Raw genomic sequence first — 55953 nt, 5'->3', positions numbered from 1 at the left:
CCTACAAGGCCATCAACGGCGCCTACTCGCCGATCAACGACGCGCACTACTTCGGTGGCGTGATCGAGAAGATGTACCGCAGCTACGTCGGCGTGGCGCCGCTGACCTTCCAACTGGTGATGCGCGTGCATTACGGCACGCGCTACGAGAACGCGTTCTGGAACGGCTCGACGATGAACTTCGGCGACGGCAACACCCGTTTCTATCCGCTGGTGAGCGCCGACGTCGCTGGCCACGAGGTCTCGCACGGCTTCACCGAGCAGCATTCCAACCTCACCTATTCGGGCCAGTCCGGCGGCATCAACGAGGCGTTCTCGGACATGGCCGGCGAGGCCACCGAGTACTACCTCAAGGGCACGAACGACTTCAAGGTCGGCACCGAAATCTTCAAGGCCAACGGTGCGCTGCGCTACATGGCCAACCCGACGCAGGACGGCAGTTCGATCGACAACGCCGCCAACTACCGCAGCGGCCTGGACGTGCATTACTCCTCGGGCGTCTACAACAAGGCGTTCTACACCCTGGCCACCACCTCCGGCTGGAACACGCGCAGCGCCTTCGAAGTATTCGCCCGCGCCAACCAGCTGTACTGGACGCCGAGCACCAGCTTCAACAGCGGCGCCTGTGGTGTGCGCACCGCCGCCAGCGACCTGGGCCGCTCGGTGACCGCCGTCAACAACGCCTTCGCCGCCGTCGGCGTGAGCTGCACGCAGTAACGTGTCCACTCGCGCATGGCCATCCGCGTGGATGGCCGTGCGTTGCAGTTGGGGATTGGGGATCGGCCACAGCCGCTCTCGCCAATCGCCTCGTAGGAGCGGCTCTGGTCCCCTTTTCGGGATCAGCCGCGACGGGCGAAGTGGCGTGCGTTCCGACGGCGCAATGCGTCGGGACTGAAGTCCCTCCCACAGTGCACCCGGCGCACTCGCCGCACGTCCTTGTGGGAGCGGCTTCAGCCGCGACGCGCGATCGCCCAAAGCAACACGACGGAACCGCTCCTGCACCGGGTCGGCCATACTGTGCGGTCTCTCCCGCGCCTTGTCTGTCCCCGATGCCATTCGCCTCCCTCGGCCTGTCGCCCGCGCTGTATCCCGCCTTCGCCGCCGCGCTCGCGCGCGCCGGCTGGCCGACGCCCACGCCGATCCAGCAGCAGGCGGTGCCGCTGATCGTCGCCGGCCACGACGTGCTGGCGATGGCGCAAACCGGCTCCGGCAAGACCGCCGCGTTCGCGCTACCGCTGCTGCAGGCCTGCGCGCAGGCGGCGAGGCCGGCGCGCTCCACCCGCGTGCTGGTGCTGGTGCCGACCCGCGAACTGGCGGTGCAGGTCGCCGACGCCTTCGTCGCGCTGGGCCTGGAGCTGCCGCGGCGGCCGCGGGTGGTGGTGGCGGTCGGCGGCATCTCGATCAATCCGCAGATGCTGGCGCTGCGCGGCGGCGCCGACGTGGTGGTGGCGACCCCCGGACGCCTGCTGGATCTGCTGGGGCAGCGCGCGCTGCAATTGGACGCGGTGGCGCACCTGGTGCTGGACGAGGCCGACCGCCTGCTCGACCTGGGCTTCGGCGCCGAACTGGAGCGGCTGCTGCAACTGCTGCCGCCGACGCGGCAGACCCTGCTGTTCTCGGCCACCCTGCCGGCCCCGATCGCGGCGCTGGCCACGCGCCTGCTGCACGCACCGCGACGGATCGGCGACAACGCCGACGCCGCGCCGATCCCGGCGACGCTGCGCCAGCGCGCGATCGAGGTCGACTACGGCCGTCGCCTGGCCTTGCTGCAACATCTGCTGGAGCACGAGGCCTGGCCGCGGGCGCTGGTGTTCGTGGCCAGCCGGCGCAGCACCGAGCAGGTCGCCTCGGCCCTGGCCAAGGCCGGCATCGCGGCGCAGCCATTGCACGGCGACCTCGCGCAAGGTCGGCGCCTGCGCACCCTGGACGCGTTCCGCCAGCAGCAGGTGCGCGTGCTGGTGACCACCGACCTGGCCGCGCGCGGCATCGACATCGCCGCGCTGCCGGTGGTGGTGAACTACGACCTGCCGCGCTCCACCGCCGACTACACCCACCGCATCGGCCGCAGCGCGCGCGCCGGTGCCGAGGGCCAGGCGCTGAGCTTCGTCGACACGGCCAGCGCGGCGCATCTGCGCCTGATCGAGAAGCGACAAGGCGTACGCGTGCCGCGCGAACGTATTCCCGGTTTCGAGCCAGCGCCGGTATCGGCCCCGGCTGCCACACCCGCCACCGAGGCGGCCGCCTCCACCGGTGGCATCAAGGGCAAGCGGCCAAGCAAGAAGGACCGGCTGCGCGCGGCGCGTGCGCGGGATGACGAGCCGCCCACAGGCGCCTGAACGGCGCCTGGGTCGGCCGTGCGTGTCGAAAGCGTCATTGCGGCGCCGGCAGCGGCAGAGGTGCCGGTGCCGATCCACGTGCGTTCCTTGCGGTCGCCGATCTTGCGCGCAGCGGTCTTGCCAAAGTGCAGGCTGAAGAACGCGTTGCAGCCGTTGCTGGAGACGTCGCCGGTGCCGCGCGACCGACGCGCAGACGTCGCCAGGCGGGCTCAGTCCTCGAAGGGATCGTGCTCGCTTTCGCCCTGCCCGCCCTTGGCCCGCGGTGGCCGCGCGCAGGCGCGGCTGCGGATCTCCACGTAGAACTGTTCGCCGCCGGCGGCCACCAGCGCGTCGACCGCCCGCAGCAGCTCGGCCGGCGGCAGCACCGCGGCGGTGGCTTCCTCGGTGCCGAACAGGGTGTCGAAATCCCAGTAGTCCGCACCGGCCGGCAGGGTCTTGCGGCGCTCGCGGCGGATGTACTTGCGGATGTCGTGCTTGGCGGCGTCGAGCAGGCGGTCGGGATGCTTGCCTTCGATGCGGAGCCGGTAGGTCTTCTTCACTGCGGAAAATCCTGGAAAGGGAATGCGGCCATCGCTAGGCGGCGGCGCGGTGGGCGCACCAACGGGCGGTGCGTGCGACGGCCGCCATGGTGCCAGAAGCGGCCGCACGCTGCGGATTGCGCGGATAATCGGCGCACGCCCCACGGCACGCAGGAGCCACCGATGACCGATCCGTCCGCCTTCGCGGGATACCGCGTGCTCGTCGCCGGCGCCAGCCGCGGCATCGGCCTGGCCATCGCCGATGCCTTCGCCCAGCACAGCGCTGCAGTGGCGATCTGCGCGCGCAGTCCAGCGCCGCTGGCCGACGCCGCCGCGCAGTTGCAGCGCCACGGCCACCCGGTCGCGGCGCAGTGCTGCGACCTCGCCGACGCCGCACAGATCGAGAGCTGGGTGGCGCAGGCCGCGGATGCACTGGGCGGCATCGACGTGATGATCAACAACGCCTCCGGCTACGGCCATGGCGACGACGATGCGAGCTGGCAGGCCGGCTTCGACATCGACCTGATGGCCGCGGTGCGCTGCAACCGCGCCGCCCTGCCGCACCTGCGCAGCAGCGGCCGCGGCTGCATCCTCAACATCAGTTCGATCAACGGCCTGCGCCCGACGCCGCGGGTGCCGGCGTACTCCGCGGCGAAGGCGGCGTTGAACTACTACACGACCACGCTGGCGACGCAGCTGGCGCGCGAGCGGATCCGGGTCAACGCGATCGCGCCCGGTTCCATCGAGTTCCCCGGCGGACTGTGGGAGCAGCGCCGCCAGCAGCAGCCCGAGCTGTACCGGCAGATCCGCGCCAGCATTCCGTTCGGCGCCTTCGGCGCGATCGACGATGTCGCCAACGCGGCGTTGTTTCTGGCCTCGCCGCAGGCACGCTGGATCACCGGCCAGGTGCTGGCGGTGGACGGCGGGCAGTCGCTGGGCGCCTGAGGAAGGTCGCGTGTGCGGCCCGGTCCCGTGCGCGCGAGCTCGCTGCGGTGAGCATGGGCTACACGCGATGCAGTGGTTGATGTGACCTAGCGCCGGCGTCTGTCGCACACGACCCACAGAGAAGTCGCCTAAACGTGCATTGGCTGGCAATGTTGCGGACTCGCGCACGCCTCTCCAATCCCGAATCCCCACTCCCCAATCCCAGCTCCTAAACCAACTGCGCCGCGTCGATGACCTGCACGCCCGGTCGCGGCTGCAGTGCGGCCGCGACCAGCGCCGCAGCGATGCGTTCGGCCGGATTGATCCGGTAGCGCCGCGGCAGCAGCGGCCCGAGCGCCCGCAGCACCACGCTGGCGGCATGCTCGCCGCGGCGCCGTTGCGCGCGCTCGCCGCCGATCAGGCCCGGCCGCACCAGGGTCAGCGATGGAAAGCCGAGCGCGCGCAGGTCGTTTTCCAACTCGCCCTTGACCCGGTTGTAGAACGCCCATGACTGCGGATCCGCGCCCAGCGCCGAGTTGAGCGCGAACGCCGCGGCGCCGTGCTGGCGGAGCAGTCGCGCGATCGCCAGCGGATAGTCGTGATCGACCCGGCGGAAGGCCTCGCGCGAGCCGGCCTGGCGCATCGTGGTGCCGAGCGCGCAGATCGCCGCCTCCACCTGCCACCACGGCGCCTGTGCGGGCAGCGCGTCGAAGTCCAGCACCGGGTTGTGCAGCTTGGAATGGGTCAGCTCCAGCGCGCGCCGGGTCGGTGCGATCACCGCGCTGCAGGCCGGGTCGGCCAGCAACTGGCGCAGCGCGTGGCCGCCGACCAGGCCGGTGGCGCCGGCGAGCAGGATGTTCATGGGGCGTCCTTTGAGGCTGGCGGGGGAGGTGGTGACTATCGCAGGGGCGGTGGCAAGGCGTTGTGGGTGGGGTGCGCGGTCCATGAGGCGCTGCGCGCCCGTACCCTCACCCCAACCCCTCTCCCGGGGGGAGAGGGGCTTCGGCGTCTCCCTTCTCCCACCGGGAGAAGGTGCCCCGCAGGGGCGGATGAGGGTACGGGCGCCAGCCAGGCATCGGTGCTAAACGCCAGCATGCAACCAAGCGCGCCAGCACAGCGCCGGCCGCTCGCCGCCAGGATCCATGAGGCGCTGCGCGCCCTACCCTCACCCCAACCCCTCTCGCGGGGGGAGAGGGGCTTTGGCTTCTCCCTTCTCCCGTCGGGAGAAGGTGCCCCGCAGGGGCGGATGAGGGTACGGCAGCCCAGCCAAGCGTCCATCCCACACGGCAGCCCCAGCACCCCACCCGGTCGCCGCGCCGCAGCAGGTACGCCACAATAGCCGCCCCATCGCGCCGGCCGGCGCGCTGCAACCTGACGAGGAGCGGTTCGATGTTCGTGGTGTGCGGAGAGGCCTTGTACGACATCTTCATCGACGGCTATGCCGGCACCTCGGTCGGCATGACCGCGCGCCAGGGCGGTTCGCCGTTCAACGTGGCCATCGGCCTGGCCCGCCTGGGCGCGCCGTCGGCGCTGTTCACCGGCCTGTCCACCGATCCGCTCGGCCGCCAGCTGCGCGCCACCCTCGAAGGCGAAGGCGTGGCCCTGGACTACTGCATCGACAAGCGCGAAGCCACCACCCTGGTGATGGTCGCGCTCGACGCCGGCGGCGTGCCCAACTACGCCTTCTACGGCACCGGCTGTGCCGATCGCGCGCTGACCGAGGCCGACCTGCCGGCGCTGGACGCGCGCGTTGGCGGCCTGCATTTCGGCTCCTACACCCTGGTCGCCGAGACCACCGCCAGCACCTTCCAGGCGCTGGCCGAACGCGAGCGCGGGCAGCGGCTGATCTCGCTGGACCCGAACGTGCGGCCGACGGTGGAGCCGGACATGGCGGTGTGGCGCGCGCGGCTCGCGCGCTGGATCGCGCTGGCGCACGTGGTCAAGGTCAGCCAGGAGGACATCGAACTGCTGTATCCGCAGCAGGATCCGTTCGCCGTCGCCCGCAGCTGGCTGCAGCAGGGGCCGTCGCTGGTGGTGATGACCCTGGGCGGCGATGGCGCGGTGGCCTGGCGCGGCGACAGCGAGGCGCGCGTGCCCGGCCGGGTGGTGCAGGTCGTCGATACCGTCGGCGCCGGCGACAGCTTCCAGGCGGCGTTGCTGCAGCAGTTGCCCGATCCGGCCGCGCTGGCGGCGCTGGGCAGCGAGCCGGCCGCGCTGGAACGCCTGCTGCAGTTCTGCGTGGCCGCCGCGGCGATCAACTGCACCCGCGCCGGCGCCAACCCGCCGAGCCTGGACGACGTGCGCGCCGCGCTCTGAAGCCGACCCACGGCGAGCACGGCATGCCTGCGGCCGGCTTCCCTATGATGGGCCGGCCGCCCACGGCGCCACATCCACCAGGAGACCTGCCTTGATCGAGCTGCCCGACATCGTCGTGCGCCTGGGAATCGCCGCCCTCGCCGGCGCGGCGATCGGCTTGAACCGCGACCTGCACGGCAAGCCGATCGGCATCCGCACGCTGGGCCTGGTGGGCCTGGCCACCGCGATGGTGGTGCTGCTGGCCGACCCGCTCGGCAAGGGCGGCTTCACCGACGCCGGCAGCCGCGTCATCCAGGGCATCCTGACCGGCATCGGCTTCCTTGGCGCCGGCGTCATCTACCACACCCAAAAACATGTGCGGGTGCATGGCCTGACCAGCGCCGCCTGCGTCTGGCTCACCGCCTGCGTCGGCATCCTGTGCGGCGCCGGCCAGTGGCAGATCGTGGCCGTGTCCCTGGCCATCGCCTTCGTCATCCTGTTGTTCGGCGGACGCGTCGAACGCGCCCTGCACGCGCTCCTGGGCGGCAAGCCGCACCATGCCGCGACCACCGATCAGTCGTCGGACGACGGCCCGCACCAGCCCGGCAAGTAGCTCGCGTCCCGACTCTTGGCGAGCGCGAGCGCGGCCTCCATGGCGCGTGCGAAGTCGTCCTTGATGTCGCGGCGCCGCAGCCGGCGGCGGAACAGGTCGGCCCACAGGAACTCGCTGAACGGCGTGGTGTCCTTGGCGTAGCCGCCGGCGCGGCGGACCTCGCCGGCGAGGCTACGGTAGGGATCGTCCTTCAGGTCCGCGATCGACGTCGGCATGTCCTTGAACGGACGGCGCTCGCCCTTGGCATCGTAGGGATAGGCCCAGCGCCGATGATCCAGCACGCTCCACAGCGCGGCCTTGTCGACGACGCTGAGGTCGGCGATCACCGTGACCAGGATGTCCTTCACCCCTTCGTCGTGCAGCGCACGCGCCAGATGGTGGTGGTCGACCACGTAGTACTTGCCGTCCGGTCCCAGCACCACCGGGATCATGTGCTTGCCGAGCAGTTCGGCCTGCTTGTGCCTGGAGGCGTGCGCGCGCCAACGCTTGCGCTTTTCCTTGACCTCGCGCATGCCCACGGTCATCTGCGTGGGGCGCAAGGACAGGATCGGCACGGGGTGCAGCAGCGGTTCGCGGGGATCGGCCATGCTCAGTCTCCGTGGAGGTGGGGGTTGCGCCGCGCTGCCGGCGCCGCGGCAGGTGCGGTCGCCAGAGTGCCAGCGTCGTGCGCGTCTTGCACGGCGTGCGGGCACGCGGCGATCTTCGGGCAAGCAACGCGTTGCTCCCCTCTCCCACCGGGAGAGGGGTTGGGGGTGAGGGTGCGACAGCCGCGGAGCTTTCTTCCCCAGACACATCCCTAGCAACTCGTACCCTCATCCGCCCCTTCGGGGCACCTTCCCCCGAAAAGGGGGCCATGGTCCCGGAGGGAGAAGGAAAGGCGGCCGCGCCGAGGGACCACGTTGCTCCCCTCTCCCTCCGGGACCACGGCCCCCTTTTCGGGGGAGAGGCTGGGGGTGAGGGTACGAGCGCAATGGAGTCCTCTTCACAGGCACGCCATCCGCCCGCTCAAGCGCGCGCCGCCGGCGCCGATATCCAGATCCTGAGCGCCAGCATGGGCGGCGCATTGACTGGGAGGAGCCGGCTGGCATGTCGGACCAACGCGACGAGCCGCCGATCAGCGGACTGCGCAAGCTGCTGTCGCCACGTCGGCGCGATCCGGCGCCGGCGGCGGCCGCGACGCTGCCGGCGCGTACGCATGGGCATGGCCATGGGCACACGCACGGTCACGCGGCGACGGCTGTGGCGGGCGGGACCGACCCGGCCGCGGCCACTGCCGCGCTGATCCGCCTGTTCCAGCAGGCGCACGAGCCGCAAGGCCTGCTCGGTGCCTTCGCCGACGGCATGGCCTCGCTGCACGGCGAACTGGGCGACATGGGCCGGCGCTTGCAATCGGCGGCGAGCAGCGGCGATTGGCCCAGCTATGGCCGCGCGCTGCGCCAGCTGATCGACAAGTACATCCGCACCATCGACGTCGAAGACCCGCTGGCCGGGCCCAGCGACAGCGAGCGCCTGCGCGACCTGCTGCGGCAGACCGTGGCCGGCGCGCTGGCGGCGTTGCTGCACACCCTGCCCGAACTGGCCGGCGAGGCCGAGGCCAGCGGCGAGGCGCTGCGCCAATGGCGTCCCGGGCAACCGCTGGAGCCGGTGGCGCAGCAGGTGCGCGAGCTGTGCCACCAGATCGCGTTGCGCGCCAACGACAGCCAGGAGCAACAGGCGCTGTTGCTGAGCCTGTTCGACCTGCTGCTGGAGAACGTCGGCGAACTGCTCGAAGACACCAGTTGGCTGCAGGGTCAGATCGCGGTGGTGCGCGACCTGATCGCCGGGCCGCTGGACCGCTACTCGATCGAGGAGGCGCGCGGCAGCCTGCGCGAGGTGATCTACAAGCAGGGGTTGCTCAAGCAGGGCATCGCCGAATCCAAGGAGGCGATGAAGGACCTGATGCTGAGCTTCGTCGCGGACCTGGACGGCATGGCCGCCAGCACCGGCGAATTCCACGACCGCATCGCCGATTACTCGCAGACCATCCGCGACGCGCGCAGCATCGCCGACCTCAACCGCTTGCTGCAGGAAGTGCTGCAGGACACCGGCCACGTGCAGGAGCAGGCGCTGCGCGCGCGCGACCACCTGATCGCCGCGCGCCAGGAAGTAGATGCGGCCGAACAGCGCATCCTGCGCCTGGAGCAGGAACTGCAGGACGTCAGCGGCCTGGTGCGGGTCGACCAGCTCACCGGCGCGCTCAACCGCCGCGGCCTGGACGACCTGTTCGTGCGCGAACTGGTGCGCACCGAGCGCAGCGCGCAACCGCTGTGCGTGGCGATGCTGGACCTGGACGATTTCCGCCAGCTCAACGAAACCTACGGCCACCCCGGCGGCGACAGCGCCCTGCGCCACGTAGTGGAGGTGGCACGCACCACCTTGCGCGCCAGCGATGCCATCGCCCGCTTCGGCGGCGAGGAATTCCTGCTGCTGATGCCGGACTGCACGATCTTCGAGGCCAGCGCGGCGGTGACCCGGGTGCAGCGTGCGCTGGCGCAGCGCGCGGTGGTGCATGAGGACCAGCGCGTGTTCGTCAGCTTCAGCGCCGGCGTCGCCCTGCGCCAGCCCGGCGAAGCGCAGGACGCATTGATCCGCCGCGCCGACCGTGCGCTGTACGAAGCCAAGAAGGCCGGCAAGAATCGGGTGGTTTCGGCGGAGTAGCTGGCGCCGGCGTTGCCGGCGCGGGATTGGGGAGATGGGATTGGGGATTGGCAAGAGCGGCGCGCTTGGCCGCTGTTGCCAATCCCGAATCTCCAATCCCTAATCCCGATCCCGCATCTTCTTGACGCCCAACACCACCGCCAGCACCAAGGCGCCGGCCACGATTCCCACCACCGCATTGCCCACCGCGAGCACCAGGCTGCCCAGGCCGCCGCTCGGGGCGATGCCTTCGATGGCGTGGTGCAGCGGGCCGATGCTGTGCACCAGGATGCCGCCGCCGACCAGGAACATCGCCGCGGTGCCGGCGATCGACAAGGTGCGCATCAGCCACGGCGCCAGCCACAGGATGCCGCGGCCGATCGTCGCGGCGGCGGCGCCCTTGCGGCTCAGGTACAGGCCCAGATCGTCGAGCTTGACGATGCCGGCGACCAGGCCGTAGACGCCGATCGTCATCGCCAGCGCGATCGCCACCAGGACGGCCACCTGCTGCACGAACGGCACACCGGCGACCACGCCCAGCGACAGCACGATGATCTCCGCCGAGAGGATGAAGTCGGTGCGGATCGCGCCCTTGACCTTGTCCTTCTCCAGCGCCACCACGTCCACCTGCTGGTCGGCCAGCGCCTGCACCTGCTGCGCGTGACGCTCCGCGTCCTCTTCCTTCGAGTGCAGGAAGCGGTGCGCCAGCTTTTCCACACCCTCGAAGCACAGGAACGCGCCGCCGATCATCATCAGCGGCGTGATCGCCCACGGCAGCCACGCGCTGATCGCCAGTGCCGCCGGCACCAGGATCGCCTTGTTGAGCAGCGAGCCCTTGGCCACCGCCCACACCACCGGCAGTTCGCGGTCGGCGTTCACCCCGGTCACCTGCTGCGCGTTCAGCGCCAGGTCGTCGCCGAGCACGCCGGCGGTCTTCTTGGCCGCGACCTTGGTCAGCAGCGACACGTCGTCGAGCAGGGTGGCGATGTCGTCGAGCAGGGTGAACAGGCTGGCGCCGGCCATGCGGGGATTCCATTCGGGATGAGCGGCGATTCTCGCCGATTCCGCCAGGCAGGTGCGTGAGCGGCACGGCGTCAGCCGCGCGTAACGCCGGCTCGGCTACCGTGCCCCACACCCCGCACGGCCCGCCAAAGGACATCCGCCATGGACCAGTTCCTCACCGCCCCACGCGCCATCGTCGACGACGTGCTCGCGGCCGCGGCCATGCTGCAACCGCTGCTGCTCTCGGAGGCCGACAGCGGCACCCGCATCGTGCTGCAGGCCGCACGCGATCCGCGTCAGGTCGCGGTGCTGTCCGGCGGCGGTGCCGGGCACGAACCGGCGCATGCCGGCTTCGTCGGCCCAGGCATGCTCAGCGGCGCCATCGCCGGCGACCTGTTCGCCTCGCCCGGGGTGGAGGTGGTGCTGGCGGCGATCCGCGCCTGCGCCGACGCGCCCGGCGTGCTGCTGGTGATCAAGAACTACACCGGCGACCGGCTCAACTTCGGTCTGGCCGCCGAGCGCGCTCGCGCCGAGGGCATCGACGTGGCCAGCGTACTGGTCGCCGACGACATCGCCCTGCCCGACGCCGCGCAGCCGCGCGGCCTCGCCGGCACGGTGCTGGTGCACAAGTACGTGGGCCACCTGGCGCGCGAGGGCGTGCCGCTGGCCGAGCTGGCGCAGCGCGGCCAGGCCTTCGCCGACCGCCTGCTGTCGCTGGGCATGGCATTGTCCAGTTGCAGCGTGCCGGGCCAGCAGGTCGGCCGCCGCGCGCCGGAACTGGGCCTGGGCATCCACAACGAGCCGGGCGCGCGGCCGGTGCAGCCCGGCACGGTGGAGGAGGCATTGGCGCTGGTGCTGGACCCGCTGCTGGCGCAGGCCGATGCCCGCCTGGGCGCCGACGCGCCGCTGGTGCTGATGCTCAACGACCTCGGCGGCTGCTCGACGCAGGAACTGGGCGTGCTGACGCGGCTGGCGCTGCAGCGCATCGGCGTCGGGCGGGTCGCGTTGATGCCTGTGCCGGCGGCGCTGATGACCTCGATGGACATGCACGGTTTCTCGATCACCCTCGCCCCGGCCGATGCCGACGTGCTCGCCGCGCTGCAGGCGCCGGTGCAGACGCTGGGCTGGCCCGGCGTGCGCGTGCCGCATGCAGTCCAGACCTTCGCTCCGGCACTGAAGCGCGACGATAGTCACCGCGATGGCACGCGCGATGCCCAGTGCGCCGCAGCGCTGGCGCGGGTGGCGCAGGCGCTGATCGCCGCGCAGGCGGAGTTGGACGCGCTGGACGCGCGCAGCGGCGATGGCGACGCCGGCAGTACCTTCGCCGCCGGCGCGCGCGCCCTGCAGCAGGCACTGGACACCGATGCGCTGGCCACCGGCGACGCCGCGGCACTGGCGCGCGGCCTGGCGGCGACGATCGAACACAGCATGGGCGGCTCCAGCGGCGTGTTGCTGTCGATCCTGTTCACCACCGCCGCCGGTGCGCTGGCGGACGGTCGCGACTGGGTGCAGGCGCTGCAGGCCGGGGTGGCGCGGATGCAGCACTACGGCGGCGCGCAACGCGGCGATCGCACCCTGCTCGATGCGCTGCTGCCGGCGCTGGATGCCCTGGCGCAGGGAGCGGGCGTGGACGCCGCCGCGCGCGCCGCCCGCGCAGGCGCCGATGCCACCGCACAGCTCACCCGCGCCGGCGCCGGACGTGCCGCTGCGGTGCCAGAGGACGCACTGCGCGGCGTGATCGACCCGGGCGCCGAAGCGGTGGCGCGGGCGTTCGCGGCCTGGCGGTGAAGCGGCCGTTCGGGTTGGCCAACGCGGCGCAAGGCAGGTATGGGTAACCAGGCAGCAGGCATCGTCGGGAACGGCTGTCGCGGCTGAAGCCGCTCCTACAGAAACTTGCGCTGCGCTGTCCGGGTGCACTGTGGGAGGGACTTTCAGTCCCGACGCGCGCAAGTCGGATCGCCAGCGTTCTGGGAACAACGCTCTGTCGCTCCCTACTCCGCCGACGCAGCCTCCAGCACCTGCGCCACCGCCTGCAGCGAGCCTTGCGCCGAGCCGGGCTGCAGCGCCAGCGGCTGGGTCTTGCCGCGCACCACCACCTCCATGCGCTGAGGCACCCCCTGCGCATTGCCGACGATGCGGTACGTGGTGTCGCCGCGCTCGAAGCTGAGCACGTGGCGGTCCGCGTCGTAGTCCATGGCCTCGCGTTCGGCATCCGGATACAGCAGGTCCACCTGTTGCTGCGCGCCGATCGCCGCATAGAACGGCTTGCTGCTGGCGCCGTCGCCGACATTGGCGAACACCACGATGCGCTTGCCGGCCGGCGCCAGGCGGAACTCGAGCAGGATCTTGCGCTCGCCCGCGGTGGTGCCGCCCTGCTCGTCCCACAGGTAGTGCGTGTCGGCCACGCGCTTGCCGGCACGGTCGCGGTACACCGTCTCCTGGGCCAGGCCCGGCCCCTCGCTGCGCGCATCCTCGACCACCTCGCGCTCCAGCAGCGGCGCGCCATCGCGGACCGAGTACGTCGCGTACTGGTGCCAGCAGCAGCCGTCCTTGGTCATGGTGTGGATCTCGCGGGCTTTCGCATCCACCTGGAACAGGCCGCAGTTGCTCTGCGCCAACTCGGTGAAATCGGGACTGGCCTCGAAACCATCGGCCGTGCCCAGATACACCTGGTAGGACGGGCCGTGATAGCAGCTGTTCTGGCCGTCCATCACCGCCAGGTCCTTGAGGCCGTCGAAATTGAAATCGTCGTAGATCAGCACGCTCTGCTCGCCATACGGCAACTCATGCACGTTGGCCTTGACCTTGGTGCCCTTGGCATCGGTGTCCACCACCAACTCTGGCGAGGCCACTTCGAGCAGCGGCGTGGCGTTGCCTCGCGCGAACACGCGCACGATGCCGGGCCGGAACACCCCGTCGTTGTCCTCGACCTCCAGCGTCGCGCGGTAGCAGTCGGAAAAGTCCTGCAGCTCGTAGCTGCGGCGCTTGCTGGCAGCAAAGGCCTTGGCGTCGAAATCCTCGCCGGCATAGCGCTGGGGCGCGGCCGCGGCGGTCACGTTCGCCGACAGCAGCATGGCCAGCAACGCGCACGCGACAAGCACAGTGGCACGGCGGACGGCGGGCAAAACGAGGACGGACATGGCGGCGCTCCGGGCAGGTGATAGCGAACGCCCAGGGTAAGCGCGGCCGCGGCACCGGAACAGGGGCGGCTGGCCGCCTCTGGCGTCAGAACAGGGCACGCGCGAAGGCCCGCAAGGCGCTGCGCACCTCGGTGGCGACGCCGGCACCGGCGTCGCCCAGCCAGACCATGACCAGCAGCGCCAGGACCACCACCGCCACCAGCAGCGCGAGCCGGCGTCTGCTCATCGGGCGACAGCCATGCCGAGACCGCGTGTCTTTGCGCGCATTGCGCCTTCCCGTGGTGTGGTCTCTGGCGCATCGCGCCGACGATCGTGCCATGAGGAGTGGCACCGGCGCATCCTGGTCGACATCGCCCATTCACTCCGCTGCATTCCGCTCGCTCCGACCCTCGCTGTCGCAATGCGGCAGGATACGACGCATCACCATGACGCCGCCGCCATCGCCAGCGACCGCGGGCCGGGTGTCGAAGACGACAGACCGGCTGTACGGGGCCCGCGGTGCGGGACTGCACCGGTCGCGTGGACAGCGATCATCGGCCCCGTCTCCCGGCAACGGATGCAAGCGCCTCCCGTCGGCGACGAACAGGCCGTGCGCGCCGCGGGATTCACCGCGCAACGACCCGGCCGTCGCCACACTCGATCGCGCCTACCCTTGCCCGGAGCCCACCTTGAGCGCGACGCACGACGCTGCGGACACCCCGCACGTGATCGGCGGCCTCAGCCGCCGTACCCAGATCCTGCGCCTGCTGCTGCGCTACCGCAGCTCCGGGGTGTTTTCCGGGATGGACATGGAGACCGCCCAGGGCGAGCACGAGCTGCCGCCGGAAGGCACGCCGGAGCAGTTCGTCACCGACCTGGAAGCGCTGGGTCCGACCTTCGTCAAGCTCGGGCAGATGCTGTCCACCCGCCCGGACGTGGTGCCGCCGGAGTTCGCCACCGCCCTGGAGCGGATGCAGGAGAACACCGCGCCGATTCCGAGCGAGCGCATCCGCGAGATCGTCGAGGCCGAACTCGGCGTCGGCATCAACAAGGCCTTCTCCGCCTTCGACGACACGCCGCTGGGCAGCGCCTCGCTGGCGCAGGTGCACCGCGCCGCGCTGCGCGACGGCACCCCGGTGGCGATCAAGGTGCAGAAGCCCGAGGTGGCCGCGCAGGTGCGCTCGGACCTGGAGGTGCTGCGCAGTTTCGCCAGCGCCGCCGACAAGCTGACCGGGCTGGGCCGGCGCATCCGCTTCGCCGACTGGCTGGCCGAGTTCGGCAAGGCGCTGCTGGCGGAACTGAACTACGAGGCCGAGGCCGAGAACCTTGCGCGCTTCGGCGAGCACCTGCGTCCGTTCCCGCAGCTGTGGGTGCCGCAGCCGGTGTGGGACCTGTGCAGCCGCCGCGTGCTGACCATGCAGCTGGCCGAAGGCGTGCGCGTGGACAAGATCTCCGGGCTGCGCCGCACCGAGCAGCCGATGGACGACCTGGCCGCGGCGCTGGTGCGCGGCTACCTGGACCAGATGTTCGTGCACGGCGAGATCCACGCCGACCCGCATCCGGGCAACCTGCGCGTGCTCGCCGACGGGCGCCTGGCGATCTTCGACCTGGGCATGGTCGCGCACGTGCCGCCGAAGCTGCGCGAGCGCCTGCTCAAGCTGCTGTTCGCGGCGGTCGACGGCCGCGGCGAGGAAGTGGCCGAGGAAACCATCGCGCTGAGCACGCGCCTGGAGGATTTCGACGAGGAGCGCTACCAGCGCGAGACCGGGCAGATGATCGCCCGCTACGCCGCGCACGACGCCATGTCCGAGGGCCGGGTGGTGCTGGACCTGGTGCGCATCGCCACCACCTACGGGCTGCGCACGCCGCCCGAGCTGAGCCTGCTCGGCAAGACCCTGCTGAACCTGGAAGCAGTGTGCCGGGCGCTGTCGCCGCACCTGGACACGCGCGTGGTGGTCGAGGACCAACTGCAGCACGTGATGCGCGCGCGGCTGAAGAAGTCGCTGTCGGCGGCCAACCTGGCCAGCGAAGCGATGGAACTGCAGGCGCTGCTGCGCGAAGGCCCGCGCCGGCTCTCGGACATCCTCACCCTGGCCGCGGAGAACCGCCTGCAGGTGCGTGTGGCCGGGCTGGAGGAATCGCGGCTGATGGAGAGCCTGCAGAAGATCGCCAACCGCGTCGCCGCCGGCATCGTCACCGCCGCATTGATCCTGGCCTCCACGCAGATGATGCGCATCGACACCGGCACCAAGCTGTTCGGCTACCCGGCGATCGCGATGGTGCTGTTCCTGCTCGGCGTGATCCTGGGCCTGGGCATCGTGGTCAGCGCCGTGCTGTTCGACCGGCGCATCCGCGCCCGCGAGGAGCGCGGGAGGCGCTGAAAGCCGGGAGTGGGGAATCGGGAATGGGGAGTCGTAGGAGCGGCTTCAGCCGCGACCTGCAGCGCCGGGAGCTGGCGGCCAACGCCGCTTTGCGCCCACCAATCCCCAATCCCCAATCCCGGCTACTCCCGCGGATCGCGTAACAGCTTCACTTCCTGCGGCGACTCCAGGGCGATGCCCTCCTCGGCCAGGCGCTGCAGCAGGGCGAAGAACAGTTCGCTGCGGGTGCCGTAGGTCAGCCGCGGCGAGGCCACGTAGGCGAAGCTGTTGAGGGTGACGTGGCCACTGGCGATGGAATCGATGAATACCGATGGCGCCGGATCGTCCAGCACGCCCGGATGTGACGCGTACAACTCCAGCAGCAGCGCGCGCAGCTTGGTCACGTCGGTGCCCAGCGACACCGCGAACTGGATCTGCACCCGGCCCAGCGGCCCGGCCAGGGTCATGTTGCGCAGGGTCTTGGTGATCAGTTCGGAGTTCGGGACGATCAAGGTGGAGCGGTCGCCGACCTGGATCTCGGTGGCGCGCACGCTGATCCGGCGCACATCGCCCTCCTGGTCGCCGATCTTGATCCAGTCGCCGATCTTGACCGGGCGCTCGGCGAGCAGGATCAGGCCGGACACGAAGTTCTGGGTGATCGACTGCAGGCCGAAGCCGATACCGACCGACAACGCACTGACCACCAGCGCGATCCGCTCCAGGCCGATGCCCAGCGCGGCCAGCGCCCACAACGCTGCCAGGATGATGCCGACATAGCGCGCCACCGTGCTGATCGAGTTGCGCGAGCCGTCGTCCAGTTCGGTCTTGGGCAGGTAGGTCTGGGTCAGCCAGCGATGCAGGTACTGCATGACGCCCAGGCCGAGCAACAGCACCAGCACGGACCGCGCGATCGCGCCCGGGTACAGCACCACCTTGTCGCTGACGCGGATGCCGTCGGACAGCAGCGAGAACCAGTCCGAGACGATCGAGACGTTGGTGCCGAACGGCATCAGCAGCGCGCCGATCCCGATCAACAGCAGCACCACCCGCAGCAGCGCCGAGGTCAGCACCCCGGCCTGCTCCAGCCGGCTCGAGCGCACTCCGAAGGCGCCATTGGCAGCGCGGCCGATGCGGCCTTCGCTGGCGAACAGCCACAGCGCGAAGTCGTCGGCGAAGGTCATCAGCAGGCGCACCGCGCCGACGATCATGGTGATCCAGATGATCTGCCGGGTGATGAACAGGCCCAGGTGCAGATAGCCCAGCAGCGCCGCCAGCAGCGCCACCACCACCGCGACCTTGACCAGGACGCCGATCAGCGCCAGCGCACCGCCGTGCTGCCCGGGCGGCGGCGGTTGCGCGTTGGCCAGGGCCTGCTCCGCCGCTTCGGCGTACTGGCGCCGGCGCAGACGCGACAGGCTGGTCAGGGTGGCCAGGATCAGCACGCCGTAGACCAGCGCGATCACGCCATCGGCGGCGACGGTGGCCGAGTCGCTGGTGCGCGCGGCCTGGTTGATCACCAGCAGCATGCTGCTGAGCCAGGCCAGCGCCGCGGTGGCCCATGTGTACTTGCGCAGGCGCCGCGCGGTGGCGTCGTCGATCGGGAACAACCGCCAGCTCGGCTGGTTCGGCAGCAGCACGCTGGCGCCGAGCGAGCCCATGAAGGCCGCGGCGAAGCTGACCACCACGAAGCCGTTGAGCACTGCATCCAGGCGCTCCGGCACCGCATCGATGCTGCGCAGCGCTTCGGCCAGGGCCAGCGCGGCCAGGCCCGGGGTCAACGTGCCCAGCAACAGGAACCAGATCGCCAGACCCGACCGGCGCAGGCGGCTGCCCGGCGCGCGCGACACCGCATAGCGCTTGCCCAGCCAACGCAGCAGGTAGCGCAACGGGAACAGCAGGATCATCGCGATGGCGATGCCGACGCCGAGCGCACCGCTGCCATGCTCGGCGATCGCGTCCTGCAGCGACTGCAAGCCGAGGGTGTACAGCGCCAGCAGCTTGGCCTGGTCGTCGGGGAAATCGGCGGCGATCTGCTTCCACAGCGCCGGCGACAGCGGCGAGGGCGAGCGCAGCGACAGTTCCTGGCTGAAATGCTCGGCGCGCGCGCGTTCGATCTCGTCGGCCAGTTGTCGTGCTTCCACCACCATCAGCTTGCCGCGCTTGACTCCCGAGTCCAGGCTGTCGCGCTGCTTGGTCAGCGCCTTGCGCTGTGCGGCGATGTCGGGCGAATCGCCGGTGGCGGCGGGGCCGAGCTGCTGCAGGCGTGCCTCCACCTGTGCCAACTGCGGCGCAAGGGCGTCGACCGCGGTCTGCGCATCGTTGGAGGCGTCCGAGACCTGCGCGACCAGGTCCTGGAAGGCGGTCTGGTTGCCTGCATCCACTTCCTTGCCACGCGCATCCTTCAGCGACTTTGCGGCGCTGTCCAGCAGGGTCTGCGGGTCCGGCGGCGCGTCGGCGGCGTCCTGCGGCTGGGCCGAAGCCACCGCCGCACACAGCCACAACAGCAGCAGGGCGTAACGCAACAGGGAAGACGAGGACGCGGAACGGGGCAGCAGGCGCACGCAGGGACCGGCATGGGTAAGCGCGGACCACCGCGCGTGCGGCGCACTATACGGCGCGGCGCTTGAACCGGGCCAGCGTATTGGCGCTGGGTATGTTGCGCAGGCGCGGAACACCTGCGCGCACGATGGTCACCGACGAGGGTTACCTTCCTTCACAACCGGGATCGCGTGTAGGAGCGGACGGGTAGTCGCGACCGATGCCCGGGTTCACTGCGCGGCCGTCGTCAGCACGATCTTGCCGATATGCGCGCTGGATTCCATCAGCGCATGCGCCTGCGCCGCCTCCTGCAGCGGGAAGCAGCGGTCCACCTGCGGCTTGATCCGGCCCTGCGCCAGCAGCGGCCACACCCGCTCCTCCAGTTCCCGCGCGATCGCGGCCTTCTCCATCACCGAGCGCGGACGCAGGGTCGAACCGGTGTGGGTCAGGCGCTTGGCCAGCAGCGGCATCAGGTCCAGTTCGCGCACCTTGCCCTGCTGGATACCGATCTGCACGATGCGCCCGTCCAGCGCCGCGGCCTGGTAGTTGCGCGCCAGGTAGTCGCCGCCGATCAGGTCCACGATCACGTCGGCGCCGCGGCCCTCGGTCAGGCGCCTGGTCTCGGCGACGAAGTCCTCCTCGCGATACAGGATGGCCGCCTCCGCGCCCAGCGCCAGGCTGGCCGCGCGCTTGTCGGCCGAGCCGACAGTACTGATCACCCGCGCACCGAAGGCCCGCCCGAGCAGCGTGGCGACGCTGCCGATGCCGGAGGTGCCACCGTGCACCAGCAAGGTTTCGCCCGACTGCAGACGGCCGCGCTGGAACACGTTGGTCCACACGGTGAAGAAGGTTTCCGGCACCGCCGCGGCCTCGATCAGGCTCAGCGCCGCCGGCACCGGCAGGGCGTTGCGCTCGTGCACCACCGCGTACTCGGCATAGCCGCCGCCGGCGACCAGCGCGCAGACCTGGTCGCCCAGCCGGTAGCGCTCCACGCCCTCGCCCAGGCCGACCACCTCGCCGGCGAACTCCAGCCCCGGCAACGGCGAAGCACCGGGCGGCGGCGGATAGCTGCCCTGGCGCTGCATCACGTCGGGCCGGTTCACACCGGCCGCGGCCACCCGCACCAGCAGTTCACCGCGCCCGGGGTGCGGCAGCGGCATGCGCACCGGCACCAGCACCTCGGGCGCACCGGGCTGGCGGATCTCGATCGCGGTCATGGTATCGGGCAGCGCGGCGGCACGGGTCGGGGACATGGCGGGGTCCTGGCAAAGAGCGCGGCGCACGCAGGCGCAGGCGCGTGGGGGAGCCAAGATGATCGACCTTCCGCGCTGAGTGGTCCGTGACGGTCGGCGTTGTTCGCGATGGAGTGTGCGGAAGACCTGCCTGCGCCTCTCAGGCCGCCTGCAGTCGGGACTGAAGTCCCTCCCACAGTGCACCCGGCGGGCTCGCCGCAAGCCCCTTTGGGAGCGACTTCAGTCGCGACGCGGATGACTGTGGCCGCCCGTCACTTTCATCCCCAAAGGCCCAGGCGTAACGCCCCGCTCACGCAAGCGCAACGCAGGCGCTGCCTAATCGCCCACCGGTGCCGCCTGCGCCGGCCACTCGGTCATCGGCGTCACCGCCGCCTCGACCCGCTGCGGATCCAGCCGCGCCTGCAACGCCGGCAGCGCGATCGCCAACGGGCAGCGCAGGCGACCACCACAGCCGGGCAACGGCCAGCGCCGTTCGCGCAGGCCGCGGCCGTCGAAGCGGTTGGCCCGCAGCGCCTGCAGGGTCGGCACCACGCTGCGCAGCTGCAGGAAGTCGTGCCCGTCCTGCCGCACCAGTTCCAGTACCAGTGCACCGCCGGGCGGATAAGCGTCCGGCTGACCGGGCACCAGCGGATCGATGCCGAACAAGCCGGCCAGATGCGCCAGGTTGGTGTCGTGGCCGAGCAGCACCAGCGCACGCGTGTCCGCCGGCGCCAGCGGTGCCACCGACGGCGCCTGCCCGGCCGCCATCTGCAGCGTCGCCAGCAGATGCGCGAGCAAGTTGGAGCCGCCGGCGCGCGCCGCCGGCAGCGCGCGTTTGCTGTAGCCGAAGGAGGCGTTGTGCAGGCCGATCAGCCGCTGCAACGCCGCTGCGTCGGCGCGCCCCCACGCCACCTGCGGCAACGGCAGGCCCTGCGCGTATTCCAGCATCAGGTTCTCGGCCAGGCTGCCAGCGGTCTTCAACGCTTTGGCCGCCTGTGCCGGATCCTGCAGCCGCTGCGGATCGTCCAGGCGCTGCGCGCCCTGCGCCGCACAGGCCGAGCCGGCGCAGCCGGACAGCACCCGCTGCAACGCGCGCAGGCGCCCGCGGGTGGCCGCGTCCAGGTGCAGCGGTGCCGCAGGCGCAGCGTCGTCCTTGTCCTCGTCCTTGCCGAAATGGAACAACGGATTGTTCTGCGCCGCCGGCAACGCCAGGTACCGTGCCTGACACCCGGGTAGCAATCCCTCGGTGAAGGCCGCTGCGCTGTCGTGGTTGCGCGGCGTGCTGTCGGCGATCACCACCGCGCCGGGCGCGGCGCAGTCCGGCGCCAACAGCGCCGTGGCCAGCCAGCGCTGCCGGTAGCGCGCGCCCAGCGCCTGCATGCCGGCCGCCCCGTGCGCGGTGAGTTGGCCGGGCGCCACCGGCCATTGCGGCCAGGGCTGCGCGGCGTACCTGGCCAGGTCCTGTGGCGATTGCGTCGGTGCGCGCACGCCGTGGCGCATCACCACGATCGTCAGGCGCACCTGCGCGGTGTGCGGTGCCGCGTCCACCTTGGGCGAGGCAGCCACCGGCCAGGCGGTGCTGGCGACGCACAGCACCGCCGCCAGGCACCATCCGCTGCGCACGCGTGCGAATCGGGAAAGGGACATGGCAGGCCTCAGAACTTCAGCGACAGGTCGAGGAACACGCCGCGCCCGGCCAGGCCGAAGTACAGCGGCTGGTTGTCGGAGGAGCGGGTACCGGCGTAGCCGATCAGCGCATGCCGGTTCAGCAGGTTGTTGACGTCCATGCTGATCGAATATCCCTTCAGGCCATAGGGCCCGTGCGTGCTGCGGTAGCCCAGCGCCGCATCCAGGCTGGCGTAGCCGCCCAGGCGCTGGTCGTTGCCGAACACGGTGGCGCCATTGGCCGCGGTGGTGTTGTCCACGCCGTACTGCGCGCCCACCACCTTCTCCATCAGCGAACCGAAGTAGCCGGTACCGCTGTTGTACAGCAGGCCCAACGCCGCGGTCACCCGCGGCGTGCCGGCCACCTGGGTGCTGCTGTGCTTGTAGGTGGCGTCGTTGTAGCTGGCGTTGGCGTACAGGCTCAGGACCGGCGTGAGCGCGTAAGTGGCCTCGGCCTCGGCGCCGCGATAGACCGCGCCGCCGCCGTTGACGAAGGCGCTCTCGGTGCCGCTGTCGGTGTTGATCAGGGTCTGGCTGATGTAGTTGCTGAAGTCGATGTAGTAGACGTCGGCGCCGAAGGTCAGGCCGCGCGCGGCATAGCTGGTGCCGAGTTGGTAGTTGCTGGTCAGCTCCGGGCGCAGGCCGCGCGCGCCGTTGAGTTCGATCACGTCGATCGGCGGCGCCAGGAAGCCGCGTGCGGCCTGCACATAGCCGCTCCAATGTTCGTTGAAGGCCTGGTGCAGGCTCAGCGACGGCAGCGTGGCGTCGTAGCTGGCGTCGCTGTGCGCCGGTGCCGGCGGCGTGCTCTTGTTGAGTTCGGCATCGAGCTGGCGCTGCACCCGCGCGTAGCGCAGGCCCGGGCTGAGGGTGAGGCTGTCGCTGAGCTTCCAGTCGTACTGCAGGTACGGCTGCAGGGTGTCGGTGCGGTCGTGCAGGTTGTAATTGTACAGCGGGCCGTACTTGGTGCCGCTGGCCGCGCCGGTGCTCATGTCCACCGGCAACTGCTGGCGCTCGTCGAGGTTGCGCTCCACCCACACGCCGGTCTGCAGCTGGCCCGGGCCCAGGTCGCGGGCCAACCGCAGCACATCGCCGAAGGCGCGGAAGTCGTTGTCCGAGAGCTTGCCCGGCACGTCCTTGGCGGCCTTGGACAGTTTCTTGCCGGTGGCGCCGTAGAAGGTCACGCCGTTGTCGGCAACGCTCTCGCTGGTGGGGATGCTGGTCTTGGCCGCGGTGTGGTCGAAGCTGTTGTAGTAGACCTTGTTGTCGAGGTCCCAGTCGCCCAGGCGGGTGCTCAGGCCCAGGTAGGTGAAGCTCGAGTAGTAGGCGGCGGCGTTGTAACCGGTGTAGTTCTGCAGGGTCGGATCGTTGCCCAGGCCGTAGCGCCAGCCGTGCTGCGCGATCTGCGCGCGGGTGGCGCCCTGCACGGTGTTCTGGTGCTCCTGGTTGTAGCTGCTGACGAAGGTCAGCGTGGTCGCCTCGCCCAGGTCGGTGACGGTCTTGAGGAAGGCATGCTCGCGGCGATCGTCGGTGCCTTTGAGATAGGTATCGCTGGCCTCTTTGGACAGGTCGGCGAACAGGTGCGTACTGCCGATGTGCTCGTCGGCGCTGACGCCGCCGGCCCAGGTGTTCCAGCTGCCGCCGGTGCCGTACACGGTCACGCCGTCCACTTCGCTGGGATTGCGCGTGCGCAGCGCCAGGGTGCCGCCGAAGGTGGCGTTGCCAATGGTAGCGCCGCCGCCGGGGCCGCGGTCGATTTCGGCCTGGCCGAGCACGTGGTTGTTGAAGTAGGCCGAGGTGGTGTGGTGCAGATCGCTGGCATCGCCGAACGGGATGCCGTCGAAGGTGATGTTGAACTGGCCGTCCTGGAAGCCGCGGATGCTGATGCCCTCGTTCTTGCCCAGGCCCGGGCCTTCCGGCGAGGTGGTGACTACGCTGGGTGCGTACTTGATGATGTCGTCGTAGTTCGAATTCAGGCGCAGGCCGTCGCGGATGAAGCGTTCGTCGATCACCGAGGTCGGCTGGCTCGCCTCCAGCGGCGCGGCGCTGGGCGCCAGCGTGTCGACGCTGTTGGCGGTGACGTTGATCGGCGCCAGTTCGCGCGGACCGTCGTGTTCGCCGTCGGCCTCGGCGCGGGCCGGGGCGGCACTGCGGGGTGCGCGCGGCGCGGCGGCCGGAGCGGCGGCGACGCTGCTGCGCACGATGGCGACCGAGCCCGGGGTCAGCATGCGGTAGTCCAGGCCGGTGCCGGCGAGCAACGCATGCAATTGCTGCGGCGGCGCCAGGCCGGCCGGGGCACCGCTGCTGCGCAAGCCTTCGGCCAGCGCCGGGTCGTACATCAGTTGCAGGCCGCTGCTGCGCGCGAACTGGTCCAGCGCCTGCGCCAGCGGCATGGGCGCGATGGCCGACACGGTGGCGGCGGGTGCCGACCAGGCCGGCAGCGAGGACGCACTGCCGAGCAGCAGGGCGATGGAGACGACGAGAGGCTTGCGCATGACGGTCACACCGGAGGGGAGGAAGGGGCGGCCCGACGCGTGCTGCGCGACGGCCATGCTTCCTAGGAGTGCCCCGGTGCGCCGTGCGGCTACCGTCGATTGCATGAATTTTTTCTTACAGCGGTTCCGGTGCGTGGCGGATGGTCACCGCGTGCGCATCGCGCTGCACCTGCACGTCCGGCAGGCTGCCGAGATAGGCGACGAAGGCCTCCGGATCGCGCAGGTGGAACACGCCGCTGACCCGCCGCGCCGCCAGCGCCGGGTCGACGATGCGCAGCGGCTGCGTGGTGTAGGCGTTGAACAGCCGCGCCACCTCGCCCAGGCTGCGGTCCTGCACGCCGACCTGCGCCGGCAGCCAGGCGGTGGCGTCGGCGATGTCGGCATGGTCGCGCAGCGCCAGCACGCGGCCCTGCGCATCCACCCGCGCCTGCTGGCCGCCGCCCAAGTCGGCCAGCGTCGTTCCTTCCGACGGCAGGTCGCTGCGGCGCCAGAATGCGGGCGTATCCCGCGACACCTGCACCCGCCCCTGCAGCACGGTAACGCGCGCACCGCCGGCCTGCGGGTCGACCCCGAACACGGTGCCGACATCGCGCAGCACCAGCGTGCCGACACTGACCCGCAGCGGCCGCGCCGGATCATGGCCCAGGTCGAACACCGCCTTGCCGCGCAGCAGCGCGATGTCGCGGCGCTGCGCGCCGTAGCGCACCGCGATCGCGCCGCCGCGCTCCAGGTGCACCACGCTGCCGTCGTCCAGCGCGACGCTGCGCGCCGCGTCCGCCGGCGCGGCGTACACCGTCGCCGGCACCGGGTCCGGCGCGCTCAGGCGCAGCGCCACGCCGGTGGCGGCCAGCGCGAGCACGGCGGCCGCCGCCAGCGGCCAGCGCCTGCGCCGTGGTGCGATGCGCTGCAGATGCGACGCCGCCACCGGTGCCTCCACGTCCGGGCGCAGCGGCACCACCACCGCGCCGCTGCGCAAGGCATGCGCGCGCAGCTGCGCGCTGCTGGCCTGCTGCGCTTGCGCCGCGGACGGTAGGTCGCCGTGCAGCCGCGTGATGTCGAGATAGGCGGCCACGTGTGCCGGCGACTGCCGCAGCCAGCCCAGGAACTCGGCTTGCCGCGCCGGCGGCAGCGTGGACTCGCGCTGCGCCAGGTACCAGTCGGCCGCCGCCTCGGCGACGCGCTGCGACTCCTCACGCATAGCGCGCCATGCCCTGCCGGCACACCGCCAGACCCTTGATGATGTACTTCTTGACCATGTGGCTGGAGATCTGCAGTTGCTCGGCGATCTCCTGGTAGCCCAGCTCGTCGCGGTAGCGCAGCGTCATCGCCGCGCGGCATTTCGGCGGCAGCCGCGCCATCAGTTCGGCCAGGCGTTGCCGGCGCTGCGCGCGGTGCACCTGTGCATCGGCCTCGCACGGCACCGCCAGCCGGTCCAGCACGTCGTCCAGGCAGGTGTCGCGCTGGCTGCTGCGCTGATGCAGCAGCGCGTGCTCGCGCATCAAGTTGGCGGCGATGGTGAACAGGTAGGCTTCGGGATTGGCGATCTCCGGCGCATGCGCCTCGCTGCGCTGCAGGCGCAGCCACACTTCCTGCAACAGGTCGTCGGCATCCCAGGCCGCGGCGCGGCGCTTGCGGAAATAGCGGCTCAGCGACGGCCGCCATTGCAGGAACAGCCGCGACAACGCCGGCAGGGGTTCGGAACGCACCAACCACTCGCAGTGCCGGCGCCATCGGCGGCCGGCGATTCGGAAAGGCTGCGATGCTGGTCGCCGGCGATGACAGTCCGATGACGCACGGGTCCTGCGGGCGCAGATGCGCGGTCGCGCCCCAGCAAGCATTCAGTTCACGCCACTGACTGCCGGGTTTGCTCGATTGGCGCATGCAACGCGGCCGGTCGCCACGCCTGCGCCATCGCCATGGACGCGGCGGCTGCGGCGCATTCCAGCGTTTCCCGTGCGGGACAGGATGTCCTTCGGAGCGGCCTTCCGTTCCATCGGCATCGCCCCATATCGTGAAGGTTGCCGCGTCCCACCTCGGGCGGCGTTCGCACGAAGGATCTCTCCATGACCGACCCCATCGTCCAGATCAAGCCGCTTGGCTTCCCTTGGGACACGATCGACCCGTTCCTGTTCTGCGTCTACCACGACGATGCCTACCCCGCCGGCAACGGCGCGATGGGGCCAGCGGCGTCACTCCATGGCCGCGCCATCGGCCAAGATTTCAGCCGCAAGGACGGCTGGAGCATGTATCACGGCGAGGAGATTCCCGGCTTTCCCGGTCATCCGCACCGCGGCTTCGAGACCGTGACCATCGTGCGCAAGGGCCTAATCGACCATGCCGATTCGCTCGGTGCAGCGGCGCGCTTCGGCGCCGGCGACGTGCAATGGGTGACGGCCGGCGCGGGCATCGTCCATTCGGAGATGTTCCCGCTGCTGGACACGGCGGCGCCCAACCCGCTGGAACTGTTCCAGATCTGGCTCAACCTGCCGGCGCGCAACAAGCTGGCCGCGCCCCACTTCACCATGTTCTGGTCGGAAGACCTGCCGCGCTTCACTGCCACCGACGGCGCCGGCCGCACCACCGAGGTGACCTGCGTGGCCGGCCGCATCGGCCCGGTCGACGCCGCGCCCGGCAGCGCCGGCGGCCCGCTCGCGCCGCCACCGGATTCGTGGGCCGCGCAGGACGATGCCGATGTGGCCATCTGGACGATCCGCATGGCACCCGGCGCACGCTGGACCCTGCCCGCCGCGCAAGGCCGCGGCACGCGCCGCAGCCTGTACTTCTTCAAGGGCGCAGCGGTGACCGTGGGCGGGCGCCCGGTGACCCGCCACGCGGCGATCGAGTTGCGCGCCGATCAGGCGGTTGAGTTGGTCGGTGGCGACGGCGAGGCGAGCGAGTTCCTGGTGCTGCAAGGCCGACCGATCGCCGAACCGGTGGCCCAACATGGTCCGTTCGTGATGAATACCCAGGCCGAGATCGCGCAGGCCATGGCCGACTATCGCCGCACCCAGTTCGGCGGCTGGCCATGGCAGGACGAGGCGCCGGTGCACGGCAGCGACCCGACTCGCTTCGCGCGACATCCGGATGGGCGCGAGGAGCGGCCAGCGCACGCGGTCGCCGCCGAAGGCTAGGGCGTATCGCCGATTGCCGAGGATGCCGCGGTGGGCTTGGCAGGCGTGCGCGCCCATGGCCGCGTCATCGCTCGGGCGTGGACGGACGTCCACGTCCTCACGCTTCTTGCCACAGGCGCACGCAATCGCGGAGCAGCATGCTCGGGCATTGATGGCTCGCCCTAGCGGCTGTTTCTTCTCCCCCTCGGGAGCATGGCCCTCGCATGTTCGGGGAAGGTGCCCCCACGGGGCGGACGAGTCTATTGGCGCAGCCTCGTGCGCCTGAATTTCGCGAGTCGCTTCGCGCCGTACCCTCACCCCAACCCCTCTCCCGACGGGAGAGGGGCGATGCGCTCTCGCCACAGGCGTAAGCAATCGCGGCGCGGCATGCGCGGGGATGGATGGCACGCCCTGGCGGCTGTTTCTTCTCACCTCGGGAGCACAGCCCTCAGTGTCGGGGAAGGTGCCCCACAGGGCCCGATGATGGGACTGGCGCAGCGTCGTGCGCCCAAGACGCGGCGCGTCGCTTCGCGCCGCACCCTCACCCCAACCCCTCTCCCGACGGGAGAGGGGCGATGCGCTCAGTAGCGGGCCGAGGCCAGCGCCTGCGCGCGCTCCAGTTGCTCGGCGATGCGCTTGCGCGCCTGCTGCAGTTCCTGGCGGGTGGCGTCTTCCTTGGCGGCCGGTACCAGCTCTGCATCGATCACCGACAGTGCGTCGGAGTACTGCCGCACCACGGCCGCCGCGTAGGCGTTCATGTAGGCGGAGTCGTCCTTCTCGTCGCCCAGCGCCTGCAGTTGCGCGCGGCCCTTGGCCACCTGCGCGTCGATCTTCTCCGCATCGCCGGGGCCGCCCTTGCCGGCCGTGGCCGGGTCGGCGTCGTGGTGCACGGCGATGGTCTCGCGGGCGAAGTCGGCGACGGTCTTGCTGACATTGCGCGACAGCGCCTGCTTGGACAGCGCCACCACGTTGCCCTCCAGCACCTGCAGCATCGCCTTGGCCGAGGCGTCGCCGCCGATCGGTGCGCGCCCGCTTTCGCCACCGACCGGCGCGGCGGTGGGCTCCGGCGAGGTGGCCGGTGCGGTGCGCGAGGCCTGGTCGCCGGGCTTGCCGCAGCCGCTCAGCGCCGCGGCGATGAGCGCGGCGAGCAGGGACAGGCGGAAGGGATGAAGGGGTGAGGTCATGGAACGCTCCTGGTTGGTCTGCGTTCCACCATGCCCAGCCGCCGCGCAAACCTGCGTGAATCGTCGGCAGCTGGCCATGATGCAGGGCGCGATCGCACGCACCAGGCGTGCCGTGCAGGTTGGGTCGCAACGCGGCGCACGCTCACGGCGATGCGTGGTCGCCGCGATCGCATCCGCGATCCCGGAGCCGGCCTGGCGCGGCCGGCTCCGGCACTGCTCAGCCGCAGCAGTAGCAGACCAAAGGCTTTCCGGGCCCGCCCGGCCCCAGCTCACCGCCAAACGGTGCGCACTCCTGCTGGCAAGCCCAGGCGCTGCAGGCCGCCTCCTTCTCGATGCCGTCGCCGGCGGTCGCCTGCACGGCGCCGAAGCCCATGCTGGCCAGGAACACGGCCGCAAGCATCCCGTTGCGTAACGCTGTCCAACGCTGTTTCATGGCTTACTCCTCAATGGTTGCCAAGGCCGGCGGCACATCCGTGCTGCGCACTGCGGCCATCAGGTCCTGCATCCGCTCCGTGGTGTCGAAGATGCCGACGCGCGCATAGCGCACGCGTCCCTCGTGATCCAGCGCCAGCAGCGTCGGCACGTTGCGCGCGCGGAACAGCATCACCGCGCGGCGATCGGTCAGCGTGGTCACCGGAAACGTAAAACCGTGCTCGGCGGCGTAGCGCTGCGCCTGCGCGGGACTGCACTGGCACACGCCCAGCACCTGCACGTTGGGCTGCTGCGCGGCCAGACGCTGCGCGGCCTGCACCATCTGCGGGGCCGAGCGCTTGCAGTACGGGCAGGTAGTGGTGAAGAAAAACAGCACCTGGCGCTCGGCAGCCGGCACGCCGAGCGTCAGCGGCGTGCCATCGACCGCGGCCACGTCGATCCGCGGCACGTACATGCCCGGATACGGCTCGGTGGTGCGGGTGACGAACCAGCGCCGTTCCTCGCGCAGACCACGGTTCTGCCAGGCCAGCACCAGCACCAACGCGCAGGCCGCCAGCAGCGCCAACCAACTCCAGGGAAACCGCCGTGCCATGCCGTGTGTCCGTGTCGCCGTGTTCCCTGCAGGCTGCGCAGCGGTGACGCCGCGGTCAACGCTTCGCGCGCACGCGCTGCGACTACGTGATCAGGCTGGGGATCGAGTCACGCGCACCATGGGCGCGCATTCCAGCGATGTGCTGTGGATGCGGGCGTGTAGCGCAACTGCAGCGCTGGCGCGCGTAGCGCGCACCCTCACAGCGTGGGAACGCCGCCTTCACCACGCGTCGCTGGCATGCGCTCGCCTCGGCGCATGCGATACGCGCGGCAACCGCGCGACAGCGGCGCGTGCTGACGTATCACGGCTGTGCAGCGCTGATTGCACACACTCAGTCAGGACGCATCCTGTTCGCCAAACACACGCCGACAGGCCTTGCGATCGAACTGCAGCGCCGCACGCATGCGCTGTTCGGTCAGCGGGCGCACCACCCAGCTCACCTCATAGATGCTGTCGCTGCACTCCACCGTCGGGATCGCCAGGAACCACGTTGGGCCGGGGCCACGGCAGTACCAGAATGCTTCGCCCTGTGACATGGCGGCGCTCTCGGGCATTAACGTCCACCGCCGGCTTGCGCGCAGCAACGATCGCACCTTTTTTATCACCTGCAGATCCACGCCACGTACGTTGACGCCATCACTGTTCAAGGCAAGCTCGCGAAACGATTCCGCCAGCAGGTTGTCGACACGGCGTCTGTTCTGCCAATAGACCCATGTCGACAGGAGCACGAACGCCGCCAGCACCAGAAGGAAGAACGCATCAACCATCGCACCCTGCCATGTTCAAAAAACGTCGGGATCGAATCGTGGCGATAAGTACACGTGCCGCGTGGCGTGCCGGCCTTTGCGCGGATCGGCCCCTATGCCAGCGCTGCACTGATCTGCGCCGCGGCATCGCAGACCGCGCGCATCGCCGCCTGCGCGTCGATCGGTTGCGGGCAGCGTTCGATGAAGGGCACGGTCAGGGTGTAGCGGGCGATGCCGTGCTGCAGGATCGGCGCGGTGAGATCGATCACCCCGACCACCGCCTCGCTGGGATGGATGCTGTAGCCCAGCGCGTGCACCTCCTGCGCCGCGGCCAGGAACGCGGCGCGGTCGTACGCCACCTCGCTGGCGTCCAGGCGCTGCAGCAACTGCGCCTGCGCGTCGGCCGGCTGGAACGCGAACAGCACCAGGCCGGAGGTGGAATGCGCGAACGGACGACGGTGGCCGGGACGCACCACCAGACCGAGGTCGCTGGGCACGTCCATCTGCGCGATGACCACGATCTGGTCGTCCGACGGCGCGACCAGGTGGCAGGGCTGGCGGATCGCGTCGGCCAGCGCGCGCATCACCGGCAGCGCCACTTCGGTGACGTTCTGCACCCGCGGTTGCTGCATGCCGAGCATGAACAGGCGATTGGTCAGCGTGTAGCCGCCCTCGCCTGCGGTCCGGGTCAGGTAGCCGCGCTCTTCCAGCACCTGCAGCATGCGAAAGATCTCCCCGCGCGAACGGCCGATGCCCTGCGAGATCTCGCCCATGCTCATCGGCCGCCCATCGCGCGCCAGCAGCTCCAGGATGTCCAGCCCCTTGTCCAGGGCGGGCGCGCGGTACTTGGGCAAAGGGGTGGTCATTCCGTCGAGGACCCGGCAGCAGGTGAAGAGGACTAGGGTACAGGGACGCCGCACCGGCCCGCACCGCTGGCGGCCTGTGGCGTCCGAATCAATGCTGCGCCTCCATGCAAATATGAACTCAAATTTTATATTTGCATGGCACTCGCCGGCGCAGTACGCTCCGCCGACAATCCGAACGCGACGCGGCACACCTTGGGAGGGGTAGGCGGCAATGCACTACAGCAGCGAATCCGCCACACCGGCGTCCGCCAGTCTCACCCGGACCGCGCTTGCGCCATTGGTCCTGATCGTCAGCCTGTTCTTCCTCTGGGGCATGGCGAACAACCTCAACGACATCCTGATCAAGCAGTTCAAGAAGGCCTTCGCGCTGACCGACCTGCAGGCCGGGCTGGTGCAGAGTGCGTTCTACCTGGGCTACTTCGTGTTCGCGATCCCGGCGGCGATGTTCATGCGCCGCTACAGCTACAAGGCGGCGGTGGTGCTGGGCCTGCTGCTGTACGCGGTCGGTGCGTTTCTGTTCTACCCAGCCGCGCAGGTGCACACCTACTGGCTGTTCCTGCTGGCGCTGTTCGTCATCGCCAGCGGCCTGGCCTTTCTGGAAACCACCGCCAACCCGCTGGTCACCGTGCTCGGCCCCGCCGAGGGCGCGGCGCGGCGGCTGAACCTGGCGCAGGCGTTCAATCCGCTGGGCTCGATCACCGGCATCCTGGTCGGCCAGCACTTCATCCTCTCCGGCGTGGAGCACACCCCGCAGGAGCTGGCGGCGATGGCGCCGGCCGCGCGCGAGGCATTCTTCGCCACCGAGTCGCTGGCGGTGCAGACCCCGTACCTGATCATCGGCGCAGTAGTGCTGCTGTGGGCGCTGCTGATCGGCCTGACCCGCTTCCCGGCCACCCGCGCCGATGGCCAGGGTGCGCGCGCCGGCGGCTTCGGCCAGCTGCGGCGCAACCGCCGCTTCGTGTTCGCGGTGATCGCGCAGTTCTTCTACGTCGGCGCGCAGGTCGGCATCTGGAGCTACCTGATCCGCTATCTGCAGGATGGCGTGCCCGGCACACCGGAGAAGACCGCCGCCGATTTCCTCACCGCCTCGCTGGTGCTGTTCATGGCCGGCCGCTTCATCGGCACGGCGCTGCTGCGTTTCCTGGCGCCGGCGCGGCTGCTGGGCGTGTTCGCCCTGCTCAACCTGCTGCTGTGCGCGGTGGCGGTGGCGCTGCCGGGCTGGATCGGCCTGTATGCGCTGGTCGCCAGCAGCCTGTTCATGTCGGTGATGTTCCCGACCATCTTCGCCCTGGGCCTGGACGGGCTGGACGACGACGCGCGCAAGCTGGGCGCGTCGCTGATCGTCATGGCGATCATCGGCGGCGCCGCGCTGACTGCGGTGATGGGCGCGGTGTCCGACCATGCCGGCATCCACTGGGCGATCACCGTGCCGGCGCTGGGCTTCGCGGTGATCCTCGCGTTCGCGCTGCACGCGGCGCGCCGCGGCGTGGCGCCCCTTCCCTCTGCCCGCGGAGCCTGAGCCATGCCGCGCCATTGCTACCTGCTGGACCTGCACGACGACCCGGCGCTGATCGCCGAGTACGAACGCTGGCACCGTCCCGACACCGTGTGGCCGGAGGTCGTCGCCTCGCTGCGCGCGGCCGGCATCCGCGAGCTGGACATCCACCGCTGCGGCGACCGCCTGGTGATGCTGATGGAGGTGGACGAGGACTACTCGCCCGCAACCAAGGCCGCCGCCGACGCCGCCGATCCGCGCGTGCAGGCGTGGGAAGCGCTGATGTGGCGCTTCCAGAAACCGCTGCCCGGCTCGGCGCCCGGCGAGAAATGGCGCGAGGCGCTGCAGATCTTTTCGCTGCAGGCGGCGGTGGCGGAACTCGAGCGCAACGGCGCGGGCTGAGGCGTTGCGCGCTTGGCGCGTGTGAGAGCGTCCGTTTCAACTCACGACGAGACCCGTTGGTTTGCCGCTTTGCTTGTCGCGGCTGAAGCCGCTCCTACAGTTGCAGAGATTGCGGCAGGCACGATGGATGCTATGCGGCTTTTGTGGGAGGGACTTCAGTCCCGACGGCTGTCCAGGCCGATGCTTTCACAGGTTCATGCGTCGCGACTGAAGTCGCTCCCACAGTGAGCGATCCAGCACCGCTACCGCTCCCGTCGTAGGAGCGGCTTCAGCCGCGACAGGTGCATCGCAAATCGCAACCGGTGCGCTTCTTCGAGGGAAGCGCACCAATGCCGTTGGCGTCAGGCGCCCTGCGCCGCCAGGTCCGCGCTCCAGAACGGACCGTCCGGATACAGGAACTCGCTGACCGAGGTGGCATGCATTTCGGCCGAGAAGCCGGGTGTCGTCGGCGCCAGATAGCGGCCGTGCACGATCCGCACCGGATCGACGAAGTGCTGGTGCAGGTGGTCGACGAACTCGATCGCGCGGTCTTCCATCTTGCCGGTGATGGCGACGAAATCGGCCATCGCCAGGTGCTGCACCAGTTCGCACAGGCCCACGCCGCCGGCATGCGGGAACACGCGCACGCCGAACTTGGCCGCCAGCAACAGGATCGCCAGGTTCTCGTTGACGCCGCCGACGCGCGCGGCGTCGATCTGGATCAGGTCCACCGCGCCTGCCTGCAGCAACTGCTTGAACACCACCCGGTTCTGGGTGTGTTCGCCGGTGGACACCGGCACCGGCGCGATGCCGCGGCGGATCGCGGCGTGGCCGAGCACGTCATCGGGGCTGGTCGGCTCCTCGATCCAGGCGATGTCGAATTCGGCCAGCTGGCGCATCCAGGCGATCGCCGGGCCCACGTCCCAGCGCTGGTTGGCGTCCACCGCCATGGCGATGTCCGGGCCGATCGCTGCGCGCGCCAGGCGGCAACGGCGAATGTCGTCCTCCACGTTGGCGCCGACCTTGAGCTTGATCGTGCGGAAGCCGTCGGCCACCGCTTCCTTGGCCAGGCGCACCAGCTTCTCGTCGGAATAGCCGAGCCAGCCAGGCGAGGTGGTGTAGGCCGGATAGCCCTGTTCGAGCAGCGTCTGGATGCGTTCGGCGCGCAGCGGTTCGGCGTCGCGCAACATGGCCAGCGCCTCGTCTGGGGTCAGCGCGTCGCTGAGGTAGCGGAAGTCGATCGCGGCCACCAGCTGTTCCGGCGGCAGCTCGGCGATGAAGCGCCACAGCGGCTTGCCGGCGCGGCGCGCAGCCATGTCCCAGGCGGCGTTGACCACGGCACCGATGGCCATGTGCATCACGCCCTTCTCCGGGCCCAGCCAGCGCAGCTGCGAGTCGTCGGTCAGGCTGCGCGCGAACCCGCCCAGGTCGCCGATCACCGCCTCCACGTCGCGGCCGACCACGTGATGCGCCAACGCGGCCACTGCGGCGCTCTGCACGTCGTTGCCGCGGCCGATGGTGAACGCCAGGCCGTAGCCGGCGAGGCCGTCGTCGGCGTCGGTGCGCAGGCGCAGATAGGCGGCCGAATAATCCGGATCCGGATTCATCGCATCGGAACCGTCCAGTTCGCGCGAGGTGGGGAAACGGACGTCGAAGGTCTCGAGCGCGACGATTTTGCTCATGGGGATCCTGGTCGGTGAAACGGAAAGAGGAACGGTCAAAAAGAACGATGGAGCAGCCCCTCTCCCCCCGGGAGAGGGGTTGGGGTGAGGGTGCGGGAGTGCACAACTGCTCCCGACCCTGCAGAACAAGAGCGAAGTCAGGGCGCGCAGCCGCGTTGCTCACGCAGGAAGCGCTGGCGCAAACCACATCCGCATGGATGGCGAGGTGGCTTCGCCACGGACCCTCACCCCAACCCCTCTCCCGATGGGAGAGGGGCTTTGCATCTCACGTGTGTTGCTTACTGCGCGTCGCGCGGATGCGCGACGACGGCCTGGCGCTGTTCGCCCAGGCCTTCGATGCCCAGCCGCATCACGTCGCCCGGCTTCAGGTACACCTGCGGCTTCTGCCCCAGGCCCACGCCCGGCGGCGTGCCGGTACTGATCACGTCGCCCGGCAGCAGGGTCATGTAGCGGCTGATGTGGCTGACCAGCTCGGCCACGCCGAACACCATCGTGCGGGTGCTGCCGTTCTGGTAGCGGTGGCCGTTGACCTCCAGCCACATCGACAGGTTCTGCGGGTCCGGCACCTCGTCGGCGGTGACCAGCCACGGGCCGATCGGGCCGAAGCCGTCGCAACTCTTGCCCTTCACCCACTGCCCGCCGTGCTCGAGCTGGAACGCGCGCTCGGACAGATCGTTGATCACCGCATAGCCGGCGACGTGCGCCAGCGCGTCCTCCACCGACACGTCGCGCGCGGTATCGCCGATCACCACGCCCAGCTCCACTTCCCAGTCGGTCTTGAGCGAACCGCGCGGGATCGTCACCGTGTCGTTGGGGCCGCTGATCGCGCTGGTGGCCTTCATGAACAGCACCGGCATCTCCGGCACCGCCATGCCCGACTCGGCAGCGTGGTCGGCATAGTTCAGCCCGACGCAGATGAACTTGCCGACTCGGCCGATGGCGGCGCCGTAGCGCACTTCGCCGTTCACCTGCGGCAGCGTGGCCGGATCGAGCGCGCGCAGCCTGGCCAGGCCAGCAGTGGTGAGATGCTCACCAGCGACGTCGTCGATCACCGCCGAGAGGTCGCGCAGGTGGCCGTCGGCATCGAGCAGGGCCGGGCGTTCGTGGCCGGGTTCGCCGTAACGCAGCAGTTTCATGGGGAAATCCTCTGTCGAAGTGGGAAGGCGCGGTCAGTTCGACCAGCCGCCGTCGATGATGTGGGTCTGGCCGGTGGTGAACGAGGAGTCGTCCGAGGCCAGATACACCACCAGTTGCGCGATCTCGCGCGGGTCGCCCAAGCGGCCCATCGGCTGGCGGTCGGTGAAGCTCTTCCACACCGCCTGCTCGTCGCCGCCCAGCGCCTTGACCCGCTCGCCCAGCGACGGCGTCTTGATCGTGCCCGGGCAGATCGCGTTGCAGCGGATGCCCTTGGCCACGTAGTCGGCGGCGATGGCCTTGCTCAGGCCGATCACCGCCGCCTTGGTCACGCCGTAGGCGAAGCGGTTGGGCACGCCCTTGATGCTGGACGCCACCGAGGACATGTTGACGATGCTGCCGCGGCCCTGCGCGAGCATGCCCGGCAGCACCGCCTGGCACAGGTAGTACATCGCATCGACGTTGATCGCGAACGAGCGCTTCCAGGCCGGCGTGTCGCAATCGAGGATGCTGCCCTGGTGCACGTAGCCGGCGCAGTTGAACAGCACGTCGAAGGTCGGCTGCGCCGCCACCAGCGCCTGGATCGCGGCGGGGTCGGTGACATCCAGGGTCTGGGTGCCGATGCCGTCGGCCTCGGCGGCCAGGGCCTGCAGCGCGGCGGCATCGATGTCGGTGGCCAGTACCTGCGCGCCTTCGCGCGCGCAGGCCAGCGCGCTCTCGCGGCCGATGCCGGCGCCGGCGGCGGTGATCAGGCAGCGCTTGCCTTGCAGACGGCCGCTCATGCGCGGCTCCCGGAAACGAACGCGAACGTGGTCATGGGGCGGGACTCCAGGTGGGGGAGGAAGCAATCGGATCGGACAGGCGATAGACGCGCCGCGCAGTGCCGGCGAACACTGCCTCGGCGTCATCAACGGCGTGCTGCGCGACCCAGGCCTGTGCCAGCGTCATCCAGGCGGCGTAGTCGGCGCGCTGGGTCAGCACCGGCCAGTCGCTGCCCCACAGCAACCGCTGCGCGCCGAAGCAGGCGAACAGGTGCGCCACGTAGGGGGCAAGCGTGGGATCGTCGATGGCGGCGTCGGCCGGCAGTTCGGTGAGCAGGCCGGACAGCTTGCACACCACGTTGGGGTGCTGCGCCAGTTGCGCCACGCCGCCGGCCCAGTCCTGGAAATCGGCGCCGCCGATGGCCGGCTTGGCGGCATGGTCCAGCACCACGCGCAGCTGCGGATGGCGTTTCAGCCGCACCAGCAGCGCCGGCAGGTGCAGCGGCCGCACCAGCGCGTCGAAGGCCAGATCGTGCTGCAGCAGCGCGTCGAACGCCGCATCCAGCTGCGGCCGCGCCAGCCACTGCGGATCGGCCAGGTCCTGCACCATCGGCCGCAACCCCTTGAGCAGGCCGGCACCGTCGGCGTGCAGCGCAGCGATGCGCGCGGCAACGTCGGCGGCCTCGAAATCGACCCAGCCGACCACGCCGACGATGCGCGGCTCGGTCCGCGCCAACTGCAGCAGGTAGCGGGTTTCGGCCTCGCTCTGCGCCGCCTGCACCGCCACCAGCGCGGTCACGCCCTGCGCGTCCAACGTCGCCGCAAGATCCTCGGGCAGGTAGTCGCGGTACAGCACGCCCAGGTCCGGGGTCAGCCAGGCATAGTCGCCACGCGCCAGGCGCCAGAAATGCACATGGGCGTCGATGACGTTCACGGCGTCGGCACCGGCGCGCGCAGCAGGCCGTCGTCGCGCAGCTGTTGCCACAGCGCAGCGGGAATCGACGCGCGCAGGCGTGTGGCGGCGCTGGCCACTTCCGCCGGCGTGCGCATGCCGGCGACCACCGCACTCACCACCGGATGGGCCAGCGGGAACTGCAGCGCCGCCGCACCCACGTCCACGCCGTGCGCCGCGCAGGCCGCGAACAGGCGCTGCGCGTGCTGCAGCGTGGCCGGATCCACCGGCGCGTAGTTGTAGGTCTCGCCCGGCCCGCGCGCATCGCTCAGCAGACCCGAGCTGTACGGCCCGGCGATCAGGATGCCGATCTGCCGCTGCAGCGCCTGCGCCATGATCCGCTGCGCGGCGTGCTGTTCGAGCAGGGTGTAGCGGCCGGCCAGCATCACGCAGTCGAGCGGGAACAGCGGCATCAGCTCCACCGCCACGTCTTCCTCGTTGACGCCGATGCCGATCGCCCGGCACGCGCCCTGCGCCTTCAGCGCAGCCATCGTCGGCAGCGCTTCGTCCAGCGCCTGCCGCAGCATCGCCGGGTGGCGCTCGCCGTGGGTCAGGCGGCCGATGTCGTGCAGCAGCAGCACGTCGATGTGATCGGTGCCGAGCCGCTGCAGGCTGCTGTCGAACGCGCGCAGCACGCCGTCGCGGCTGTAGTCGAACTCGGCGCGGCGCCCGGCCACGGCGAAGCCCTCGCGCCCCGGCGCCGCCGCGGCATCGTCGTAGACGCAGCGCCCGACCTTGGTCGAGAGCGTGTAGCTGGCGCGCGGCAGCCCGCGCAGACCCCGCCCCAGGCGCTGCTCGCTCAGCCCGTAGCCGTAGTACGGCGCGGTGTCGAAATGGCGGATGCCGGCGGCATAGGCATCGGCCACCGCGGCCAGCGCCTCCGCGTCGTCCACCTCGGCGTATAGGTTGCCGATCGGCGCCGCGCCAAAGCCCAGCGTGGACAGATGCACGCCGCTGGTGCCCAGCGCGCGCGGCGCCAGGGTGGCATCGGCGGCGACAGCGTTCAGCGCCATGCGCACACGCCCGGAATGGCGGCCACAGCGGATCGCTCGCGGACGCGCGAGGGACGGGAGGTGCTGGGGTTACGCATGGCACGCCTCTGCCCGGGATCGGGCGCGATGAGTTAAGGCCGCAGCATGCACGCCCGGGATGGCGATGGGCTCCGCGGCTGTTCGCATATGAATATAGCAATCACAAGTGAACAATCAACCTGCAGTGCAGCAATCGCCCACTCGGGCTTTAGCCTCCGGCAGGCGCGAGCAGCTACCAAGGCGTGGTGGCATCCGATGAACAACGCTGGACCCCATAGCCACGTTCGCGGCGCATGCGCTTGGGATGCGCCGAGACGGACCTCGGTAGGCGCGACGTCGCTAGCGGCCGGGTCCCTTCGCGCCAAGCGCGCACCTCGCCGCCGCGCTGGCCGGTCGGTTCAGCGCGCGGCCGGCCGCGCGCCGAACGCCAGCCGGGTCGCCTTGCGATCGAACTGCAGTGCCGCGCGCATGCGTCCTTCGGTCATGGGCCGCACGATCCAGCGCACCTGCGCCTCGCCGAAGCCCGATGTCACCACCGGAATGGCCAGGAACCAGCACGGTCCCGGCCCGACGCAGTACCAGAACGCATCGGCGGTCTGCAGCGCGGCACCCGGCGCGATCGAATACACATGGCCGTAGCTGCTTTCGATGTTCTGCTTGGATTTCTTGACCACGGTCAGGTCGCTGCCGCGCAGCGGGCCATGCGCGCCCGGGACGCCTGCTCGCGGAACGAGGCCTCCAGCAGGTCCGTCACCTGGCGGCGCCCCACGCGATGCAACGCTCAGATCAATATTGCCGCGCTGCCCAGGAAGACGACCGCGATCACCGCCCCGATCGCGCAGGGCAGCCACATCATGCGTCGCTGCCCATGGCCGCGCAGGTACCGCACGCATCTGCCTGCGCCGCAGGCGGCTGCGCGCGACCATCAGGACCAAGCACCAGCGCAAGCAGCGCGTCCGGCCGCTGCAGCAACGGCAGCGGCGTCTGCGGCTGCAACGCGGCCGGCAAGGTGTAGCCCCAGGCGACGCCGGCGAAGGCGATACCTGCCTGGCGTGCGGCCTCGGCATCGCGGATCTCGTCGCCCACGCACAGCGCCCGCGCGGCGGGAACGCCGCAGGCGTGCAGGCTGGCGCGCAGCTTGCGGCGCTTGCCCAGCACCGCCGCACCGCAGCGCACGTCGCGAAACTGCGCGAGCAGCTCAGGGCCGAGCACACCCTCGATGTTGGCGCGGCTGTTGGACGTGACCAGGGCCAGCTGCACCCCGGCCTGCGCCAACTGCGCGAGCAACTCGGCGACGCCCTCGAACAGCGCGATGCGCGCAATCTGCGCGCTCATCAGCGTGCGCATGCGCTGTGCCACCGCCGGCACCCGCCACCAGCGCAGGCCGCTGCGCGCCATCAGCTCGCGTGCGCTCAGGCTACGGATCTCCTCCAGCCGCTCCACGTCGAAGCGGCGAAAGCCGAATTCGTCGGCGACGCCGTTGATGGTGGCCAGGAACCAGGGGAACGAGTCGGCCAGGGTGCCGTCGAAATCGAAGATGACCAGATCGTAGTGGCGCATGCGGCGGCAGCATGCCGGAGCGTACGAGTCCGCGCCAGCGGCGTGCGCTGCCTACCGCGACCATCAGGCGCGCGGATTGGCTCGCCCTTCATCCGCCGTTGCCGTGCGCTTCACCCGCACGCGTCGACGTAGCGCGCAGGCTGGCGACTCATCGCAAGGAGACGCCCATGCATATGCAGAGTCCCAATCCCGGCCAGGATCCGCAGCAGCCACCGAACGAGGTGCCGGGCCAGGTGCCGAACCCGGGCGTGGATCCGACCCCGGACCGCCCGATCGACCCGATCCCCGACCAGCCGACCGATCCGACCATCCCGCCGATCCAGGACCCCGTCGGCGATGTCGATTCCCCGGTGCCGGGTCCGCGTGGGCCGACGCAGTACGTCTAAGTACCTGGAAGTCATGCTTGACGTCGCTGGGTTGCAGCCAGCGCCATTGGTGGGTGTTGCGCGATTTCGGCAGTTGACCCCTGCAGTTCCTACCCGTACCACGCGACGGCTGGCATTCGCCGCTTTCGACAGCTGCTGGACGAAATGCTTCAGCTCCAGTGGACGCGAAATTCTCGCGTAGGAGCCGACTGTCGCAGCCGCGACGCGCGAGGGGAGAGCGTTCCGATGGCGCAATGCGTCGGGACTGAAGTCCCTCCCACAGGCGCCCAGCCTACTCCCTGCGGGAGTCGACTGTCGTGCAGCCGCGACAAGCGAAGCGGAAGCCGACTGACACCCTCCGTGGTCGGACTGAAGTCCTCCCACGGTGCAGTCCTCCGGCAAGGCTAGTGGCGCGCCTGTGGAGCCGCTTCAGCCGCGACCGGGCCTTCCCAGGAACTCCCGGCCGCGGCTGACACCGTTCCCCCATGCCCTGCCTGGGGCCGGGTTCAGCGAATCCGGAACCCCATCGTCGCCTCGACCGCCTGCTGCCAGCCGGCATACAGCGCTTCGCGACGCTCGGCCGGCATGTCCGGCTCGAAGCGGCGGTCCACCGCCCATTGCTGGGCGATCTCGGCGCGATTCTTCCAGAAGCCGGTGGCCAGGCCGGCCAGGTAGGCCGCACCCAGCGCGGTCGTCTCGGCCACCTCCGGGCGCAGCACCGGCACGTCCAGGATGTCGCTCTGGAACTGCGCCATGAAGTCGTTGGCGATGGCGCCGCCGTCGGCACGCAGTTCCTTCAGTTCGATGCCCGAATCGACCTGCATCGCGGTCAGCACGTCGCGGGTCTGGTACGCCATCGATTCGAGCGCGGCGCGGATGAAGTGTTCCTTGGTGGTGCCGCGGGTCAGGCCGAACACCGCACCGCGGATGTCGCTGCGCCAGTACGGCGCGCCCAGGCCGACGAAGGCCGGCACGATATACACGCCGTCGTTGTCGCCGGCACGTTCGGCATAGGCCTGCGAATCGCTGGCCTTGCCGAGCATGCGCAGGCCGTCGCGCAGCCACTGCACTACCGAGCCGGCGACGAAGATCGCGCCTTCCAGCGCGTACTCGACCTTGCCGTCCACGCCCCAGGCGATGGTGGTGAGCAGGCCGCTCTTCGAGGCCACCGCTTTCTCGCCGGTGTTCATCAGCATGAAACAGCCGGTACCGTAGGTGTTCTTGGCCATGCCCGGTTCGAAGCAGGCCTGGCCGAACAGCGCCGCCTGCTGGTCGCCGGCGATGCCCGCGATCGGCACCGCGTGGCCGTAGAAATACTGGCCCTGGGTGTTGCCGTAGATCTCGCTGGACGAGCGCACCTCCGGCAGCATGGAGGCGGGGATGTCGAGCATCTGCAGCAACTCTTCGTCCCAACGCAGTTCGTGGATGTTGTACAGCAGCGTGCGCGAGGCGTTGGTGTAGTCGGTGACGTGGACCTTGCCGCCGGTGAGGTTCCAGATCAGCCAGCTGTCGATGGTGCCGAAGGCCAGTTCACCGCGCTGCGCGCGTTCGCGCGCGCCCTCGACGTGGTCGAGGATCCACTTGACCTTGGTGCCGGAGAAATACGCATCGATCAGCAGGCCGGTCTTGGCCCGCACCATGTCCTCGTGGCCATCGGCCTTGAGCTGGTCGCAGATGTCCTTGGTCTGCCGCGACTGCCAGACGATCGCGTTGTAGATCGGCTGGCCGGTGGCGCGGTCCCACACCACCGCGGTCTCGCGCTGGTTGGTGATGCCGATGCCGGCGATCGCGCTGGCGTCCACCTGGTGGTTGTTGAGCAACTCGGTGATCGTGGTGTAGACGCTGGTCATGATCTCGCGCGGGTTGTGCTCGACCCAGCCCGGCTGCGGGAAGATCTGCGAGAACTCGCGCTGCGCCATGCCGACGCTGCGGCCCGCGCGATCGAACAGGATCGCGCGCGAACTGGTGGTGCCCTGGTCGATGGCCAGGATGAACTGCTTTTCCATCGGAGACTCCTGCGGGATGCACGCCGCGCGCATGGGCGTGGCGCCAACGGGGAATGAATGGGGAGGCGCGCACGCCGCGCGCGGAAATGAGCGCGCTGGCCGGCTAGGTGCGGCGCGCGGCGGCCTGCTCTTCTTCCAGCGCCTTCACCCGTGCCGGCAGGAACGGATAGATCAGCAGCTGGTAGGCGGCACCACCGATCACGCCGCCGATCAGCGGGCCGACGATCGGGATCCACCAGTAGTTGTCGGCCGACGGCAGCGCCGAAGAGCCCCAGCCGGCGACGTAGGCGAACAGGCGCGGGCCGAAGTCGCGGGCCGGATTGATCGCCCAGGCTTCCAGATAGCCCATCGAGGCGCCGATGGTGGCCACCAGCAGGCCGATGATCAGCGCACCGGAGTTGGCGGTGGGTGCGGCCTCGTTGTAGCGCTCGGTGATGGCGAAGATGCCGAAGATCAGGAACGCGGTCAGGATCACCTGGTCGCGCAGCGCGTGCATCGGCGTGATCGCCAGGCCCGGCGCGGTGAAGAACACCCCGGCCGCGCCGCCGCCGGCGCGGGTGAGATGCTGGGCCTGGTTGTAGTGATCGATCACCGGCGCGAACAGCAGGTAGACGATCCACGCACCGAGGAACGCGCCGATCACCTGGGCCACCCAGTACGGCAGCACCTTGGGCCAGGGAAAGCCGCGGTACAGCGCCAATGCAAGCGTCACCGCCGGATTGGCGTGGGTGCCGGACACCGAGCCGGTGACGTAGATGGCGATGGTCACCGCCAGGCCCCAGGCGATGCACACGCCCCAGTAGGCGTGCTGGTAGGGGCTGGGATCGTAGAGCACGTACATGCATGCCACCGAGCAGCCGAAGGCGATGATGATCAGCATCGCGATCGCCTCGGAAATCAGTTCGCCCACCAGTTGCCGGCTCATGCCCGTGCCTCCCGGCCTGCCGTCGTTGCCGCTGTCGATCCACCCATGCCTGCCACCCTCCACGGTTGCGTCCAGGTTCCTGCGCCGCGGCGGGGGCCGGGCGCAGCGCGATTGTGCACGCGCCGCCGCGGCCCGAAACGGGCCGGCGGCAGCGTTTTCGTCAAGCAGGTGCCACGGCCAGCGTGGCCGGCGCCTGTTGCAGGTAGGCGACCAGGCGCTGGCGGCCAGCGGCGTCCACCCGCAGGCCGAGCTTGCTGCGGCGCCACAGCAGATCCTCGGCCTCCACCACCCACTCGTGCTGCCGCAGGTAGTCGACCTCGGCCTGGTACAGGTCGGCACCGAAGTGCTGGCCCAGATCCTGCAGAGAGGCCGCCTCGCCCAGCAGCGTTTCCGCGCGGGTGCCGTAGTTGCGCGCCAGCCGCTGCGCGGTGGCCTCGGCCAGCCACGGCCTTGCTGCGCGCAGCTCGCGCGCCAGCGTGGCGATGTCGTTGCGCTCGCCGCCGGGCAGCGGCGCACCGTGCGCGGTCCAGGCTGGCGCCTTGCGCCCGGCGTGCGCGGTCAGCCGGTCCACCGCCTCCTCGGCCAGTTTGCGGTAGGTGGTGAGCTTGCCGCCGAACACATTGAGCAGGGCCGCGCCGTCGCGCGCGTCCAGTTCCAGCAGATAGTCGCGAGTGACCTCGGCGGCGTTGTCCTCCTCGTCGTCGAGCAGCGGACGCACGCCGCTGTAGCTCCACACCACGTCGTCCGGGGCGATCTGCTTGCGGAAGTAGCGATTGGCCGCTTCGCACAGATAGCGCGTCTCCTCGCCGTCGATGCGCGGCGCGGCCGGGTCGGCGCGGTAGTCGACGTCGGTGGTGCCGATCAGGGTGTAGTCCTGCTCGTAGGGGATGGCGAAGACGATGCGCCGGTCCGGCTGCTGGAAGATGTAGGCGTGATCGTGCTCGAACAGCCGCGGCACCACGATGTGGCTGCCCTTGACCAGGCGCAGCGCGTGGTCGTGGCCGACGTGCGCCACCTCGTCGAGGAACTGCACCGCCCACGGCCCGGCCGCATTGACCAGCGAACGCGCGCGCAGCTCCTCGCGGCGGCCGTCGGCGTGCCGCAGTTGCACCTGCCACAGGCCGTCGACGCGACGTGCGCCGACGCAGCGGGTGCGGGTGAGGATGCGCGCGCCGCGCTGCGCGGCGTCCATCGCATTGAGCACCACCAGCCGCGCGTCCTGCACCCAGGCATCGGAATAGACGAAGCCGGTGCGGAACTCCTCGCGCAGCGGCGCGCCGACCGGATGCGTGCGCAGCGCCAGGCGTCGCGACCCCGGCAGGGTGCGGCGGCCGCGGCCCAGGTGGTCGTACAGGAACAGGCCGGTGCGGATCATCCACGCCGGGCGCAGATGCGGCTGGTGCGGCAGCAGGAAGCGCAGCGGCCAGATGATGTGAGGGGCCAGCCGCAGCAGCACCTCGCGCTCGGCCAGGGCCTTGCCGACCAGGGCGAACTCGTACTGCTCCAGGTAGCGCAGGCCGCCGTGGATCAGCTTGGTGCTGGCGCTGGAGGTATGTGCGGCCAGATCGTCGCGCTCGCACAGGCACACCGACAGGCCGCGGCCCACCGCGTCGCGGGCGATGCCCACGCCGTTGATGCCGCCACCGACCACCAGCACATCGTAGGTCTCACGCATAGCCGACTCCGGAAGTGTCGTGTCCTGGCTCGGCAGCCGGGCCAAGCACAGGACTGAGGACGAAAAGATCGTAAACGAACATTTCCGAACATATCACGCTGCACTGCAGCGTGGCGTCGGCCGCGCCCTGAAAGATAGGTTGAAAGCCCTCTTTGACTTAGAATGTAGACAGCCAGACGCACACGCGGCGGCGAAGCGATGTGCCGAACACGCCACATCACGCAACATTAACGAAATAATTCGAACATAAGTCTCGCCCGCTGGCGTCGGCGCCAGAGCCCGTGGGACGACTCAAGGACACCTCTAGCAACGTGCTATTGCCGGGGCGCGGCAGGATGTCTTGTCTCGATCGTAGGAGCGGCTTCAGCCGCGACGGGCGTTACCGGGAATGCCCGTCGCGGCTGCAGCCTCCCCTGCAAATGGCCTTCGCCGTTGTTACAGGTGCCCTCAATCCGCAGCCGCGCCCAGGTCCGGTACGCCCGGATCGGCCGCATCGCCCTCGGCGACGAACACACGGGTGCCGGCCGCGTCCAGCACCGCGGCAAGCTCGGCCGGCGGCGCGCGGTCGGTGAACCAGGCCTGCACCCGCCCGATCGGTCCCAGCCGCACCATCGCGTTGCGGCCGAGCTTGCTGTGGTCGGCGGCCAGGAACACCTGCCGCGAATGCTCGATGATCGCCTGCGCCACCCGCACCTCGTGGAAGTCGAAATCCAGCAGGGTGCCGTCGAGGTCGATGCCGGAAATGCCGATCACGCCGAAGTCCACCTTGAACTGGCGGATCAGCTCGATGGTGGCCTCGCCGGTGACGCCCTGGTCGCGGCCGCGCACGCGCCCGCCAGCGACCATCACCTCGAAGCTGGGATTGGCGCTCATCATCACCGCGACGTTGAGGTTGTTGGTGATCACGCGCAGGCCGCTGTGGCCCATTAGCGCGCGCGCCACGTCCTCGTTGGTAGTGCCGATGTTGATGAACAACGAAGCGTCGTCGGGAATGTGCTGTGCCAGCAACGTGGCGATGCGCCGCTTCTCCTGCGCCTGCAGCGACTTGCGCGCCGCATACGCCAGGTTCTCCACGCTCGACGGCAGGCTCACCCCGCCGTGGTAGCGGCGCAGCACGCCGGCCTCGCACAGCAGGGTCAGGTCGCGGCGGATGGTCTGCGGCGTCACCTCGAAACGCGCCGCGAGCCCTTCCACCTCGGCATAGCCCTGCTGGCGCACCAGCGCCACCAGTTGCTCCTGGCGCGGATTGAGCGCGGACACGGCGCTCGGCTTGGGAATCGGATGGTCCATGCGCCGATGATGGCGCATGCGCCCGTGGATGCAACCGTGCCGCGTCCACACCCTCGGTGAACCGCAGCCATGGCCCGGACCTGCACGGTCTACGCGCCGATGCGGGCCAGCGCCTAGACTAGCGCCCCTCGCCGGGCCTGCCGGCACTCCCGCACCGATCATGCTCAACAACGACATCCTGCGCTCCATCCGCTACATGCTCGACCTGAGCGACCAGAAGCTCGTCGATCTGGCGCACCTCGCCGATCCGGCATTCCCGATCGACAAGGCGCAGATCCCGGCATGGCTGAAGAAGGAAGACGAAGACGGCTTCGTCGAATGCAGCGACGCGGTGCTGGCGCACGTGCTGGACGGACTGGTGTTCCACTACCGCGGCCGCGACGACAGCCTGCCGCCGCGCCCGGTGGAAGCGCGCATCACCAACAACGTGGTGCTGAAGAAGCTGCGCGTGGCGTTCCAGCTCAAGGACGTGGACATGCACCAGATCTTCGACGCCGCCGGTTTCCCGGTGTCCAAGCCGGAGCTGTCGGCGCTGTTCCGGCAGCCGGAACACAAGAATTTCCGCCTGTGCGGCGACCAGTTGCTGCGCAACTTCCTCAAGGGCCTGACCCTGCGCGTGCGCGCCGCCGGCTGAGCCGCGCGCACCGCTGCAGCAGGGCGCGGCCGTCGCCGCGGAGCCGGCCATCCACACGCCGGCCATCGCGAATCGGTAGGATGCGCGCATTCCGCCACCGTGGCGGCGCGGCCGGCTGCCGGCCCTGCCCGCCTCCCGTTCCGTTCCGAGGGTCCCCATGAAGCTAGAGGCGCTGTTCGACCAGTTGCACACCCTGCCGACCATTCCCCAGGTGGCGCAGGACCTGATCCTGCAGTTCGATGCGCCGGGCACCAGCCTGGATGCGGTGGCGCGCAACATCGAGCGGGATCCGGTGATCGCGGCCAAGGTGCTGCGGCTGGCCAATTCGGCGCGCTTCCGCGGCGCGCGCGATTCCACCACGGTGGAGGACGCGGCGCTGCGCCTGGGCTTCAACACCTTGCGCACCCTGGTGCTGGCCTCCTCGGTGACCGGCGCGTTCCATGCGCCGGCGCATTTCGACCTGCGCGCGTTCTGGCTGCACAGCTTCGAAGTGGCCGGCGTGTGCCGGCTGCTGGCGCGGCAGAAGGGACTGGACGCGGAGACCGCGTTCACCTGCGGCATGATGCACAACATCGGCGAACTGCTGATCCAGACCGGCGCGCCCGACTACGCCGCGCAACTGCACCCGGACGCCTCCTCCAGCGGCCGCGCCGCCGACGAGACCGTGCAACTGGGCTTCGGCTACCCGGAAGTGGGCGCCGAGCTGGCGCGGCGCTGGCAGCTGCCGCAGGTGATCCAGACCGCCATCGCCTTCCAGGCGCGGCCGCTGCAGGCGCCGGAAGGCGAGCCGATGCCCAAGCTCGTCGCCCAGGCCGCGCTGGTCGCCGACGCGCTGGAGCGCCACGGCAGCGCCAACGACCAGGCGCGACAGGCGGTGACGGGCCCACTGATGGACGACGTGGACCTGGACGCGCTGTTCGCCGCGCTGCCGGACGTGATCGAGGCCGATCGCGCGTTTACCGAGATGTTGAAGTAGGACAAGTCGCCGGGACGCGGCGGCAGCACGGGATCGGTCCCTTCCCCGCTTCCGCCGTACCCTCATCCGGCGCTATGCGCCACCTTCTCCCGGCGGGAGAAGGGGTGGTTTCCGGCGCGGCTTGCGCGCTTTCGGCGTCTTCGCCGGCGTCGTCTTTGTTGCGCTTGGCTTCTTCGTTGCCTGCGCTGGCGTCGTCGATTTCGCCGCGGCCCTAGCCGTCGTCTTGCCCCTGGTCCGGACTGCGGTTTTCGCCGCCCGCGACGTAGCGCCAGACGCGGAGGGGCGTGTGGTCTTCGTCGCCTTCCCACCCTTCGTTTTTCCTCCAACGTCCCCGTCACCGCGCCTCGGCTTGAGCGACGCCGCGGCTGCACCGCGAGTCGGCGTCGCACCCAGCGCCACCCAGGTCGGCGCATGGTCGCTGGCGTGCGGCAGGTCGCGCACCCAGCGGTCCACTCCGGCGTCGCGCAGGCGCGCGGCCAGCGGCGGATTCAGCAGCAGGTGGTCGATGCGCAGCCCGGCATCGCGTTGCCAGTGCTGGCGGAAATAATCCCAGAACGTATACATGCGGCGCTCGCCGTGCACCTGGCGCAGGCTGTCGGTCCAACCCTGCGCCAGCAGTTCGGCATAGGCCTGGCGGCTTTCCGGTTGCAGCAACGCATCGCGCCGCCACGAGGCCGGGTTGTAGATGTCCGCATCGGTGGGCACCACGTTGAAGTCGCCGATCAGGGCCACCGGATGGGGCAGCGCCACCAGTTGCTGCGCATGCCGCTGCAGCCGCGCGAACCAGTCCAGCTTGTAGTCGAACTTCGGCCCTGGCCGCGGATTGCCGTTGGGCAGGTACAGGCAGCCGACCAGCACGCCGTGCGCCATCGCCTCGATGTAGCGGCTCTGGGTATCGCGCGGATCGCCGGGCAGGCCGCGCCGGCTCTCGACCGGGTCGCAGCCCTTGGCCAGCAGCGCCACGCCGTTCCAGCTCGACTGCCCCATCCACACCGCGCCGTAGCCGGCGGCATGCAGCTCGGCAAGCGGAAACCCCGCATCCACGCTCTTGAGTTCCTGCAGCCCGACGATGTCCGGCGCCTCGCGCTGCAGCCACTGCAGCAACTGCGGCAAGCGGCTGCGGATGCCGTTGACGTTGTAGGTGGCGATCTTGAGCGTTTTCATCCGGCGCGCCTGCAGAACCTGCCATCACCTTCGCCCGGCTACCCTCGCCGCATCGTGAAAACGGGAGCCGCCGCATGACCCCGCTCGACAAACCCCTGCGCCGCGAGCTCGAGATCGACGGCGTGCACTACACCCTGACCGTGGACCCGGACGGCCTGAAACTCACCGAGAAAGGCCGGCGCAAGGGCCTGGAACTGCGCTGGAGCGCGCTGGTCAGCGGCGACGCCGCATTGGCCACCGCGCTGCAGGCGTCGCTGGCCGATCGCCCCGGCAAGCGCTGAGCGCGAGCGCGGCCGACGACATGTCCGCGCCACGCGGGAAAACGTGGCCGCCGATGGTGCTATCGTCGCGCCATCGGCAACCACAGGGAGCGGGCGGATGCACAGGCGCTGCGATGTTGCGGTCGGAAACGGACGGACGCGCGCCCGGCATGCGCGATGGCTCATGGGCCCACTGCTGCTCGCCCTGCTGTCGCCGGCGGCCTGCGCCGCGCCGAACCCGCCGGACAGCCTGCGCGTGTCCAGCACCAACACCTACGTCGCAGGCACGCCCGAGTGGCGGCAAGTGCGCGACTGGCTGGTGCAGCACCGTACGCGCAGCGACGGCGCGCGCATGGGCAATCTCAACCAGCTCGGCCCCATCGTCCTGACCTACGCGCGAGCGCTGCCGCCCGCCACTGAGCGGCTTCCCGCGCCCCTGCCACTGCCGGCCAACGGCTCGACCGGCGATAGCATCGCCATTACCAGTTGCGCAGACAGCGTGCGCCAGTCGTGGCGCTACGGCGTCGAGGCACACCCCACAGTTGCATGGGTCCTGGCGTCGTTCGCCACCTCGCAGGCTGAGGACTGCAAGCAGGCCGATGACAGGCACTGACGCTGCAATCTCCACCGTGCCGTAGGCGCGGCTTCCCGATAGCCCAGGCAGTTGGTTTTTTCTGCGACGCGACGAGGCCCCCATTGCCTTGCAGGAGCGGCTTCCGCTGCGACAGGCTCTACCGGTAACGCCTCGTCGCGGCTGAAGCCGCTCCTACAGGATGCGCCTCCCAGTGCTGTTGGAAGCCCGCTTCAGCGCGACGAACGAAGCACCAGTGGCGATCGACTTCACCCCTCGTCGGGATTGAAGTCCTCCACCACCTATCCAGCACACTCATCGCAAACCATTGCGTTTGCAGGAGCGGCTTCAGCCGCGACGAAGGACGCCGCGATCCCCATCGGTACCGGCCACCGCCAAAGCACAATCACCGCAGCCGCCGCCCGGTGCCCATACTCACGCACCGCGCTGGCGCACCGCATCGGCTGGCACCGACCATAGGCGGGCGGCGCCAGCCGGACGCGCTCACTGCACCGCGCAGAACGTCGTGTAGTGATCGGCCGAGTAGTAGCGCTGCGCGATCGTCGACTTAGTCTTGCCGTCGGTGACCAGGAACACCAGGCGATAGGTGCCGGCCGGGCCGCCCGGGTCGCGCCGCGCCTTGCCTTCGTAGTAGGTCTGCCCTTTGCCGGCTTTCGGCAGACGCCCTTCGGCATTGCCGAACACCTGCACGTCCACCTGGGTGGGACCGCAGGCGGCGATCGGGTTGGGCATGGTGATGCAGTACGCCATGTCACGAGCGGCCTCGCGCACGTAGGTGGGCAATGCGCCGCAGGCGGGCGGCGCCTTCTGCGCCTGCGCCTGGGTGGAGACCAGCAGCGCGGCAAGCAGGACAGCGTGGATCGGACGGGACATGGACGTGCTCCTTGGAAGTGATCGGGATGGCCGCCACCGGCGAACGGCGCCGCGGCGGGCGCTGCCACGATGCGCAGGCGCCGGCGCCACGCCCATCGGGCGATGGCTGATCTGCGGCCGGCATGGCGCCCCGGTACGGCAGGGATCCAAGACGGCGGCGAAGGGGCGACGTGAACGCCGGAACGGCATCGGGACTGGAAGTGCGCGGACACGGCACATTCCCTGATGCATCCTCACGCGCCCCACCGCGGCACCGCGGCACCGCGGCACCGCGACACCGCGACGTCATGAATGCCGAAGACGCAGGCCTCGGCTACCATCGCCGCGGGCGCGCCGCCGCGCGCGCCGACCGTCTCCCCAGCCCCCCCTCGCCCATGCCCGCCGCCGTTCCGCTCCGCCCCGCTGCAGGCGCCCTCGTCGGCCGCCTGCGCACCATCGTCCGCGTTGCCGTCTGCGTGCTCGCCAGCCTGCTGCTGATCCCGCCGCAGTGGCTGCTGATGCGCTTCACCCGCGGCCGCGGCGCGTTCGTGCTGCCGCGGCTGTGGTTCGGCTGCCTGCGGCGCGCCCTGGGCCTCCGCGTCGAGGTGGTGGGCGCGCCGCGCGAGGCGGGCGGGACGCTGTTCGTCGGCAACCACATCTCCCACTTCGACATCGTGGTGCTGGGCAGCCTGCTGCGCGCACGCTTCATCGCCAAGAACGACATGGAGCGCTGGCCGGGCATGCGCCACATCGGCGCGCTGGCGCAGACCGTGTTCATCAGCCGGCGCCGCCAGGATGCGGCCGCGGTGGCCGCCTCGGTGGCCGCGCAACTGCGCCCGGATCACGACGTGGTGCTGTTCGCCGAAGGCACTACCTCCTCCGGCGAGCGGGTGGCGCCGTTCAAGTCCAGCCTGTTCTCGCTGTTCCTCAGTGCCGATCCGGGCGCGCGGCAATGGACCCTGCAACCATTCACGCTGGACGTGCGCAGCGTGGACGGTCAACCCATCGCGCAGGGTGGCGATCGCGATGCCTATGCCTTCTACGGCGAGATGCAGGCCGGCGCACACGTCGCGCAGTTCCTGCGCCTGTCCGGTGCGGTGGTCAGGGTGACCTTCCACGCACCGATCGCGGTGGCGCCGGGCAGCGACCGCAAGGCGCTGGCGGCACAGTTGCACCGCATCGTGGCCTCGGCGCTGCCGGCATCGCCGGCGAATGCCGCTGCGGCCTAGGCTGGCGCCGTACACCAATGGGCTTGCGCTCGGACAGCGCGCGATGGCACCTCAGTGCGTGGTATCCGCCACCACCGGCTCCGGCAGGCGCACCACGGCGTACTGCTTGCGGAACTCCATGGCGCCCAGCGCCGGCCAGGTCTCGGCGTAGCGGCGCAGGCAGGCCACGCCTTCGGGAAAATCCTCGCCATTGACCCGGCAGTCGGCCGCGACCTCGCCGTCGGCATCGCGCGAGGCGAACAGCCGGATCCCGAGCATGCGCCGATCGCGCTGCAGCAGCGGCATCAAGGCATCCAGGCTGTTGGTGAACAGGCAGCACGGGCAGAACGCATGCTCCGTGTCGTCGCCGGCCGCAGCCCGGGCCGCATCGCCGTTCATGTGCGCCACCGGCCCCAGCACTACCGTGCGCCGCACCGCGGCCTGCGCCTCGGCCGTGGCAGGGAACTCCATCTGCAGCGTCATGCAGCGGGCATCGGCCGGTGCCGTCACCGCCTCCGACAGCGCCACCAGATCGGTGCGCGCCCAGGTCGTGAAGCCCGAGGCCAGACTCGCTTCGGTGTCTTCGCCGATGGAGTGCTGGAACTCGACGATGCCATCGGGGAACAGGCTGCGGTGATGCACGCGAATGCAGCTGGCCGTGCGCACGCCGCTGCGCAGTTCGGCCAGGTCCACCAGTTCGGTGAGCAGGTGCAGACCGTTGCCGAGCACGACGGCATCGTCGTGCAAGTTTGCCGCATGCCCCTCGCGCTGCAGCACCTGCAGCAACAGTTGCTGCAGTGCCTGGCCCGGTTGCGCGTCGGGCGCGGATTCGGACCCTGCAGCATCGCGCGTGGCATCGAGCCCGCTCGGCGAGGTGCGGGACAACAGGCGTCGCAGTCGGTCGATCATCCTTGCTCCAGGGCATTCCAATGCACAATCGGTCGCCGGAAGTATGCGCAGTGGCCCGCGGCGACGGCAACCGGCGATGCCATGGCCACCGACGGGCCGCACGGTGGGCAGCAGCCTGCGGCGCCCGCTGCGTCACTCGCCGCACGCCGGGCGCAGGGACGCCAATGCCATCGCGCCGCACCCCGAGCCGGCTGTGCCGCGCACTGCGCCGCACGCAGGCCGCACATGGCGGCGCGTGCCTGGCCGGCATCCGCCGCACGCGCCCGCTCAGTGCCTGGCCGCCTCGCACAGCTTGCGGTTGAACCAGGTGGACTTGGCGATGGGCAGGTACGCGTCCCAGTCGCTGGGCGGCAGCATGGTGCTCTGCTTTTCCAGTTCCGCCTGGAACGAGGCCTCGTCGTGACTGCGGCCGGCCATGGTGCCATCCAGCGCCGCCAGGCACTCCTGCGGCCGGCCCAGGCGCAGCAGGGTGATGGCGCGGTCGTTGGCGAAGCGGTCGCGATCGAGCCAGTTGAGGAAGCCGCCGCACTCGCCTTCGAACGCCTGCATGCCGGCCAACGCCTGGGCATAGCGCTTGCCGCGATAGTCCTGCAGATACCCCTCGCGCCGCCGGCTGCTTGCTGCGGCGGTGCAGCCAGCTGGCAGCCGCAGGTAGTCGCCCTCGAAGCTGGCGCGCATGCCGCAATAGTCGCGGCAGCTCTCCTCGGTCAGCGCGGCCACGTTGAAGCCGCCTTGTACCGGCTTGAACGCGAGCTTGCACGGCACGTCGCCGGCGTCGTTCACCTCCGCCTTGTCGCCCTGCAGCGTGCCCGACAACGTGCAGGTGTGGCCGTTGGCACCGACCGACAGCAGATCGAACTGACGCGCCCCGCCCTTGTCGGTGACCCGCATGCTGCCCCAGCCTTCCTTGGTGGCGTACTCGCCGGGCGTCGGGCCGGCTGCCGCCGCGCCGAACGTCACCAGCCACACCAGCATCGCGCTCCATCCGTATCGCCGTGCCATTGCCTGTTCCTGCCTTCGATCAGAGCCGGCAAGTGTGCGGCATCGCTGCGGCGGCGAGCCAGTGCCGATGTCGCCTCGCCGCAGCAATGGCCTGGGCGGTCGGCCGGATCGCGCCCGGCCTGGGCCTCCCGCGCGACACGCCCAGGCCGCGCGAACGCGCAGGCACTCAGTTCTTCAACTGCAGCGTCTCCACGTAACCGCCCACCGCCGCCTGCAGGTGCACGATCTCGCCCAGCATCGGCGGATTGTTGCCGGCGACCTCGGCCGTCACCACCACCGTGCCGTTGTTGTAGCTGGCGATCGTGTAGGTGGGCGTGGCACCGACCACCTTGAGCGTTGCGTTGACGTACTGCAGCCCGGTCAGCACGATGTTCCACTGCGGCCTGCCCTTGTACTCGCTGAGATACGCGAACGCGGACGTATCGAAGATCGCGCCGTAGGAATAGTTGTCGACCGCCTGCACGACGCTGTCCACCAGCTCCTGCCAGGGAATACCGTAGATCACCGTGCTGGTCCGTGCACCCGGATAGTTGCCAAAGCGTTCCTTGGCCGCCTGTGCGGCGACTTCGGGAATCTCGGTGCGGTCGTAGTGCTTCTCCAGGAAATCGAATTCGCTGGGCATCTTGCTCTCCTTGGTGGGTGGCGCCGCAGCGCCTGGCGTGGCATGTGTCGGGCTGGGAGACGCCGTGCCCCGCGGCGGCGCACGCGCCGGCTTGAGCGAGGACAGCAACATCAGCAGGGTGGCCGCGGTGGACGGCATGCGATCGGCTCCTCGGACGGTTCCCGAGTGCTAGGACGTCGCGCGGCGCGAGGTGTGAACGCCGCCCGTCCCTGCCGCGCGACGCGCAGGCGGCATGCACTTCACAGACGCATGCCCGCGACGTCTATGCAATCGACTGGCTCGACGCCGCACGGCCCGACGCGCGCGACAGACGGCCGTCGTCTTCTCTTCCTCAGGAGTCACCCATGCCCGTGCTGACCGATGCACAACTGCAAGGCCTTGCCAGCCCCGCTCTCGACGCAGGTACCGAACTCGACCCCACTTGGGTCGACCCTTATCCGGATGCCCCATGCTGGGGGTGGGCACTGTTCAGCGGCGACGGTGGCAACGCCGCCAATACGCCGCCGACGATCTTCGAGCAGGCGCTGGAGCTCAATGCCAGCGGCGCGCTGGTCGGTCTGCGGCCCGGCTTTCGCGACTGGGTCGACACCACCTTCCATATCCCCGCCGCGACGGCGCAGGCGGACCTGATCGAGCGGCATTTCCAGGACGCGCTGATCGACCTGGACGACGACGCCCAGGTCGTCTGCACCGGCGCCTTCGCCAGGCTCTGCATCGCCGCCGCCGGCCTGACCATCAGCGCCCATCCCACCCGCTACAGCATCGTCATGGCCTCCGATCATTGGTACACATGGGAACACTGGGCGCTGGGCCTGGCCAACAACCTCAACGCACCACGCAATCCGGCCGTGCAGTACACGCAGCGCGATGCGGGCGTCAATCCGGTCAATACGCGGTGCGGCCATGTCTGGGGCCAGCACCCCATCCTCACCTCGGTGTTCGTCACCGAATTGCAGCCGGGCCACCTGAGCTACCTGCAGCACGCCGTCGGTTGGCCGTGATCACGTATCGACGCGCGCTGCATCGCCACGCGGATGCGCGGCACTGCGTTGGCGCCTGCTCCGGCGACGGCCTGCACAGACGGTCGCGCCTCGTGCAGTCCGTCGGGAGCCTTGAGTCAGCTCCATCGCGTCCTGCGGCGTAACGCACGTCCCTGGTGCAACTGCGCCAGGACGTGCCCATCGGTATGCAACGCTTGCAGTCCAACGTCGCCCGCCACCGCGCCAGGCGTGCTTCACCTGCCCGCGCGACGCCGAAACGGCGCTAACCGACCTCCTTCAACGCCAGCGCCAGCGCCGCGTCCTCGTGCAGCGGCCGCGACAGGAAATATCCCTGGACGAAGTCGACCTGTAACTCGCGCAACGCGTCCAGCTCCTGTGCCGTCTCCACGCCCTCGGCCACCACCTGCGTGCCGATCTCGTGGGCGAAGTTGGTCAGCCCCTTGGCCAGCGCACGGCGATTGCGGTCGGAATGGATGCACTGGGTGATGCTCATGTCGAGCTTGATGACGTCCGGCTGCAACTGCAGGATGTGGCGCATGCTGGCGTAGCCGGCACCTGCATCGTCCACCGCCACCTGCGCACCGCGTTCGCGCAGCGGCGCCAGCGCCTGTGCCAGTGCCTGGTAGTTGCGCACGATGGCGTGCTCGGTGATCTCCAGGGTCAGGCGCGCCACCTCGGTATCGTCGCCGAGCAGGCCCGCCAGGGACGCGGAGGTCATCAGTTCCGGCGACAGGTTCACGCTGAGCCGGTATTGCGGCGGGAACTGCCGCAGATGCG

The 55953-nt window shown here is 70.1% G+C and carries 52 protein-coding genes (2 of these 52 only partly in view); 18 read left to right on the top strand and 34 right to left on the bottom strand.

Translation table 11 applies throughout. The features are described from left to right. Together GGR71_RS14545 and GGR71_RS14540 are read left to right on the top strand one after the other, a co-directional pair. A protein-coding gene (locus GGR71_RS14545; protein WP_160957629.1) for a M4 family metallopeptidase crosses the window boundary here: on the top strand, window positions 1-716 show its 3' end. Its footprint begins 856 nt before the window's first position; 716 of the gene's 1572 nt are visible here — the last part of the coding sequence; its start codon lies beyond the left edge, outside the window; it ends in the stop codon at window positions 714-716. 332 nt (window positions 717-1048) lie between these two features. Next, on the top strand, window positions 1049-2335 hold the full coding sequence (locus GGR71_RS14540) for a DEAD/DEAH box helicase (protein ID WP_160957630.1): 1287 nt from the start codon (window positions 1049-1051) through the stop codon (window positions 2333-2335). Window positions 2336-2544: 209 nt separating this feature from the next. On the opposite strand, the gene GGR71_RS14535 is transcribed toward GGR71_RS14540, so the two are convergent. Then, entirely contained in the window at window positions 2545-2874 is a 330-nt protein-coding gene (locus GGR71_RS14535) for a DUF6172 family protein (RefSeq protein ID WP_048489674.1), read from the bottom strand. A 162-nt stretch (window positions 2875-3036) separates the two neighbouring features. Here GGR71_RS14535 and GGR71_RS14530 point away from each other — a divergent pair, with 162 nt between their 5' ends. Then, window positions 3037-3798 (top strand): SDR family NAD(P)-dependent oxidoreductase, encoded by a 762-nt coding sequence (locus GGR71_RS14530; RefSeq protein ID WP_048489673.1) that lies wholly within the window; start codon window positions 3037-3039, stop codon window positions 3796-3798. Window positions 3799-4006: 208 nt separating this feature from the next. Here the strand turns inward: GGR71_RS14530 and GGR71_RS14525 are convergent, their stop codons facing one another. Continuing rightward, window positions 4007-4639, bottom strand: a complete 633-nt coding sequence (locus GGR71_RS14525) for a Rossmann-fold NAD(P)-binding domain-containing protein (protein ID WP_160957631.1) — start codon at window positions 4637-4639, stop codon at window positions 4007-4009. Window positions 4640-5166: 527 nt separating this feature from the next. Between GGR71_RS14525 and GGR71_RS14520 the strand changes: the two genes are divergently transcribed. After that, the gene (locus GGR71_RS14520) at window positions 5167-6093 is read left to right on the top strand and encodes a carbohydrate kinase family protein (protein ID WP_160957632.1); all 927 of its coding nucleotides are present in this window, start codon (window positions 5167-5169) and stop codon (window positions 6091-6093) included. A gap of 91 nt (window positions 6094-6184) precedes the next feature. Beyond that, a complete protein-coding gene (locus tag GGR71_RS14515) occupies window positions 6185-6685 on the top strand; it encodes an MgtC/SapB family protein (RefSeq protein ID WP_160957633.1) in 501 nt (166 codons plus the stop codon). On the opposite strand, the gene GGR71_RS14510 is transcribed toward GGR71_RS14515, so the two are convergent. Next, window positions 6646-7272 (bottom strand): ParB-like protein, encoded by a 627-nt coding sequence (locus GGR71_RS14510; RefSeq protein WP_160957634.1) that lies wholly within the window; start codon window positions 7270-7272, stop codon window positions 6646-6648. The genes GGR71_RS14515 and GGR71_RS14510 overlap by 40 nt on opposite strands. A 499-nt stretch (window positions 7273-7771) precedes the next feature. Between GGR71_RS14510 and GGR71_RS14505 the strand changes: the two genes are divergently transcribed. After that, the gene (locus GGR71_RS14505; RefSeq protein WP_160957635.1) at window positions 7772-9382 is read left to right on the top strand and encodes a GGDEF domain-containing protein; all 1611 of its coding nucleotides are present in this window, start codon (window positions 7772-7774) and stop codon (window positions 9380-9382) included. A 99-nt stretch (window positions 9383-9481) separates the two neighbouring features. Here the strand turns inward: GGR71_RS14505 and GGR71_RS14500 are convergent, their stop codons facing one another. Further along, complete coding sequence (locus GGR71_RS14500; protein ID WP_160957636.1) at window positions 9482-10384, bottom strand: DUF808 domain-containing protein; 903 nt, start codon at window positions 10382-10384, stop codon at window positions 9482-9484. Between the two features lie 141 nt (window positions 10385-10525). On the opposite strand from GGR71_RS14500, the gene GGR71_RS14495 reads away from it, so the two are divergent. Next, the gene (locus GGR71_RS14495; protein WP_160957637.1) at window positions 10526-12151 is read left to right on the top strand and encodes a dihydroxyacetone kinase subunit DhaK; all 1626 of its coding nucleotides are present in this window, start codon (window positions 10526-10528) and stop codon (window positions 12149-12151) included. A gap of 203 nt (window positions 12152-12354) precedes the next feature. On the opposite strand, the gene GGR71_RS14490 is transcribed toward GGR71_RS14495, so the two are convergent. After that, window positions 12355-13503 carry an XAC2610-related protein gene (locus tag GGR71_RS14490; RefSeq protein WP_160957638.1) on the bottom strand — a complete coding sequence of 383 codons (1149 nt, stop codon included), beginning with the start codon at window positions 13501-13503 and terminating at the stop codon, window positions 12355-12357. An 85-nt stretch (window positions 13504-13588) separates the two neighbouring features. Continuing rightward, window positions 13589-13729, bottom strand: coding sequence for a hypothetical protein (locus GGR71_RS14485; RefSeq protein ID WP_184452068.1), 141 nt, complete (start codon window positions 13727-13729; stop codon window positions 13589-13591). Window positions 13730-14171: 442 nt separating this feature from the next. On the opposite strand from GGR71_RS14485, the gene GGR71_RS14480 reads away from it, so the two are divergent. Next, the gene (locus GGR71_RS14480; protein ID WP_160957639.1) at window positions 14172-15863 is read left to right on the top strand and encodes an ABC1 kinase family protein; all 1692 of its coding nucleotides are present in this window, start codon (window positions 14172-14174) and stop codon (window positions 15861-15863) included. A gap of 122 nt (window positions 15864-15985) precedes the next feature. Here GGR71_RS14480 and GGR71_RS14475 read toward each other — a convergent pair whose 3' ends face one another. The 6 genes from GGR71_RS14475 to GGR71_RS14450 all read right to left on the bottom strand — a co-directional run bounded on the left by GGR71_RS14475 (window position 15986) and on the right by GGR71_RS14450 (window position 25475). Next, entirely contained in the window at window positions 15986-18364 is a 2379-nt protein-coding gene (locus GGR71_RS14475; protein ID WP_160957903.1) for a DUF3772 domain-containing protein, read from the bottom strand. A 246-nt stretch (window positions 18365-18610) separates the two neighbouring features. Further along, window positions 18611-19633, bottom strand: a complete 1023-nt coding sequence (locus GGR71_RS14470; RefSeq protein ID WP_160957640.1) for an NAD(P)H-quinone oxidoreductase — start codon at window positions 19631-19633, stop codon at window positions 18611-18613. Between the two features lie 315 nt (window positions 19634-19948). After that, window positions 19949-21259 (bottom strand): histidine-type phosphatase, encoded by a 1311-nt coding sequence (locus GGR71_RS14465; protein WP_160957643.1) that lies wholly within the window; start codon window positions 21257-21259, stop codon window positions 19949-19951. Between the two features lie 8 nt (window positions 21260-21267). Then, window positions 21268-23769, bottom strand: a complete 2502-nt coding sequence (locus tag GGR71_RS14460) for a TonB-dependent receptor domain-containing protein (protein WP_160957645.1) — start codon at window positions 23767-23769, stop codon at window positions 21268-21270. Between the two features lie 115 nt (window positions 23770-23884). Further along, on the bottom strand, window positions 23885-24967 hold the full coding sequence (locus GGR71_RS14455) for a FecR family protein (protein WP_160957648.1): 1083 nt from the start codon (window positions 24965-24967) through the stop codon (window positions 23885-23887). Continuing rightward, window positions 24960-25475, bottom strand: a complete 516-nt coding sequence (locus GGR71_RS14450) for an RNA polymerase sigma factor (RefSeq protein ID WP_048489657.1) — start codon at window positions 25473-25475, stop codon at window positions 24960-24962. Before GGR71_RS14450 ends, GGR71_RS14455 begins: the two co-directional genes overlap by 8 nt. A 357-nt stretch (window positions 25476-25832) precedes the next feature. Here GGR71_RS14450 and GGR71_RS14445 point away from each other — a divergent pair, with 357 nt between their 5' ends. After that, window positions 25833-26900, top strand: coding sequence for a pirin family protein (locus GGR71_RS14445; protein WP_160957650.1), 1068 nt, complete (start codon window positions 25833-25835; stop codon window positions 26898-26900). A gap of 560 nt (window positions 26901-27460) precedes the next feature. On the opposite strand, the gene GGR71_RS14440 is transcribed toward GGR71_RS14445, so the two are convergent. The 5 genes from GGR71_RS14440 to GGR71_RS14420 all read right to left on the bottom strand — a co-directional run bounded on the left by GGR71_RS14440 (window position 27461) and on the right by GGR71_RS14420 (window position 30699). Then, window positions 27461-28063 (bottom strand): DUF305 domain-containing protein, encoded by a 603-nt coding sequence (locus tag GGR71_RS14440; RefSeq protein ID WP_160957652.1) that lies wholly within the window; start codon window positions 28061-28063, stop codon window positions 27461-27463. Between the two features lie 217 nt (window positions 28064-28280). After that, window positions 28281-28496, bottom strand: coding sequence for a hypothetical protein (locus tag GGR71_RS14435; RefSeq protein WP_026143700.1), 216 nt, complete (start codon window positions 28494-28496; stop codon window positions 28281-28283). 3 nt (window positions 28497-28499) lie between these two features. Next, a complete protein-coding gene (locus GGR71_RS14430; RefSeq protein WP_184452078.1) occupies window positions 28500-29060 on the bottom strand; it encodes a peroxiredoxin family protein in 561 nt (186 codons plus the stop codon). A 362-nt stretch (window positions 29061-29422) separates the two neighbouring features. Then, on the bottom strand, window positions 29423-29854 hold the full coding sequence (locus tag GGR71_RS14425) for a hypothetical protein (RefSeq protein ID WP_160957657.1): 432 nt from the start codon (window positions 29852-29854) through the stop codon (window positions 29423-29425). A gap of 92 nt (window positions 29855-29946) precedes the next feature. Beyond that, entirely contained in the window at window positions 29947-30699 is a 753-nt protein-coding gene (locus tag GGR71_RS14420) for an IclR family transcriptional regulator (protein ID WP_160957660.1), read from the bottom strand. Window positions 30700-30910: 211 nt separating this feature from the next. On the opposite strand from GGR71_RS14420, the gene fucP reads away from it, so the two are divergent. Then, on the top strand, window positions 30911-32218 hold the full coding sequence (gene fucP, locus GGR71_RS14415; protein ID WP_160957663.1) for an L-fucose:H+ symporter permease: 1308 nt from the start codon (window positions 30911-30913) through the stop codon (window positions 32216-32218). 3 nt (window positions 32219-32221) lie between these two features. Next, on the top strand, window positions 32222-32596 hold the full coding sequence (locus tag GGR71_RS14410; protein WP_160957665.1) for an L-rhamnose mutarotase: 375 nt from the start codon (window positions 32222-32224) through the stop codon (window positions 32594-32596). 341 nt (window positions 32597-32937) lie between these two features. Here the strand turns inward: GGR71_RS14410 and GGR71_RS14405 are convergent, their stop codons facing one another. From GGR71_RS14405 to GGR71_RS14375, 7 genes are all read right to left on the bottom strand, one after another. Next, on the bottom strand, window positions 32938-34257 hold the full coding sequence (locus GGR71_RS14405; RefSeq protein WP_160957667.1) for an L-fuconate dehydratase: 1320 nt from the start codon (window positions 34255-34257) through the stop codon (window positions 32938-32940). A gap of 278 nt (window positions 34258-34535) precedes the next feature. Further along, a complete protein-coding gene (locus tag GGR71_RS14400) occupies window positions 34536-35393 on the bottom strand; it encodes a fumarylacetoacetate hydrolase family protein (protein ID WP_160957669.1) in 858 nt (285 codons plus the stop codon). A 33-nt stretch (window positions 35394-35426) separates the two neighbouring features. Then, complete coding sequence (locus GGR71_RS14395; protein ID WP_160957672.1) at window positions 35427-36173, bottom strand: SDR family oxidoreductase; 747 nt, start codon at window positions 36171-36173, stop codon at window positions 35427-35429. A gap of 31 nt (window positions 36174-36204) precedes the next feature. Continuing rightward, window positions 36205-37086, bottom strand: coding sequence for an amidohydrolase family protein (locus GGR71_RS14390; protein ID WP_160957674.1), 882 nt, complete (start codon window positions 37084-37086; stop codon window positions 36205-36207). Next, window positions 37083-38117, bottom strand: a complete 1035-nt coding sequence (locus GGR71_RS14385; protein WP_160957677.1) for an aldo/keto reductase — start codon at window positions 38115-38117, stop codon at window positions 37083-37085. Before GGR71_RS14385 ends, GGR71_RS14390 begins: the two co-directional genes overlap by 4 nt. Before the next feature lie 416 nt (window positions 38118-38533). Then, window positions 38534-38809 carry a hypothetical protein gene (locus tag GGR71_RS21120; RefSeq protein WP_237474249.1) on the bottom strand — a complete coding sequence of 92 codons (276 nt, stop codon included), beginning with the start codon at window positions 38807-38809 and terminating at the stop codon, window positions 38534-38536. 178 nt (window positions 38810-38987) lie between these two features. After that, window positions 38988-39695 carry an HAD hydrolase-like protein gene (locus GGR71_RS14375; RefSeq protein ID WP_160957679.1) on the bottom strand — a complete coding sequence of 236 codons (708 nt, stop codon included), beginning with the start codon at window positions 39693-39695 and terminating at the stop codon, window positions 38988-38990. Between the two features lie 167 nt (window positions 39696-39862). On the opposite strand from GGR71_RS14375, the gene GGR71_RS14370 reads away from it, so the two are divergent. Beyond that, a complete protein-coding gene (locus GGR71_RS14370) occupies window positions 39863-40081 on the top strand; it encodes a hypothetical protein (RefSeq protein WP_026143701.1) in 219 nt (72 codons plus the stop codon). Window positions 40082-40566: 485 nt separating this feature from the next. Here GGR71_RS14370 and glpK read toward each other — a convergent pair whose 3' ends face one another. From glpK to GGR71_RS14350, 4 genes are all read right to left on the bottom strand, one after another. Next, the gene (gene glpK, locus GGR71_RS14365) at window positions 40567-42066 is read right to left on the bottom strand and encodes a glycerol kinase GlpK (RefSeq protein ID WP_160957681.1); all 1500 of its coding nucleotides are present in this window, start codon (window positions 42064-42066) and stop codon (window positions 40567-40569) included. Window positions 42067-42169: 103 nt separating this feature from the next. Next, window positions 42170-42991 (bottom strand): MIP/aquaporin family protein, encoded by an 822-nt coding sequence (locus GGR71_RS14360; RefSeq protein WP_160957684.1) that lies wholly within the window; start codon window positions 42989-42991, stop codon window positions 42170-42172. A 160-nt stretch (window positions 42992-43151) separates the two neighbouring features. Next, a complete protein-coding gene (glpD, locus tag GGR71_RS14355; RefSeq protein ID WP_160957687.1) occupies window positions 43152-44666 on the bottom strand; it encodes a glycerol-3-phosphate dehydrogenase in 1515 nt (504 codons plus the stop codon). Between the two features lie 447 nt (window positions 44667-45113). Continuing rightward, window positions 45114-45974, bottom strand: coding sequence for a DeoR/GlpR family DNA-binding transcription regulator (locus GGR71_RS14350; protein ID WP_343160791.1), 861 nt, complete (start codon window positions 45972-45974; stop codon window positions 45114-45116). Window positions 45975-46116: 142 nt separating this feature from the next. Here GGR71_RS14350 and GGR71_RS14345 point away from each other — a divergent pair, with 142 nt between their 5' ends. Both GGR71_RS14345 and GGR71_RS14340 read left to right on the top strand, forming a co-directional pair. Beyond that, window positions 46117-46590, top strand: a complete 474-nt coding sequence (locus tag GGR71_RS14345; RefSeq protein ID WP_160957693.1) for a YehS family protein — start codon at window positions 46117-46119, stop codon at window positions 46588-46590. A 157-nt stretch (window positions 46591-46747) separates the two neighbouring features. Then, on the top strand, window positions 46748-47566 hold the full coding sequence (locus GGR71_RS14340) for an HDOD domain-containing protein (RefSeq protein ID WP_160957696.1): 819 nt from the start codon (window positions 46748-46750) through the stop codon (window positions 47564-47566). Window positions 47567-47638: 72 nt separating this feature from the next. On the opposite strand, the gene GGR71_RS14335 is transcribed toward GGR71_RS14340, so the two are convergent. Continuing rightward, the gene (locus GGR71_RS14335) at window positions 47639-48730 is read right to left on the bottom strand and encodes an exodeoxyribonuclease III (protein WP_160957699.1); all 1092 of its coding nucleotides are present in this window, start codon (window positions 48728-48730) and stop codon (window positions 47639-47641) included. A gap of 74 nt (window positions 48731-48804) precedes the next feature. Here GGR71_RS14335 and GGR71_RS14330 point away from each other — a divergent pair, with 74 nt between their 5' ends. Together GGR71_RS14330 and GGR71_RS14325 are read left to right on the top strand one after the other, a co-directional pair. Continuing rightward, window positions 48805-49011, top strand: a complete 207-nt coding sequence (locus GGR71_RS14330) for a hypothetical protein (protein WP_160945654.1) — start codon at window positions 48805-48807, stop codon at window positions 49009-49011. Window positions 49012-49174: 163 nt separating this feature from the next. Continuing rightward, complete coding sequence (locus GGR71_RS14325; RefSeq protein ID WP_160957702.1) at window positions 49175-49603, top strand: hypothetical protein; 429 nt, start codon at window positions 49175-49177, stop codon at window positions 49601-49603. A 462-nt stretch (window positions 49604-50065) separates the two neighbouring features. Here the strand turns inward: GGR71_RS14325 and GGR71_RS14320 are convergent, their stop codons facing one another. Beyond that, window positions 50066-50455, bottom strand: coding sequence for a ribonuclease domain-containing protein (locus tag GGR71_RS14320; protein ID WP_160957705.1), 390 nt, complete (start codon window positions 50453-50455; stop codon window positions 50066-50068). Between the two features lie 425 nt (window positions 50456-50880). On the opposite strand from GGR71_RS14320, the gene GGR71_RS14315 reads away from it, so the two are divergent. Then, complete coding sequence (locus tag GGR71_RS14315; RefSeq protein WP_160957907.1) at window positions 50881-51663, top strand: 1-acyl-sn-glycerol-3-phosphate acyltransferase; 783 nt, start codon at window positions 50881-50883, stop codon at window positions 51661-51663. Between the two features lie 51 nt (window positions 51664-51714). On the opposite strand, the gene GGR71_RS14310 is transcribed toward GGR71_RS14315, so the two are convergent. From GGR71_RS14310 to GGR71_RS14300, 3 genes are all read right to left on the bottom strand, one after another. Then, window positions 51715-52551 (bottom strand): DUF6348 family protein, encoded by an 837-nt coding sequence (locus GGR71_RS14310; protein ID WP_160957708.1) that lies wholly within the window; start codon window positions 52549-52551, stop codon window positions 51715-51717. A 267-nt stretch (window positions 52552-52818) separates the two neighbouring features. Further along, window positions 52819-53553, bottom strand: a complete 735-nt coding sequence (locus GGR71_RS14305) for a hypothetical protein (protein ID WP_184452066.1) — start codon at window positions 53551-53553, stop codon at window positions 52819-52821. Between the two features lie 166 nt (window positions 53554-53719). Next, window positions 53720-54313, bottom strand: coding sequence for a hypothetical protein (locus GGR71_RS14300; protein ID WP_160957710.1), 594 nt, complete (start codon window positions 54311-54313; stop codon window positions 53720-53722). A gap of 206 nt (window positions 54314-54519) precedes the next feature. Here GGR71_RS14300 and GGR71_RS14295 point away from each other — a divergent pair, with 206 nt between their 5' ends. Further along, a complete protein-coding gene (locus GGR71_RS14295; RefSeq protein WP_160957713.1) occupies window positions 54520-55176 on the top strand; it encodes a hypothetical protein in 657 nt (218 codons plus the stop codon). A gap of 262 nt (window positions 55177-55438) precedes the next feature. Here GGR71_RS14295 and GGR71_RS14290 read toward each other — a convergent pair whose 3' ends face one another. Further along, window positions 55439-55953, bottom strand: partial view of a sensor domain-containing phosphodiesterase gene (locus GGR71_RS14290; protein WP_237474251.1) — the final stretch only. It continues 688 nt past the right edge of the window; the window shows 515 of its 1203 coding nt (coding positions 689-1203); the start codon falls outside the window, past its right edge — the gene reads right to left on this strand; its stop codon occupies window positions 55439-55441.

It is taken from the genome of Xanthomonas sp. F1 (assembly GCF_014199855.1).
This window is presented reverse-complemented; position numbering and strand designations above follow the sequence as displayed.

What these genes read in the sequence shown, in the direction of transcription:
- GGR71_RS14295 (WP_160957713.1), top strand. Translation starts at nt 54,520, where the DNA reads ATGCCCGTGCTGACCGATGCACAACTGCAAGGCCTTGCCAGCCCCGCT.
- GGR71_RS14425 (WP_160957657.1), bottom strand. Translation starts at nt 29,854, where the DNA reads ATGGTTGATGCGTTCTTCCTTCTGGTGCTGGCGGCGTTCGTGCTCCTG.
- GGR71_RS14465 (WP_160957643.1), bottom strand. Translation starts at nt 21,259, where the DNA reads ATGTCCCTTTCCCGATTCGCACGCGTGCGCAGCGGATGGTGCCTGGCG.
- GGR71_RS14400 (WP_160957669.1), bottom strand. Translation starts at nt 35,393, where the DNA reads ATGAAACTGCTGCGTTACGGCGAACCCGGCCACGAACGCCCGGCCCTG.
- fucP (WP_160957663.1), top strand. Translation starts at nt 30,911, where the DNA reads ATGCACTACAGCAGCGAATCCGCCACACCGGCGTCCGCCAGTCTCACC.
- GGR71_RS14370 (WP_026143701.1), top strand. Translation starts at nt 39,863, where the DNA reads ATGCATATGCAGAGTCCCAATCCCGGCCAGGATCCGCAGCAGCCACCG.
- GGR71_RS14330 (WP_160945654.1), top strand. Translation starts at nt 48,805, where the DNA reads ATGACCCCGCTCGACAAACCCCTGCGCCGCGAGCTCGAGATCGACGGC.
- GGR71_RS14470 (WP_160957640.1), bottom strand. Translation starts at nt 19,633, where the DNA reads ATGTCCCCGACCCGTGCCGCCGCGCTGCCCGATACCATGACCGCGATC.
- GGR71_RS14485 (WP_184452068.1), bottom strand. Translation starts at nt 13,729, where the DNA reads ATGAGCAGACGCCGGCTCGCGCTGCTGGTGGCGGTGGTGGTCCTGGCG.
- GGR71_RS14310 (WP_160957708.1), bottom strand. Translation starts at nt 52,551, where the DNA reads ATGATCGACCGACTGCGACGCCTGTTGTCCCGCACCTCGCCGAGCGGG.
- GGR71_RS14505 (WP_160957635.1), top strand. Translation starts at nt 7,772, where the DNA reads ATGTCGGACCAACGCGACGAGCCGCCGATCAGCGGACTGCGCAAGCTG.
- GGR71_RS14340 (WP_160957696.1), top strand. Translation starts at nt 46,748, where the DNA reads ATGAAGCTAGAGGCGCTGTTCGACCAGTTGCACACCCTGCCGACCATT.
- GGR71_RS14350 (WP_343160791.1), bottom strand. Translation starts at nt 45,974, where the DNA reads ATGCGCCATCATCGGCGCATGGACCATCCGATTCCCAAGCCGAGCGCC.
- GGR71_RS14420 (WP_160957660.1), bottom strand. Translation starts at nt 30,699, where the DNA reads ATGACCACCCCTTTGCCCAAGTACCGCGCGCCCGCCCTGGACAAGGGG.
- GGR71_RS14320 (WP_160957705.1), bottom strand. Translation starts at nt 50,455, where the DNA reads ATGTCCCGTCCGATCCACGCTGTCCTGCTTGCCGCGCTGCTGGTCTCC.
- GGR71_RS14445 (WP_160957650.1), top strand. Translation starts at nt 25,833, where the DNA reads ATGACCGACCCCATCGTCCAGATCAAGCCGCTTGGCTTCCCTTGGGAC.
- GGR71_RS14530 (WP_048489673.1), top strand. Translation starts at nt 3,037, where the DNA reads ATGACCGATCCGTCCGCCTTCGCGGGATACCGCGTGCTCGTCGCCGGC.
- GGR71_RS14495 (WP_160957637.1), top strand. Translation starts at nt 10,526, where the DNA reads ATGGACCAGTTCCTCACCGCCCCACGCGCCATCGTCGACGACGTGCTC.
- GGR71_RS14335 (WP_160957699.1), bottom strand. Translation starts at nt 48,730, where the DNA reads ATGAAAACGCTCAAGATCGCCACCTACAACGTCAACGGCATCCGCAGC.
- GGR71_RS14345 (WP_160957693.1), top strand. Translation starts at nt 46,117, where the DNA reads ATGCTCAACAACGACATCCTGCGCTCCATCCGCTACATGCTCGACCTG.
- GGR71_RS14455 (WP_160957648.1), bottom strand. Translation starts at nt 24,967, where the DNA reads ATGCGTGAGGAGTCGCAGCGCGTCGCCGAGGCGGCGGCCGACTGGTAC.
- glpD (WP_160957687.1), bottom strand. Translation starts at nt 44,666, where the DNA reads ATGCGTGAGACCTACGATGTGCTGGTGGTCGGTGGCGGCATCAACGGC.
- GGR71_RS14440 (WP_160957652.1), bottom strand. Translation starts at nt 28,063, where the DNA reads ATGACCTCACCCCTTCATCCCTTCCGCCTGTCCCTGCTCGCCGCGCTC.
- GGR71_RS14500 (WP_160957636.1), bottom strand. Translation starts at nt 10,384, where the DNA reads ATGGCCGGCGCCAGCCTGTTCACCCTGCTCGACGACATCGCCACCCTG.
- GGR71_RS14520 (WP_160957632.1), top strand. Translation starts at nt 5,167, where the DNA reads ATGTTCGTGGTGTGCGGAGAGGCCTTGTACGACATCTTCATCGACGGC.
- GGR71_RS14435 (WP_026143700.1), bottom strand. Translation starts at nt 28,496, where the DNA reads ATGAAACAGCGTTGGACAGCGTTACGCAACGGGATGCTTGCGGCCGTG.
- GGR71_RS14525 (WP_160957631.1), bottom strand. Translation starts at nt 4,639, where the DNA reads ATGAACATCCTGCTCGCCGGCGCCACCGGCCTGGTCGGCGGCCACGCG.
- GGR71_RS14375 (WP_160957679.1), bottom strand. Translation starts at nt 39,695, where the DNA reads ATGCGCCACTACGATCTGGTCATCTTCGATTTCGACGGCACCCTGGCC.
- GGR71_RS14460 (WP_160957645.1), bottom strand. Translation starts at nt 23,769, where the DNA reads ATGCGCAAGCCTCTCGTCGTCTCCATCGCCCTGCTGCTCGGCAGTGCG.
- GGR71_RS14305 (WP_184452066.1), bottom strand. Translation starts at nt 53,553, where the DNA reads ATGGCACGGCGATACGGATGGAGCGCGATGCTGGTGTGGCTGGTGACG.
- glpK (WP_160957681.1), bottom strand. Translation starts at nt 42,066, where the DNA reads ATGGAAAAGCAGTTCATCCTGGCCATCGACCAGGGCACCACCAGTTCG.
- GGR71_RS14405 (WP_160957667.1), bottom strand. Translation starts at nt 34,257, where the DNA reads ATGAGCAAAATCGTCGCGCTCGAGACCTTCGACGTCCGTTTCCCCACC.
- GGR71_RS14540 (WP_160957630.1), top strand. Translation starts at nt 1,049, where the DNA reads ATGCCATTCGCCTCCCTCGGCCTGTCGCCCGCGCTGTATCCCGCCTTC.
- GGR71_RS14300 (WP_160957710.1), bottom strand. Translation starts at nt 54,313, where the DNA reads ATGCCGTCCACCGCGGCCACCCTGCTGATGTTGCTGTCCTCGCTCAAG.
- GGR71_RS14510 (WP_160957634.1), bottom strand. Translation starts at nt 7,272, where the DNA reads ATGGCCGATCCCCGCGAACCGCTGCTGCACCCCGTGCCGATCCTGTCC.
- GGR71_RS14385 (WP_160957677.1), bottom strand. Translation starts at nt 38,117, where the DNA reads ATGGCGCTGAACGCTGTCGCCGCCGATGCCACCCTGGCGCCGCGCGCG.
- GGR71_RS14360 (WP_160957684.1), bottom strand. Translation starts at nt 42,991, where the DNA reads ATGAGCCGGCAACTGGTGGGCGAACTGATTTCCGAGGCGATCGCGATG.
- GGR71_RS14325 (WP_160957702.1), top strand. Translation starts at nt 49,175, where the DNA reads ATGGGCCCACTGCTGCTCGCCCTGCTGTCGCCGGCGGCCTGCGCCGCG.
- GGR71_RS14395 (WP_160957672.1), bottom strand. Translation starts at nt 36,173, where the DNA reads ATGAGCGGCCGTCTGCAAGGCAAGCGCTGCCTGATCACCGCCGCCGGC.
- GGR71_RS14410 (WP_160957665.1), top strand. Translation starts at nt 32,222, where the DNA reads ATGCCGCGCCATTGCTACCTGCTGGACCTGCACGACGACCCGGCGCTG.
- GGR71_RS14490 (WP_160957638.1), bottom strand. Translation starts at nt 13,503, where the DNA reads ATGTCCGTCCTCGTTTTGCCCGCCGTCCGCCGTGCCACTGTGCTTGTC.